Source organism: Nocardiopsis sp. NPDC058631 (assembly GCF_042716955.1).
GTDB lineage: Bacteria > Actinomycetota > Actinomycetes > Streptosporangiales > Streptosporangiaceae > Nocardiopsis.
The window spans coordinates 40,350-87,226 of record NZ_JBHXQY010000013.1; the positions used below are offsets into that span (position 1 = coordinate 40,350).

The 46,877-nt window shown below is 69.2% G+C and carries 45 protein-coding genes and 1 tRNA gene; 28 read left to right on the forward strand and 18 right to left on the reverse strand.

Translation table 11 applies throughout. The features are described from left to right. A partial coding sequence (locus ACFWTE_RS07055) for a hypothetical protein (protein WP_378778416.1) occupies nucleotides 1-458 on the forward strand: 458 nt, incomplete at its 5' end. Between the two features lie 64 nt (nucleotides 459-522). Here ACFWTE_RS07055 and ACFWTE_RS07060 read toward each other — a convergent pair. Continuing rightward, nucleotides 523-1,269, reverse strand: coding sequence for an XRE family transcriptional regulator (locus ACFWTE_RS07060; protein WP_378778417.1), 747 nt, complete (start codon nucleotides 1,267-1,269; stop codon nucleotides 523-525). Between the two features lie 429 nt (nucleotides 1,270-1,698). Here ACFWTE_RS07060 and ACFWTE_RS07065 point away from each other — a divergent pair, with 429 nt between their 5' ends. From ACFWTE_RS07065 to ACFWTE_RS07075, 3 genes are all read left to right on the forward strand, one after another. Beyond that, entirely contained in the window at nucleotides 1,699-1,977 is a 279-nt protein-coding gene (locus tag ACFWTE_RS07065) for a hypothetical protein (RefSeq protein WP_378778418.1), read from the forward strand. Nucleotides 1,978-2,183: 206 nt separating this feature from the next. Beyond that, nucleotides 2,184-2,669, forward strand: a complete 486-nt coding sequence (locus ACFWTE_RS07070) for a GntR family transcriptional regulator (protein WP_378778419.1) — start codon at nucleotides 2,184-2,186, stop codon at nucleotides 2,667-2,669. A gap of 49 nt (nucleotides 2,670-2,718) precedes the next feature. After that, nucleotides 2,719-3,231: an HD domain-containing protein gene (locus ACFWTE_RS07075; protein ID WP_378778459.1), complete on the forward strand. Its 513-nt coding sequence runs from the start codon at nucleotides 2,719-2,721 to the stop codon at nucleotides 3,229-3,231. Nucleotides 3,232-3,235: 4 nt separating this feature from the next. Here ACFWTE_RS07075 and ACFWTE_RS07080 read toward each other — a convergent pair whose 3' ends face one another. The 3 genes from ACFWTE_RS07080 to ACFWTE_RS07090 are packed head-to-tail and all read right to left on the reverse strand — an operon-like array spanning nucleotide 3,236 to nucleotide 4,923. Then, a complete protein-coding gene (locus tag ACFWTE_RS07080; RefSeq protein ID WP_378778420.1) occupies nucleotides 3,236-3,709 on the reverse strand; it encodes an NUDIX hydrolase in 474 nt (157 codons plus the stop codon). Between the two features lie 4 nt (nucleotides 3,710-3,713). Beyond that, nucleotides 3,714-4,169, reverse strand: coding sequence for a Clp protease N-terminal domain-containing protein (locus ACFWTE_RS07085; RefSeq protein ID WP_378778421.1), 456 nt, complete (start codon nucleotides 4,167-4,169; stop codon nucleotides 3,714-3,716). Between the two features lie 16 nt (nucleotides 4,170-4,185). Further along, the gene (locus ACFWTE_RS07090; RefSeq protein ID WP_378778423.1) at nucleotides 4,186-4,923 is read right to left on the reverse strand and encodes a DUF5919 domain-containing protein; all 738 of its coding nucleotides are present in this window, start codon (nucleotides 4,921-4,923) and stop codon (nucleotides 4,186-4,188) included. Between the two features lie 285 nt (nucleotides 4,924-5,208). Here ACFWTE_RS07090 and ACFWTE_RS07095 point away from each other — a divergent pair, with 285 nt between their 5' ends. The 3 genes from ACFWTE_RS07095 to ACFWTE_RS07105 all read left to right on the forward strand — a co-directional run bounded on the left by ACFWTE_RS07095 (nucleotide 5,209) and on the right by ACFWTE_RS07105 (nucleotide 7,405). After that, a complete protein-coding gene (locus tag ACFWTE_RS07095; RefSeq protein WP_378778424.1) occupies nucleotides 5,209-5,619 on the forward strand; it encodes a plasmid replication, integration and excision activator in 411 nt (136 codons plus the stop codon). A gap of 107 nt (nucleotides 5,620-5,726) precedes the next feature. Then, on the forward strand, nucleotides 5,727-5,978 hold the full coding sequence (locus tag ACFWTE_RS07100) for a hypothetical protein (protein WP_378778425.1): 252 nt from the start codon (nucleotides 5,727-5,729) through the stop codon (nucleotides 5,976-5,978). After that, the gene (locus ACFWTE_RS07105; RefSeq protein ID WP_378778426.1) at nucleotides 5,975-7,405 is read left to right on the forward strand and encodes a cell division protein FtsK; all 1,431 of its coding nucleotides are present in this window, start codon (nucleotides 5,975-5,977) and stop codon (nucleotides 7,403-7,405) included. The genes ACFWTE_RS07100 and ACFWTE_RS07105 overlap by 4 nt, the downstream gene beginning before the upstream one ends. 251 nt (nucleotides 7,406-7,656) lie before the next feature. Here ACFWTE_RS07105 and ACFWTE_RS07110 read toward each other — a convergent pair whose 3' ends face one another. Next, nucleotides 7,657-7,869 (reverse strand): hypothetical protein, encoded by a 213-nt coding sequence (locus tag ACFWTE_RS07110; protein WP_378778427.1) that lies wholly within the window; start codon nucleotides 7,867-7,869, stop codon nucleotides 7,657-7,659. A gap of 35 nt (nucleotides 7,870-7,904) precedes the next feature. Here ACFWTE_RS07110 and ACFWTE_RS07115 point away from each other — a divergent pair, with 35 nt between their 5' ends. Genes ACFWTE_RS07115 through ACFWTE_RS07125 form a run of 3 tightly spaced genes read left to right on the forward strand, consistent with a single transcriptional unit; the run spans nucleotide 7,905 to nucleotide 10,997 of the window. Continuing rightward, complete coding sequence (locus ACFWTE_RS07115) at nucleotides 7,905-9,575, forward strand: replication initiator (protein WP_378778428.1); 1,671 nt, start codon at nucleotides 7,905-7,907, stop codon at nucleotides 9,573-9,575. Beyond that, complete coding sequence (locus ACFWTE_RS07120) at nucleotides 9,572-9,769, forward strand: helix-turn-helix transcriptional regulator (protein ID WP_378778429.1); 198 nt, start codon at nucleotides 9,572-9,574, stop codon at nucleotides 9,767-9,769. The genes ACFWTE_RS07115 and ACFWTE_RS07120 overlap by 4 nt, the downstream gene beginning before the upstream one ends. Nucleotides 9,770-9,791: 22 nt before the next feature. Continuing rightward, nucleotides 9,792-10,997, forward strand: coding sequence for a tyrosine-type recombinase/integrase (locus ACFWTE_RS07125; protein WP_378778431.1), 1,206 nt, complete (start codon nucleotides 9,792-9,794; stop codon nucleotides 10,995-10,997). 153 nt (nucleotides 10,998-11,150) lie between these two features. Here ACFWTE_RS07125 and ACFWTE_RS07130 read toward each other — a convergent pair. The 4 genes from ACFWTE_RS07130 to ACFWTE_RS07145 form a co-directional block, all read right to left on the reverse strand. After that, a tRNA-Ser gene (locus ACFWTE_RS07130) sits at nucleotides 11,151-11,235 on the reverse strand. 79 nt (nucleotides 11,236-11,314) lie between these two features. Further along, entirely contained in the window at nucleotides 11,315-11,809 is a 495-nt protein-coding gene (gene tadA, locus ACFWTE_RS07135) for a tRNA adenosine(34) deaminase TadA (RefSeq protein WP_378778432.1), read from the reverse strand. Nucleotide 11,810: 1 nt separating this feature from the next. Further along, nucleotides 11,811-12,299: a tRNA adenosine deaminase-associated protein gene (locus ACFWTE_RS07140; RefSeq protein WP_378778433.1), complete on the reverse strand. Its 489-nt coding sequence runs from the start codon at nucleotides 12,297-12,299 to the stop codon at nucleotides 11,811-11,813. 42 nt (nucleotides 12,300-12,341) lie between these two features. Then, nucleotides 12,342-12,842, reverse strand: a complete 501-nt coding sequence (locus tag ACFWTE_RS07145; protein ID WP_378778434.1) for a tRNA adenosine deaminase-associated protein — start codon at nucleotides 12,840-12,842, stop codon at nucleotides 12,342-12,344. A 321-nt stretch (nucleotides 12,843-13,163) separates the two neighbouring features. Here ACFWTE_RS07145 and upp point away from each other — a divergent pair, with 321 nt between their 5' ends. The 6 genes from upp (at nucleotide 13,164) to ACFWTE_RS07175 (ending at nucleotide 18,371) form a co-directional block, all read left to right on the forward strand. Continuing rightward, the gene (gene upp, locus ACFWTE_RS07150; protein WP_378778435.1) at nucleotides 13,164-13,817 is read left to right on the forward strand and encodes a uracil phosphoribosyltransferase; all 654 of its coding nucleotides are present in this window, start codon (nucleotides 13,164-13,166) and stop codon (nucleotides 13,815-13,817) included. A gap of 410 nt (nucleotides 13,818-14,227) precedes the next feature. Continuing rightward, complete coding sequence (locus tag ACFWTE_RS07155; protein WP_378778436.1) at nucleotides 14,228-14,461, forward strand: three-helix bundle dimerization domain-containing protein; 234 nt, start codon at nucleotides 14,228-14,230, stop codon at nucleotides 14,459-14,461. Between the two features lie 316 nt (nucleotides 14,462-14,777). After that, nucleotides 14,778-14,942: a hypothetical protein gene (locus tag ACFWTE_RS07160; RefSeq protein WP_170293704.1), complete on the forward strand. Its 165-nt coding sequence runs from the start codon at nucleotides 14,778-14,780 to the stop codon at nucleotides 14,940-14,942. 18 nt (nucleotides 14,943-14,960) lie between these two features. After that, nucleotides 14,961-15,470, forward strand: coding sequence for a PH domain-containing protein (locus ACFWTE_RS07165; protein WP_378778437.1), 510 nt, complete (start codon nucleotides 14,961-14,963; stop codon nucleotides 15,468-15,470). Nucleotides 15,471-15,844: 374 nt separating this feature from the next. Next, entirely contained in the window at nucleotides 15,845-16,075 is a 231-nt protein-coding gene (locus tag ACFWTE_RS07170; RefSeq protein WP_378778438.1) for a hypothetical protein, read from the forward strand. A gap of 634 nt (nucleotides 16,076-16,709) precedes the next feature. Continuing rightward, nucleotides 16,710-18,371 carry a TlrC/CarA/OleB/SrmB family ABC-F type ribosomal protection protein gene (locus ACFWTE_RS07175; RefSeq protein WP_378778439.1) on the forward strand — a complete coding sequence of 554 codons (1,662 nt, stop codon included), beginning with the start codon at nucleotides 16,710-16,712 and terminating at the stop codon, nucleotides 18,369-18,371. Nucleotides 18,372-18,614: 243 nt separating this feature from the next. Here the strand turns inward: ACFWTE_RS07175 and dnaB are convergent, their stop codons facing one another. Next, nucleotides 18,615-19,967: a replicative DNA helicase gene (dnaB, locus tag ACFWTE_RS07180; RefSeq protein ID WP_378778440.1), complete on the reverse strand. Its 1,353-nt coding sequence runs from the start codon at nucleotides 19,965-19,967 to the stop codon at nucleotides 18,615-18,617. 345 nt (nucleotides 19,968-20,312) lie between these two features. On the opposite strand from dnaB, the gene ACFWTE_RS07185 reads away from it, so the two are divergent. Beyond that, nucleotides 20,313-21,662 carry an MATE family efflux transporter gene (locus tag ACFWTE_RS07185; RefSeq protein ID WP_378778441.1) on the forward strand — a complete coding sequence of 450 codons (1,350 nt, stop codon included), beginning with the start codon at nucleotides 20,313-20,315 and terminating at the stop codon, nucleotides 21,660-21,662. A gap of 299 nt (nucleotides 21,663-21,961) precedes the next feature. On the opposite strand, the gene ACFWTE_RS07190 is transcribed toward ACFWTE_RS07185, so the two are convergent. From ACFWTE_RS07190 to ACFWTE_RS07215, 6 genes are all read right to left on the reverse strand, one after another. Next, the gene (locus ACFWTE_RS07190; RefSeq protein ID WP_378778442.1) at nucleotides 21,962-22,795 is read right to left on the reverse strand and encodes a peptidoglycan recognition family protein; all 834 of its coding nucleotides are present in this window, start codon (nucleotides 22,793-22,795) and stop codon (nucleotides 21,962-21,964) included. Between the two features lie 223 nt (nucleotides 22,796-23,018). Further along, complete coding sequence (gene rplI / locus ACFWTE_RS07195) at nucleotides 23,019-23,465, reverse strand: 50S ribosomal protein L9 (protein ID WP_378778443.1); 447 nt, start codon at nucleotides 23,463-23,465, stop codon at nucleotides 23,019-23,021. Between the two features lie 27 nt (nucleotides 23,466-23,492). Continuing rightward, the gene (rpsR, locus tag ACFWTE_RS07200; RefSeq protein WP_013155832.1) at nucleotides 23,493-23,729 is read right to left on the reverse strand and encodes a 30S ribosomal protein S18; all 237 of its coding nucleotides are present in this window, start codon (nucleotides 23,727-23,729) and stop codon (nucleotides 23,493-23,495) included. 114 nt (nucleotides 23,730-23,843) lie between these two features. Beyond that, complete coding sequence (locus ACFWTE_RS07205; RefSeq protein WP_378778444.1) at nucleotides 23,844-24,452, reverse strand: single-stranded DNA-binding protein; 609 nt, start codon at nucleotides 24,450-24,452, stop codon at nucleotides 23,844-23,846. A gap of 122 nt (nucleotides 24,453-24,574) precedes the next feature. Beyond that, nucleotides 24,575-24,865, reverse strand: a complete 291-nt coding sequence (gene rpsF, locus ACFWTE_RS07210; protein ID WP_267947333.1) for a 30S ribosomal protein S6 — start codon at nucleotides 24,863-24,865, stop codon at nucleotides 24,575-24,577. Nucleotides 24,866-25,116: 251 nt separating this feature from the next. Beyond that, nucleotides 25,117-28,053, reverse strand: coding sequence for a transglycosylase domain-containing protein (locus tag ACFWTE_RS07215; RefSeq protein WP_378778445.1), 2,937 nt, complete (start codon nucleotides 28,051-28,053; stop codon nucleotides 25,117-25,119). Between the two features lie 862 nt (nucleotides 28,054-28,915). Here ACFWTE_RS07215 and ACFWTE_RS07220 point away from each other — a divergent pair. Both ACFWTE_RS07220 and ACFWTE_RS07225 read left to right on the forward strand, forming a co-directional pair. Then, nucleotides 28,916-29,986 carry an inositol-3-phosphate synthase gene (locus tag ACFWTE_RS07220; RefSeq protein WP_378778446.1) on the forward strand — a complete coding sequence of 357 codons (1,071 nt, stop codon included), beginning with the start codon at nucleotides 28,916-28,918 and terminating at the stop codon, nucleotides 29,984-29,986. Between the two features lie 61 nt (nucleotides 29,987-30,047). Next, nucleotides 30,048-31,343 carry an MFS transporter gene (locus ACFWTE_RS07225; protein ID WP_378778447.1) on the forward strand — a complete coding sequence of 432 codons (1,296 nt, stop codon included), beginning with the start codon at nucleotides 30,048-30,050 and terminating at the stop codon, nucleotides 31,341-31,343. Nucleotides 31,344-31,422: 79 nt separating this feature from the next. On the opposite strand, the gene ACFWTE_RS07230 is transcribed toward ACFWTE_RS07225, so the two are convergent. Continuing rightward, entirely contained in the window at nucleotides 31,423-31,944 is a 522-nt protein-coding gene (locus ACFWTE_RS07230) for a GNAT family N-acetyltransferase (RefSeq protein WP_378778448.1), read from the reverse strand. A 451-nt stretch (nucleotides 31,945-32,395) separates the two neighbouring features. Here ACFWTE_RS07230 and ACFWTE_RS07235 point away from each other — a divergent pair, with 451 nt between their 5' ends. Continuing rightward, a complete protein-coding gene (locus ACFWTE_RS07235) occupies nucleotides 32,396-33,121 on the forward strand; it encodes a class I SAM-dependent methyltransferase (RefSeq protein ID WP_378778449.1) in 726 nt (241 codons plus the stop codon). 18 nt (nucleotides 33,122-33,139) lie between these two features. Here the strand turns inward: ACFWTE_RS07235 and ACFWTE_RS07240 are convergent, their stop codons facing one another. Continuing rightward, nucleotides 33,140-34,639 carry a CCA tRNA nucleotidyltransferase gene (locus ACFWTE_RS07240; RefSeq protein ID WP_378778450.1) on the reverse strand — a complete coding sequence of 500 codons (1,500 nt, stop codon included), beginning with the start codon at nucleotides 34,637-34,639 and terminating at the stop codon, nucleotides 33,140-33,142. A gap of 373 nt (nucleotides 34,640-35,012) precedes the next feature. Between ACFWTE_RS07240 and ACFWTE_RS07245 the strand changes: the two genes are divergently transcribed. The 8 genes from ACFWTE_RS07245 (at nucleotide 35,013) to trxA (ending at nucleotide 46,643) form a co-directional block, all read left to right on the forward strand. Further along, the gene (locus ACFWTE_RS07245) at nucleotides 35,013-37,655 is read left to right on the forward strand and encodes a DUF6049 family protein (protein WP_378778451.1); all 2,643 of its coding nucleotides are present in this window, start codon (nucleotides 35,013-35,015) and stop codon (nucleotides 37,653-37,655) included. A gap of 160 nt (nucleotides 37,656-37,815) precedes the next feature. Beyond that, nucleotides 37,816-39,657: a murein biosynthesis integral membrane protein MurJ gene (murJ, locus tag ACFWTE_RS07250; RefSeq protein ID WP_378778452.1), complete on the forward strand. Its 1,842-nt coding sequence runs from the start codon at nucleotides 37,816-37,818 to the stop codon at nucleotides 39,655-39,657. A gap of 150 nt (nucleotides 39,658-39,807) precedes the next feature. Then, nucleotides 39,808-41,592, forward strand: a complete 1,785-nt coding sequence (murJ, locus tag ACFWTE_RS07255) for a murein biosynthesis integral membrane protein MurJ (RefSeq protein WP_378778460.1) — start codon at nucleotides 39,808-39,810, stop codon at nucleotides 41,590-41,592. 280 nt (nucleotides 41,593-41,872) lie between these two features. Further along, the gene (locus ACFWTE_RS07260) at nucleotides 41,873-43,453 is read left to right on the forward strand and encodes a protein kinase family protein (RefSeq protein WP_378778453.1); all 1,581 of its coding nucleotides are present in this window, start codon (nucleotides 41,873-41,875) and stop codon (nucleotides 43,451-43,453) included. Nucleotides 43,454-43,474: 21 nt separating this feature from the next. Further along, nucleotides 43,475-44,101: an RNA polymerase sigma factor SigM gene (gene sigM / locus ACFWTE_RS07265; RefSeq protein ID WP_378778454.1), complete on the forward strand. Its 627-nt coding sequence runs from the start codon at nucleotides 43,475-43,477 to the stop codon at nucleotides 44,099-44,101. Then, the gene (locus ACFWTE_RS07270) at nucleotides 44,098-44,958 is read left to right on the forward strand and encodes an anti-sigma factor family protein (protein WP_378778455.1); all 861 of its coding nucleotides are present in this window, start codon (nucleotides 44,098-44,100) and stop codon (nucleotides 44,956-44,958) included. Before sigM ends, ACFWTE_RS07270 begins: the two co-directional genes overlap by 4 nt. A 347-nt stretch (nucleotides 44,959-45,305) precedes the next feature. Continuing rightward, nucleotides 45,306-46,238, forward strand: a complete 933-nt coding sequence (gene trxB / locus ACFWTE_RS07275) for a thioredoxin-disulfide reductase (RefSeq protein ID WP_378778456.1) — start codon at nucleotides 45,306-45,308, stop codon at nucleotides 46,236-46,238. A gap of 81 nt (nucleotides 46,239-46,319) precedes the next feature. Beyond that, nucleotides 46,320-46,643: a thioredoxin gene (gene trxA / locus ACFWTE_RS07280; protein ID WP_378778457.1), complete on the forward strand. Its 324-nt coding sequence runs from the start codon at nucleotides 46,320-46,322 to the stop codon at nucleotides 46,641-46,643. Nucleotides 46,644-46,877 lie beyond the last annotated feature (234 nt).

The window sequence follows — 46,877 nt, forward strand, 5'->3', positions numbered from 1 at the left end:
GGTCTGTGCAGAGATCGCTGCCCCCTGCGTTTTTCGATCAAAATTACTTGCACTTCGCTGTTCTTAACACACGCCAGAGTAAGCTCATTGGTGTTGACTCGGCTGTCGATTCGGCGCAGGCATCACCGTCCCCCGCATTCGAAAATATTGCCGCCATTGTCGCCGCCCAGGTGAATTCTGAATTTGCCGCAAGGCAGGGATTCTGGCAGCCGTTTACTGAAGAGCAAGGGGTTGTCTTACTAGTTAGTCGTGAGGTGCAAAGAGAAGAGCTCGGCTGGTATGCCTACTCTGTTGTGATGACTATCCTTTTCCTGCCGATCCTAGTCGCCTCCATTGGTGGTGCTACTCTAGCTGCCGCATCTTCTATATTCTTTTCGATGACTGGAATAAATGCACACCGAGTGGCACTCGGGGCTCGCGATATTGCGATGGATATTTTCGACAGATATAACGAATAATTGATCATCTGCCTCGCTCAAATTCTGTTGGTCGATTTTTGGTGATCCCAGTGGCACGGGTGGGCTAGGTTTCGACTTGTCTAGAAAAGGGGGATGCTTCACGCCAAACTTTTTCAAAGCTCCACGCGTAGACATTTGCGATATTGGGTGACGCCGTTCGATTGACTTCAAATACTGGGGATCTACCCGCAGGAAACCCATAGATATGCTGATTCGCGAGAATCTTACTATCGGTGAGGTAAATCGAGCTGTAAAGAACAGTTGAGTGTGTACGGATCTCGACGCCGCCGATGTCCAGGAGTGTTCGGAACAGCAGTAGCGCGTTGCTCACCCTCGCGGCCAGGGTGTCTCCAATCTGCTCGTCTTGCCCGCGTTGCTTTACCGGCTGGGACTTTGGGTCTCCGAGCAGTATGCGTACGTTCACGCCCTCTCGGGCTCGCGCTCCCAGGAGTTCCAGAATGCCCGCGTCGTCGGCTAGGAACAGGCCGCTGTAGACCAGGATGCCGATCTCCTGTTCCGCTTCACTGAACAGGTCGAACCAGACCTCTCGGGGCACCTGCCAGCGGTGCGCGTAGACACGGTGGGCGTGTTCGGACATTGGGGGACTGTCTTCGGTTGTCTGGCTCTGCTCCGGCCAGAGGTCTTCCTCGTCGGACCTGAGTAGGTCGGCCAACGCCCAACGGTGCCGGGGGTAGGGGCGTTGGCCGGAAAGCCAGCGGCGGACGGTCTTGGGGTCCACGCCGAGATGTGCGGCCACGTCGGTCTCGGTGAGTTGGGACGCGGCCAGTGCCTTGCGCAGTGCAACGTTCACGTCGGTGCCCTCCGGGGGGTACGGGAACCCGACGATAACAGAAGACGTCCCTAGACGTCCCTCAAGCTGTCCGATACGCGGTACACATGTCCGCTCACTCAGAGCATCGTTTCCGCATGTAAGAGGGCTCCGGCGCATCCTGCGATCCCGCCGCGAGCTCCACCCGACCTGAACAGGGGTGACCATGCGGAACCTGATCCCACGCCGTCGGATGCGAAGGCTTACGACACTGCGGGCCGTGCGGACTGAACCGCGCAAGCCACTGCCGTTCACCCCGTCCCCTCCGGCTCACCCCGTCGCGCCCTTGGCCTGTGTCGTCCGTCCGTACGTCCTGCATGCCGAGAGGCATCGCGTGGTGGAACTGGTTGACCAATCCTGGCTTGGACTGGAACTGCTGCTGGAAATCTCTCGCACAGAGGTGACGGCGGCATGACGGCTGAGGAACGCCCCACGACGCTGCTGCTCCTTCTCCAACGTCAGTTCGCGCGGGAGTGGACGATCCGCCGCAACGGCGGGCTGTGGGTGGCGACCACCCGAGAACACGAGTGCACACACGCGCCCACGTTGATCGAGGAAGACGTGGAAGCCTTCGTCCACCAACTCGTGCACCCACCCAGCGCCATCGGTAACTCCGGCCGGCCGCAAGAGCAGGTGAGCGAGACCGGATTCCGAGCAAAGGTCCCCCAAGACGGTCCTTTGGAGGGGTGAGGACCGACCGCAGTCCGGCCGCCGGCTTCGAGCATCGGCCCTGGCGCTGGCACTGCGGTTCGGGCGTCCGCTGGTATCGACCTTGAGAGAGGGCCCACGGGTCTGGCCGGCATCAGTGGGCGTCCATGAGCTTTGAGTTACACACTGGTTAGAGTTCGTGCAACAAACCATCTTGCGCTTTGCGAGCTCGCTTCGGAGGAACACGCTTGAGTCCGCGCACCCCTTGGGGGACGTACCACCAGATCGCGGATGCCCTGCGCTCGCGCATCACCAGCGAGGACCTGGCTCCGGGTGACGCGCTCCCCTCCGAGGCTGCCCTCGGCAAGGAGTTCGGCGTCGCTCGCACCACCGTGCGCCGGGCCCTGGCCGAACTGGAGTCGGAGCGGCTGATCAAGGCCCTTCCGGGGACCGGCCGCGTCGTATGCACCGCCCAGGAGCGAGAAAGCGCACCCGGCGACGGGCCTCCTCCCTCCCAGTACCGGCGCATCGCCGCTGAACTAAGGGAGAGGATCGCCAGCGGTGACCTTGCCCCCGGGGACACCCTGCCCAGCGAGGCTGCCCTCGTTCGCCAGTACGACGTGTCCCGGGGAACGGCCCGTCAAGCCCTCTCCGAGCTGGAGGGGACCGGTCTTGTCGTCGCTATCCACGGCAAGGGCCGGTTCGTCCAAGGACCGGAAACACCCACCGGCTAGCCTGGTACATGTGGGACATGTTCACTGGGCGCGGGATCTCGCGCGAGAACTGCTCGAAGGGCCGCTTCCCCGTCGCTGGGCTCACTCCCAGGGGGTAGCCGAACAGGCGCGCTCTCTGCGCCCGGTACTCGCCGATGATGGCGACCTGGTCGAAGCCTCGGCCTGGCTGCACGACATCGGATACTCACCGGAACTGGCGACGACGGGCTTTCACCCGCTCGACGGGGCCCGGTACCTGCGCCACGTCCAAGCGGCAGACGAATCCCTGGTCTCCCTGGTCGCCTATCACTCCTGCGCCGTGGTGGAAGCCGAGGAACGCGGACTGCTGGCTCTGCTCAAGGACGAGTTCGCCGCCCCACCGGATGACCTGCTGGACGCCCTCACCTACTCGGACATGACCACCGGCCCGGACGGCACACACCTGCCGGTAGAGCGCCGGCTCTCGGAGATCTTGGAGCGCTACGCCCCTGCGGACCTGGTCCACCGCTCCATCACCCGCTCCTCACCGATGCTGACGAGGTCGGTGCGGTCCATGCAAGGGCGCTTGGCCGAGGTTCGCTGACCCCTCACCCGATGTGAGTCGGGCCTTCGGCAAGGAAGTGCTCGACGCGCAGCCGCATGGACCGGTCCATCCGGTAGCCGGTCAGCTCGTTCTTGGGCACCCAGACGACTTCCCTGGACTCGTCGCTCGGCGTGGGCTCACCCGAAAGCGGACGTGCCGCGAACACGAGCGAGAACTCTTGCCGGGCCTCGCCATCGCTCGTGTAGTAGATGATGTGCTTCGGGTCGCTGTAGATGCCGATGGTGCCGGTGATCTCGCAGTGGATCCCGGTCTCCTCCAGCGTCTCCCGAACCGCGGCCTCGGGAACGGACTCGCCCAGGTCCAACGCGCCCCCGGGTACCGCCCAGTTGTCGTTGTCGGTGCGGCGGATCATCAGGACTTCGTCGCGCTCGTTGACGACGAACACGTTCACTGAGGGGACGAGGCTGTTCGCCGCCGGGGCCTCGGGGTCGTCGTAGTAGTCAATCCGCTTACCCATGGGCCTACTCCCGGATGTACTGCGATAGGTCGGCCCATACCTGGTTCACCTGCTCACGGATCAGCTCGGGGGGAGCGCCGAGGTCGCGAAGCAGGGGAAGCGCTGCGCCATGGTCCTTGTGGAGCAATCCGAGCAACACGTGCTCCGTGTCAATAAAGTTGTGTCGGACCTGCAAGGACTCATACAGGGACTGTTCCAGGGACTTCTTGGTTGCCCGGGTAAAGGGTAGGTGGTTCCGGAAACCCCATCTTCCTCGGCCGCCGGTTCTGACCACCTGGGCTAGGACGGTCTCATAGCCCACGCCCATGCTTCCCAGGACACCGGCCGCTATGCCCGTCCCCTGCTTCAGTAGCCCGAGCAACACGTGCTCGGTGTCGATGTGGTTGCGCTTGAGTCCAACGGCCTCTTCTTGGGACAGAACAAGCACGTGTTTCGCCTGTTCGGTGAACCGCTCGAACATGGTCGTCGCTCCTAGATCAGTTGAGTGGGGTGGCCAGTTGCCAGACCTTCTCGTAGCTCTCCAGGTAGGTGCCGAACAGGGTCCCGCCGGGGACCTTGCGCAGGTGGAAGACCGGGGCCTCCGAGGCCATCGCGCCGTACACGTGCGTGTTGACGATCAGCTGGTCATCGGCGCGGTAGAGCGAGTTGTACAGGGTCGTCCCGTGCAGGCGGAACTCCGTGCCCTCCACGGCGCGCAGCGACCGGTACAGCAGGATCACGTTCTGGATCTTGGACGCCAGAAGGCCGTCTATGCCCTCGTCCCTGCCCCGCTGGGCGACCGCTTCGCTCTTGGGGTCTCCCAGCAGGAAGCGCACCCGCACGCCGGCCCTGGCCTTGTCCGCCAGCAGCTTGATCATGCTGGGGTCGTCCGCCAGGAAGAACCCGCTGAAGACCAGGATCGAGATCTCCTGCTGGGCGCTTTCGAAGACGCGCTTCCACAACTCCGGCGGAACGCTCCACCGGTGCGGGTAGACCTGGACGATCTCGCTCTGTGAAGCGGCCTTGCTCTGGTCCGGGCTGAGCGCTTCCGGCCAGATGTAGGTCTCCTCCACGCCCAGGAAAGCCGCGACCGCGTAGCGGTGACGACGGTAGGGGGTACGCCCCTGCGTGATCCAGCGCTCCACGCTCTTGGCGTCCACGCCGACCTCGTCGGCCACATCGGCCGGGGTGGCCCCCCGCTGGAGCAGCGCGGCTCGCAACCTCTCGTTCGGCATGTACCTCAGGTTCGCAGGATGTCTGGGGACGCGCTCACATTATCGAGACGTCCTGAACACGTCCAGCCATGTAGTGATCTCGTCCCGGCCCTGCGGTGGATGGTAGTAACCGTTCCCGCAGTTGGGGGAACCAGCGAACCCGACGAACCCCAGACGGTGCCTCCGGCTACTACTGACAACCAACTTAGATACATGCTATACATGTCTCGATTCCTGGTTCGGATGATCCTGCGCTGATCACACCAGGGGCCTGAACTGCACGAATAACGAGAAAGGACTGGTCAGATGGCTATTCAGGGTGCGTTGCCGGTGGCGTTCGCCGTGGTCTTCCCACACGGGGCGTTCGCGCTCGGAGTGGAAGCGATCACCGACTTCGAGACCAAGCGTCCGCAGATGGACAAGGACTCGGGCCTGCCGCTGTGGGCGGTGGACGTGATCGACGCCGACCCCGAAGCCCGAGGGAAGGCCAAGTCGGTGAAGGTCAAGGTCGCCGCCCAGGTGTGCCCCACCCTGCCGGACGAGGTCCCGGGGCTGCCGTTTCGCCCGATCGAGTTCGAGTCCATGGCGGTCATGCCCTACGTCGACGACAACGGCCGACGCCCCCGGGTGGCGTACTCGCTGCGGGCACGCGGTGTAAAGGCCCCCGGCGGCGCTGCTGGTGGTCGTCGCGCTCCTGCGGCCAAGGAAGCCGCCTGACCCTGTCCCAGATGTGAAAGCGGGGCGGCCTGGTGCGCCAACACCGAGCCGCCCCTGTGAACCCCCACGCGAACCCTGCGAAAGCTTCGTGAAGAGGTGTCTTCAGTATGTCCGATTACCCCCGCGACCTGTCCGGCCTGAGCGGCCCGGAACTGGTCCGCCTGCTGCTGGATGCGACCAACCCCCCGCCCGCCACCGACACCGAACGCGCGGACTTCTTCGACTTCAAGGCGCGCGTGTTCGCGACCCTGGCCCGCCGGGACGAGAACCCGACTGCCGCGACGATCGCCTCCCGTGCTCGCTCCGACCGTGACCGGCTCCTGGCCCGCATCGAGGACCAGAACAGGGGTGGTCGGTGATGGCTCAGTCCAAGGTGGGCTCCGCCCAGTCCTCTCCGACCCTGCCCACTCCCGCCCACGGGGTGCGGTGGACGACCCCGATCGTGGAAACCCCCGGGATCGTCGTCCTGGGCTCCTGGATCTGGCGGCTGGTCCGGTTCCTGGTCACGTTGCCGTTCCGCTTCCCGATCATGGTCGCCTGCCTGGCCTCCTCGGCCGGGGCCTGGTGGTGGTTCGACTGGCCCGGCCTGGCCACCCTGTGGGGTCTGGCTGCCGTGGTCTCCCTGGTGTGGTGGCGCGCTTGGCCGGACTCCTACCGCACCTGGGTGGCGCTCCGTCTGCTCGCCTGGTGGCGGCATGTGTTCGTCTACCGGCGCCACTGGCAACCCGTCTTGGTCATCTCCGGACTTGCGCAGTCCTACCAGGAGCGTCGCTACCTGCCCCGCATCCGTCGTGTCACGTGCTCGGAGTGGGCCGACCGCGTACGCGTCACCCTGGTCGCCGGAACCTCCCCGACCGACTTCGAGACCCGCGTGGCCGAACTCGCGCACGGCTTCCAGGCTCCCTCCTGCCGGGTAGTGGTGGACGGACCTCGCAGGATCACGTTGGAGTTCCCCCGACACGACACCTTGGCCGAACCCCTGGACGCCCTCGATGTCCCCGACACTGCGGACCTGACCGCGTTGCCCATCGGCCACCGAGAAGACGGCTCGCCCTGGCTGCTGCGCCTGCACGGCACCCACGTGCTCGCGGCCGGAGTGACCGGTGCCGGGAAGGGGTCGGTGATCTGGTCGGCCGTGCGGGCGATGCTTCCCGCGATCGCGGACCGGACCGCGCAGGTGTGGGCGCTGGACCCCAAGCGCATGGAGCTGTCCTACGGCCGGTCGTTGTTCTCCCAGTACGCCGATGACGGCGAATCTGCGGTGGCGGTGCTCGAACTGGCCGTGTCCGACATGCAGGAACGGGCCCGGCGCTACGCGGGCAAGCAGCGCTCCCACGTGCCGAGCAGGAAGGACCCCTTCGTCTTGGTGGTCATCGACGAAGTCGCGTTCCTGACCGCCTACCACCCTGACCGTGACGTGCGCCGCCGCGCCGAGAACGCCATCGCCACCCTGACCTCTCAGGGACGTTCGGTCGGCTTCGGGGTGCTGGCCGCACTTCAGGACCCGCGCAAGGAGGTGATGAACCTGCGCAACCTCTTCCCCGACAAGGTCGCGCTGCGCCTGGACGAGGCATCCCAGGTGGACATGATCCTGGGGGAAGGCGCTCGGGACCGTGGCGGCAACGCCCACCTGATCGACCCCAGCCTTCCCGGCGTCGCCTACGTCCGGATGGAGACCTCTCCCGCCCCGGTCCGTGTCCGCGCAGCCTACGTCTCCGACGACGACATCACCGCCATGGCCAACACCTACGAGCCGGGTGCCTCCTCGGTAGAAGAGGTGCCCTGATGATCACGGTACAAGCGTCGCTGCTTGCGATACACACGGATGCTTATCCACAGCCAGAGCAATCCAGAGATGAGCACATCCCATGCGAGGAAGACCAGAAAAGCACCCATATCCGGGTCGATCACAAGGTACGTGGCTCCGTACACGACCGCTCCGATAGGGGCGAGAAGAGACCACGGGCGCGGTGGCTGCGGCTGCATGGGGTGGGGGACTCCTGCTCTGTGGGTGGGTTCAGTTGTGCCGACAACGGGCTACGGGGCGGGTCTTTCCTCTGTGGACGAGGTGGACTGACGTTTGCGCTGCTTCGCTTCCTGCCATGCCCCGACCAAGAACAACCCGAAGAAGAGGGTGTTGAACACGGAAATCAGACTCGTCATCACCTGGCCGTGGCTGAGCGTCAGTACCGACGTGATCAGGTTGAGCGAAGTCGTTACGAGCAGGAACGGCACCAACCACGGTTGCATTTGATCTCTGCCTTCGTCGTTCGAGGGGGTGGGTGATGCCGACGCCTACCGGTAAGTCCACCCGTGCCGAACGGCTTGCGCAACCCCTGGCGCGTGAGGTGGCCGAACAGGTCGCCGCCGATCACGGCGTGTGCATCCGTCCCGTGTCCCTCCGACGCACGAACATCGCCACTGGTGCCACGGAGGTGATCGACGTTCCGTGCGGGTCCACGCTGGAATCGCGATGCCCTGCTTGTGCTCGGCGTAAGAGGTCGCTGCGGCGGACCCAGTGTGAAGAGGGCTGGCACCTGGCCACCGAACCCGTCGTGGAACCCGACCCGCCCACCGAGGAACAGCGGGCCGTGGTCACCGCCGCACGGGACCGGCTCGCCTCCACCGGAACGGCTTCGGCTGAGGACCTGGCATCCCTGGACGCGGCCATAGCCGGACTGGACGAGGACATCACCGCCTCCGGCCTACGCGGCTCGGTCACCCGCTCCGCCGACTCCCCGGCCACCTCCGGGTCGCGCCGGGTCCGCTCCACCAAACGCCGCCAAGACGCCCCGGACCTGCCCAAGCGACCCATGACGAGGAAGACGGTCGGGCGGGCCTTCACCGATCCCGACTCCGAGAAGGTGTTCCGACCCTCCCTGTTCATCACCCTCACGCTCGACTCCTACGGGCGAGTGCGCTCGGACGGCACCCCGGTCGACTTCTCCACCTACGACTACCGGCGGGCCGCCCGGGACACCCTGCACTTCTCCAAGCTCGTGGACCGGTTCGTGCAGAACCTGCGCCGGGTCGCCGGTTTCGACGTCCAGTACTTCGCCGCCGTCGAACCCCAACGACGCCTCGCCCCACACCTGCACATGGCCACCCGCGGCACCCTGCCCCGGGCCGAACTCCGCCAGATCGCCGCCGCGACCTACCACCAGGTCTGGTGGCCGGCCGCCGACACCGTCCACTACGAGGGCGACCACATCCCCCTCTGGGACACCGACGCCGGAACCTACCTCGACCCCACCACGGGCGAAGTCCTGCCCACTTGGGACGAGGCGTTGGACGAGATCGACGCCGAACCCGACCCTGAGCCCTTCCACGTGGTCCGCTTCGGCAAGCAGGTGGACGCCAAGGGGGTCGTTGCCGGGACCGAGGACGCCGCCCGGTGCGTGCGCTACCTGGCCAAGTACCTGACCAAAGACATCGCGGACTGCCACGCCGCCGAAACCGTCCGGCAGGAACAGCACATGGACCGGCTCATGGAAACCCTCCGGTACGAGCCCTGCTCTCCCCGCTGCTCCAACTGGCTGCGCTACGGCATCCAACCCGACCAGCCCAAGCCGGGACTGCGCCCCGGGTTCTGCCGCTCCAAAGCCCACCGCCGCGAACACCTGGGCTACGCCGGACGCCGCGTCCTGGTCTCCCGAAAGTGGTCCGGCAAGACCCTCGCCGACCACAAAGCCGACCGCCTCACCTGGGTCCTCAACACCCTCGGCATCGACCCCGCCAACGAGGACCAGGGCGACGAGGACAACCCCGCTCCCCCGCCCCTGTCGATGTCTTCGGGCTCCTTCGAGTGGGAACTCGCCAGACCCACCGACCCCGACGTGCCACCACGGGAACGACGCCTGCTCCGAGCTGTCGGTGAAGCCCTCAGACGCCGGGCCCAACTCGCCGCCGCACGCCAGACCGCCCCTTCGGCAACCGACGAGACGAGGGCCGCATGACCACACCCACTGTCCCCCTCCCCCGCCCCGAACCGGGCCTGTGGTCGGTCACCGAGACCGCCGCCTACCTCCGCATCCCGCCCAAGACCCTCTATGAGTGGCGCTACAAGGGCGACGGGCCTCCCTCCCACCGCGTGGGCCGCTACGTGCGCTACGTGCCCGCTGAGGTCCACGCGTGGGTCAGCTCCCAGTAACCACGGACAGGAAGGAACCCCCATGGCTCGCGCCTGGGTCTACGACCGCACCAAGGACAAGAGCTACAACGAGGCCGTGAAGAAGGCCAGGACCGCTAAGCGCACCCCGCCCGCCCGGTGGCTGGTCCGCTACTACGACCCGTCCGGCAAGCTCAGGAGCGCCGGGACCTACAAGAAGAAGCCGGACGCCGAGAAGCGCCAAAGCGACATAGAGGCAAGTCTCCATGAGGGCGTCTACCGCGACCCCAACGACGGCCGGACGACGTTCGGGAAGATGGCCGAGAAGTGGCTGATCACCCGGACGGACATCAAGCGGTCCACGTGGTGGAAGTACCGGGGCCTCCTCGACCTCTACCTTCTCTCCCGTTGGGGCGACCTCCCGCTCTCAGCCATCCACTCCGAGGACATCGCCGTCTGGATCGCGGAGATGCAGAGGCCGCGTGAAGAGGGCGGCGCCAACCTCGGGGCCTCCCAGACCAGGCACGTGCACAGCGTCCTGTCCATGGTCCTGGGCTGGTGCGTGCCCCGGCGCATCCCCTTCAACCCGGCCAAGGGTGTACCGCTCCCGAAGCCCTCCGAGGCCGAACACGTGTACCTGAACCACCACCAGGTCGAAGCGCTCGCCAACGCCTCCGCGTCCCTGCGGACCTCCTACGACCAGGTGGCGGCGGGCGCGCTGATCAACCGGCCGCTGATCCTCCTGCTGGCCTACACGGGCCTGCGCTTCAACGAGGCCGCCGCACTGCGCGTGGGGAGGGTGGACCTGAAAGGGCGACGCATCCGGATCACGACCGCGTTCGCCGAGGTGGAGGGCAAGCTCGTGGAGCAGACCCCCAAGACGGGCAAGAGCCGCACCGTTCCGATCCCCCCGTCGCTGCGGGCCGAACTCCTCCCCCTCGTGGAGGGGCGACCCGATGACGCGCTCGTCTTCGCCACCCGGCGCGGGACCCCGCTGCGGCTGCGCAACTGGCGTCGGCGGGAGTTCGACAAGGCGGTGCAGGGCGCCAGGCTCGACGGAACCGGGCTGACACCGCACAAGCTCCGGCACACCGCCGCGTCCCTGGCCATCGCCGCCGGCGCGGACGTCAAGGTCGTGCAAGCCATGCTCGGGCACGCGACCGCCACGATGACCCTCGACCGGTACGGACACCTGTTCCCCGACCGCCTGGACGAGGTCGCCGACGCGATGGACGCGGCCCGCGTGAAGGCTCTCGCCGCCGCTGCGTAAGGATCCTGACGGAGCTTCCTCGGGGATCAAACCCCGGGAACGCGAAAGGCCGGTCTCTCCGACCGTGTGCACCATATGTGCACCGGCCCGGATCAACCGGCCATCGCTACCTCTACCGGCCCTACGCTCACCTGCGTGAACGTCGGCCTCGTGCGGTGGAGGAGGGATTTGAACCCTCGAAGGGTTGCCCCTTACCCGCTTTCGAGGCGGGCGCCATCGGCCACTAGGCGACTCCACCGCGAGCAACTCTACCGGATACCCCGCTGTGCGGAGAACCGGATTGCCGAAACGGCTCCGGCCGCCGGGGGCGGCGCAGGTCAGCGGGGACCCCCGCCCTCACGGCGTCGCCGGAAGAACTCGGTGAGGAGCTCGGCGCACCTCGCGGCGACGTCCGCGCCGATTAGGTCGGGCGGCACCACCTCGGGGCGGTGGTTGAGCCGGGGGTCGCGGACCACGTCCCACACCGACCCCACCGCGCCGGCCTTGGCGTCCCGAGCGCCGTAGACCAACCGGTCCACGCGCGAGAGCACCGTCGCGCCGGCACACATCACGCAGGGTTCGAGGGTGACGACCAGGGTGCAACCGCTCAGGCGCCACTCGCCGCGGGCGCGGGCGGCTGCCCGCAGGGCGAGCACCTCGGCGTGCGCCGTGGGGTCACCCGTCGCCTCGCGCTCGTTGTGCCCCGACCCCAGGACCTTGCCGTCGGCGTCCAGGACGATCGCGCCCACAGGCACGTCATCCGTCGCCAGGGCGAGCTCCGCCTCGGCCACCGCTGTCCGGAGCGCGGCGTCGAGGACCCCGCGGTCCCTCACGTCACAGCCTCATGGCATCGAGGAGTTCGCCGAATCCGGCCCGCTCGGCCACGACAGCGAGGACGTCGGCGGGCAGGACCCCGCCGCCGACCGACAGCGAGCGCAGCTCGTCGCCGGTCACACCCAGGTCGGTGATCAGGTCGCCGTCTCCGGCAGGCGCCGGGTTGGGGCGGGCGCCCGCACTCTCGGAGGGCTGCGGGGCGCCGAGGGCCCCCGCTTCGGAGAGGACGGAGGCCAAGGGGTGGTCGTGGACGACGCGGGCGTCGGAGAGGTACACGCGCGGCTCCCCGCCGTCGTCGGCGGCGCGCACGACGGCGAACCACTCGTCGTCGGCCTCCACCAGGAGGAGCGCCCTGTCACTGCCCCGCTCTGCCGCGAAATCGAGCATCAGGTCGGTGACGTCGTCGATGACGTCCACGTCCCCGAGTTCGACCTCGGTTCCCCGCCACGTCTTCCCGTTGGGAGTGAAGACAGCTGCGAAGGTCGACACCGCGTGCCCTCCTGTTCTCCAGGTGGTTTTTCCAGGGGTCCCTTACCCCATCCCGTCCAGGACACGCTGGAAGGACTGCGCGAATCCGAGGCGTTCGGACACGCTGGCCAGTACCTCGTCGGGGTAGAGGTCGAGATCGCCCGCCAGGGCGCCGAGCTCCATCTCGTCCAGGCCGAGATCGGCGACGACGGACAGATCGCCGGCGGGGAGCACCTGGTCGAGGTCGTCGTCATCGGGGAGGTCGATGTCCAGGTAGTCGAGGACGTCCCGGGCCACCTGCCAGTCCACCGACGCGGTCACGTCGGAGAGGAAGAGGGAGACGTCCTCGCCGTAGACCCGCACGATGATGAAGAAGTCGTCGCCGACCGAGACCAGCCCCAGGGAGCCGCTGATGCTCGGTTGTTGGCGCAGTGCGTGGATCAGGCCCTTCAGGTCGTGCGTCAGCGTCACGGGGAGGAGATCGACATCCCAGTACTCCTCTTCCCTGTACGCGACCGCTGCGAAGTCGCCCGAGTCGTCGTCACCATGATCGAGTACTGTCATCGTCACCCCAGCCCGGCCGGTGTATCGGTGCGGACGAGGGAGGCCCGCGCCCGTGCGAGTGCAATGGTAACGATCACTCCCGCTCCGCCGTCTCCCTCGGCCCGTGTCAGTCCGGACCACGCTCTCATGAGAACCGGGTGCGCGCTGCCGCCTCAGGGGTTCCACCCGGACGGCACCGGGACGGCCGTCGCCTCCCGCGGGGCCACCGTGCGACCGGCGCGGATCCGGGCCGCCCTGTTCCGGGTGGTACGCGCGGTTAGACTCGGGCGGGCCCCCATCCCCAGCCATCGTCCCGTTATCCCAGCTCACCCGGAGAACGCCTTGGAAACCCTGGTCGTCGACCATCCCCTGGTCGCGCACAAACTGACCACCCTGCGCGACGTGCGGACCGACTCACCGACCTTCCGGCGCCTGACCGACGAGTTGGTCACCCTGCTCGCCTACGAGGCGACCCGGGACGTACGAGTGACCGACGTCACTATCAGGACTCCTCTCGTGGAGACCACCGGAACACAGCTGACGCGCCCGACCCCCCTCGTCGTCCCGATCCTTCGCGCCGGACTGGGCATGCTGGACGGGATGACCCGCCTGCTCCCGACCGCCGAGGTCGGCTTCCTGGGCATGGCCCGTGACGAGAACACGCTCCAGCCGGCCACCTACGCCGACCGGCTGCCGCAGGACCTGTCCGGCCGCCAGTGCTACGTGCTGGACCCGATGCTGGCGACCGGCGGCACCCTGGCCGCCGCGCTCAAGCTCCTGGTGGACCGGGGCGCGGACCACATCACCGCCCTCTGCCTGCTCGCCGCCCCCGAGGGGTTGGTCGCGGTGGAGCAGAAGCTGGCCGAAACCCTCGCCCCGGACCACGGCGCGACCCTGCGCGTGGTGACCGCGGCGGTGGACGAGCGCCTGGACGAGAACGGGTTCATCCTCCCGGGTCTGGGTGACGCCGGCGATCGCCTGTACGGCTGCGCCTGACCCGCCCCCTCACGGCCCCAGGAGCCTCAGCGCCCAACCGGATCACCGGTTGGGCGCTTTTTCGGCTCTTTTGGCCGCCGGGCGAATGAACGCCCGAAAATCGGGCATTGACCCCGCAGGCAGGTGTGTCCGGCCAGGTGGCGGTGCACAACCGGTCGAGCATCGACACGTCGCTGCATTAGCCGAATTCATTTCGAGATTGGAACGTAACAGATAAGCGTGATCATGGTTCCTGATCACCCATAACCGGGGAGACCAGCCGGACCGAAATCGACCTGTATGGTCCGGGTCCGTTGACGCCGACACCCTCACCCGCTTCCCACAAGGCGTTCAGGCAACCCTCCGTCGACTACCCAAAGCCCCCGACCGCACACGCTGCGACATCCTCCCCACGTCCCTCAAGGAGTGAGATGCCCGAGAACCCCTCTCCCTCGACCGACCGCCACTCCCGCTTCGGCCCCGTCGTCGACCGACTGTCCACGGAGTTCTCCGGTGTCCACCACGACTCCACCGTCACCCGGTGCGTCGACGCCGCCAGACACGGTGCCGAGGACGTCACCGGCCGGGCCACGCCCGATCTCGTCGAGCGGATCGCCCGCCAGCACCTCCAGGTGCTCGCCCTGGCCTTCGCCGAACAGCGCTAGGGATCGGTCAGGACGGACGACGGGTTTCGGTCCGACCGTCTCCCGCTCCCAGTGGGGACACAACCGGGGCCGGAGAAGCCGCCTTCCTTGCCCATCCGACCGCAGCCGATGCCCTGACCTGCGTCGGACCTGGACCGCATTCCGGTCCACCGAACACAGGTCCACCAACACCACCGGAACCGGACACAGCCCGCAAGAGCGGTACGCCAGACATACCGCCACGCCGAGGGTGCGCCCCAGGCTTTACGGGCATCATTGTGAATGGAACAATCACTGCTGGGTTGGTGGGTCAGGTGGATTCCAAGGGGAGTCAGTCGTGGCGAAGTTGAAGAAATGGGGCGGCTACGCTCTCATCGGTTTCGTGGCGTTTTATCTGCTCACGCAACCTGAAAGCGCCGCTGGGGTGATCCAGAGTGCGTTGGGCGGCCTGATGGGTGGTGCGGAGTCGATGTCCCGCTTCGTCAACGCACTACTGCCGTAGTGGGGATGGTCGGGTGCCATGCGCCTCGTAGCGTCGAGTAACAGCGCTCCGGCGTCGGTCAACCGCTACCTCCTGCCACACGAGCAGGACGTCGTGACCATTCGTCGGCACCCCGCGATCCTCATCGGGCCGGTCGGGGCAGTCCTCGGTGCGTTGATCGTCGCGGGGATCCTCAGCAACACCCAGATCGCGGACAACACCGCGGCACTGGCGATCATCTGGTGGCTGTGGCTGCTGGTCCTGGTGTGGTTCGTCTGGCAGGTCGCGGAGTGGTCCGTGGACTACTTCGTCATCACGTCGGCGCGCCTCCTGCTGACCACGGGGCTGATCACCCGACAGGTCAACATGATGCCGCTGGGCAAGGTCACGGACATGAGGTTCGAGCGGACCCTGCTGGGCCGCTTCCTCGGCTACGGCACCTTCGTGATGGAGTCCGCGGGTCAGGATCAGGCGCTGAGCAAGATCGCCTTCATCCCGTACCCCGAACAGCTCTATCTGGAGGTCGTGGGGCTCATCTTCAAGGAGTGAGCCGCCGCAGGTCTCGACCAGTGTCATGGGGGCATCCGCCGAGGGGCGGGTGCCCTTCGGCGTGTCGGCGGCGCCCTCCCGGAGCCGCCGCCCCGGTCAGACGGGCCGACGATCGCCCGATTCGCCCCTCGTTCACCTTCTGTTCACCTTGCTTCGGGGTCACACTTCCCTGCCCCGCACCCTGGCCGACCAGCCCTTGGAAGACCGGCCCGCCCCGCACCTGCGTGGGCGGACATGCTCCGGGGAAGGATGCCTCCAAGTACGCGACCCGGCGTCATTACCCCCGAGTGCGAACCCTCGCAAGCCAATCGAATTGACATGAAGGTGAACATAGGGTTAACTCGGATCATCTGATACGGAAACGAGGAGGGCCCATGGCGCGCAGGACAGACCGTGCACCACAACCCACTCGCTCCGCGACGCCCCGTCGGCACATTCGCCCCACGGCTGCGACCCGCCGCCTCTCCGGCCTTTCGCCCGAGCCCGTGCACGTCCCGCAGCCGCGCGAGGACGCCGACGCCATCGCCTCCGGACACCCGATCATGCACTGGGTGCTGGTCACCGACGACAACGGTCGGTCCCGCCCAGAGGCACGCTGGCTGTAGCAACACACGCGAGCGCCGAGCGCCCCCCGCCCCGAAGCGGGGGGCGCTCGGCTTGCCCCGAAGCCCCGGCACACGGGGCCGGGCGCGCGGCGCTCCACCAGACGCCCATGACTCCGGGAGTTCAGAACGAGTGAGTGACGAGGAGGGGCCGCCCCAGGGCGGCCCCTCCTCGCGTTCCCGGACCCCTCCGGCAGCCCCGAAGCGGAGCCGTTCTCGCTTTGTCGATAAATCGGTTTGGCAATTAATCGGGATCTGGTTGTCCTTATATAGGCCGTCAAGTATCGACTGAGAGTGACGCCCGTCTCATTCTGAATCGCCTTGACGCGAATCAAAACGAGACGTACCGTCTTACCTATGAGGCTGTACATCTTCCTGTAGTCCCGCGCCCCACGTCGGCGTCCGAGCACCATCGTGCCCGCTGTCCAGCGGCGACACCATGTCGCGCCCTCAGCGCCGCGCAGCTCCGTCGGCGTCGCCGCACCGCGGTCGACCCAGGGAAGCCTCAGCGTTCCGGCCACACCGGAGCCCTGCCCGCACCGGGCAGGCTCTGTCCGAAACCACGCCGAACGCACGCTCCTCCGGCGATCCGCGGTCCCGTCCCACCAGACCGCACCACAGATCAAAAGGCGCGCCCATGCCTACCGCCGCACTTCGAGCACATTCACAGCTCGTCCTCACCGAGATCACCAAGCGCTATGACGACCACACCGTCCTCGACCGTGTCACCCTCACCATCAGCCCGGGTGAGCGTGTCGGTGTCATCGGGGACAACGGATCGGGCAAGAGCACCCTGCTGCGCCTGCTGGCGGGCGAGGAGCAACCCGACAACGGGGAACTCACCGTCAGGGCCCCCGGCGGCGTCGGCTACCTGCCCCAGACCCTGGAGCGGGTCGGGGTGCGGACCGGCACCGCGGGAGACGTGATCGACTCCGCCCTGGCCGACCTGCGCGACCTGGAGCAGCGCCTGCACCGGGCCGAGGCCGTCCTCGGCTCCGCCACGGCGGAGGGCCTGGACGCCTACGGCGACCTGCTCTCCGAGTTCGAGGCGCGGGACGGCTACGACGCCGACGCCCGTGTGGAAGCAGGGCTGCACGGCCTGGGGCTCCCCGGGCTGGAACGCGACCGCCCGCTGCGCACGCTCTCCGGTGGAGAGCGCTCACGGCTGGCGCTGGCCGCGATGCTGGCGGCCTCACCCGAACTGCTCCTTCTGGACGAGCCCACCAACGACCTGGACGACCGCGCGGTCGCCTGGTTGGAGGACCGGCTCCGCCGCCACCGCGGCACGGTGGTCGCCGTCACCCACGACCGGGCCTTCCTGTCCGGGGTGACCGACACCGTGCTCGAAGTCGACCACGACCTGCGCCGGATCCACAGGTACGGCAACGGGTACGACGGGTTCCTGACCGCGAAGGCGGCGGCGCGGGCCCGGTGGATCCGCGAGTACGAGGACTGGAGGACCGACCTGGCCAGGCAGCGGCAGCTGGCGGACAACAGCGTCGCCGCGCTACAGGCCATCCCGCGCAAGATGGACAAGGCCGCGTTCGGGCACGGGGCGTTCAGGATGCGCGGTCGCGCGCACGGCGCCATGGGCCGCATCCGCAATGCCAAGGAGAGGGTGGAGCGGCTGACCGGGAACCCGGTGGCGCCGCCGCCGGCCCCCCTCCGGACGACCGCCGAGTTCGCGGGGTCCCCGGCCGAGGAGGCCGATGCACAGCCGGTCGCCGAACTGGAGAGGGTGAGGGTCGACCACCGGCTCGACGTTCCGGTCCTGGGCCTGGCACCGGGGGAGCGCGTCCTGGTCACCGGACCCAACGGGGCCGGGAAGACGACGCTCCTGCGGGTCCTCTCCGGGGAGCTGGCCCCCGACTCCGGTCGGGTGTCCATACCGGAGAGGGTCGGCTTCCTACGGCAGGAGGACGGGGTGGTCCCCTCGGAGCAGACCGCGCTCCAGGCCTACGCGGCCGACCGGCCCGGGTCGGCGGAGGAGTACCGGGACGAGTTGGCGTCGCTCGGGCTGTTCCGGCCGAAGGAGCTGGACCAGGCGGTGGGGTCGCTCTCGGTCGGTCAGCGCCGACGGATCGAGGTGGCCCGGCTGACGTCCGGCATGCACGAACTCCTGCTGCTGGACGAGCCGACCAACCACCTCTCCCCCGGTCTCGTGGAGGAGTTGGAGGAGGCGTTGTCGCACTTCACCGGGGCTCTGGTGATCGTCACGCACGATCGGACGATGCGTGGAAGGTTCGCCGGCCGGCACGTGGAGCTGAGGGAGGGGATGATCGCCCGCGAGTCCGAGTGAGTCCGGCCTGACTCTTTGTCGACAAATCGGCTTGACCATAAATCCCTAAAGAAACTGTCCGATATGCGGGGCTCGTCGCGGTGCGGCGGGCTCGTCGGGCAGCCGCCGACCCAGCCCGGCGAGCAGCCCCGGAGACCTCTGGGAACTGCCCGTGCGCACCGCCCCGGAGGGCGCCGCGGGCGTCTGGAACCTGGGTACGGGGGCCTCCCCAGGTTCCCGCCTGTCCGTCGCGGACGCGGCGTCCTATCCGGGCGCCATGTCGACAAAACGGCTGTAGTGCCCCTGGAAGGCCACGGTCACGTCCGCCGTGGGGCCGTTGCGGTGCTTGGCCACGATGATGTCGGCCTCACCCGCCCGCGGGGACTCCTTGTCGTGCACGTCCTCGCGGTAGAGCAGGATGACCATATCGGCATCTTGTTCGATCGAGCCGGACTCGCGCAGGTCGGAGACCTGTGGCCGTTTGTCCGTGCGCTGCTCGGGACCACGGTTCAGCTGGGAGAGCGCCACGACGGGGACCTCCAACTCCTTGGCGAGGAGCTTGAGGGACCGGGACATCTCCGAGACCTCCTGCTGGCGGCTCTCCACCCGGCCGGGCGAGCTCATCAGCTGGAGGTAGTCGACGATCACCAGTTTGAGGTCGTGCTGCTGCTTGAGCCTCCGGCACTTGGCCCGGATCTCCATCATCGACATGTTGGGGGAGTCGTCGATGAACAGGGGCGCGTTGGCCACCTCGCCCATGCGCCGGGCGAGCCGGGCCCAGTCCTCGTCGGTCATCAGGCCCGAGCGCATGGTGTGCAGGGGCACGCGGGCCTCCGCCGACAGCAGGCGCATGACGATCTCGTTCCGGCCCATCTCCAGGCTGAAGAAGACCGAGGCCATGTCGTTCTTGATGGAGGCCGCGCGCGCGAAGTCCAGGGCCAGGGTGGATTTTCCGACCGCCGGGCGGGCGGCGATGATGATCATCTGGCCGGGGTGGAGGCCGTTGGTGAGTGCGTCGAAGTCGGCGAAGCCGGTGGGCACGCCGGTCAGGGTGCCGTCGCGGGCGCCGATCGCCTCGATCTCGTCGAGGGCGCCCGGCATGATGTCGGCGAGGACGACGTAGTCCTCGCCGGTCCGCTTCTCCGCGACCTTGTAGATCTCCGCCTGTGCGTGGTCGACGAGGTCGTCCACCTCGCCGTCGCCCGCGTAACCGATCTGCGCGATGCGGGTACCGACCTCGACGAGGCGGCGCAGGACAGCGCGGTCGGAGACGATCTTGGCGTAGTAGCCGGCGTTGGCGGCGGTCGGGATGGCCCCGGTGAGGGTGTGGAGGTAGAGGGCGCCACCGACGCGGGTGGCCTCGCCGCGCTTGGTCAGCTCAGCGTTGACCGAGATGGTGTCCACGGGCTCGCCGCGTGAGAAGAGGTCGACGACGCTGTCGTAGATGATCTGGTGCGCGGGGCGGTAGAAGTCCGCGGAGCGGATGATCTCGACGACCTGGGTGATGGCGTCCTTGGAGAGGAGCATGCCGCCGAGCACGCTCTGTTCGGCCTGGATGTCGTGGGGTGGGGTGCGCTCGTATCCGCCTTCTTCAGGTGGCTGCTCAGCGACACTCACGAACGCTCTCCCCAGGACCGTACTCCGCCCACCCGAACAGGCCGACCCTCCCAGGATGCCCCATCGCGAGCCCTGGGGACGCCGCGGGCGGCGCCTGTGGACGGCGCCTTCTACCACCATCTCCCGCTACTGCGGGGCATTCCGAAAACAAGTTGTGCACATCACCTGTGGATAACTTTGGAACGACCCCTACACAGGGGCATTGAGCTGCGAAAACACTGCACGCAGACGGGTCGTGCAAGATGCCTCACAGGGAGTGTTTCCACAGGTTATCCACAGGCACTCGGGCGGGTGTGGACAACTCCACATCCGCGTAGAACGCGTGTCCGATATTGTGGCTTGGTCATGCCAAAACTTCTCTCGGCCGCCCCCTTCCGGCACCGCCACGACCGCGAGATCTTCGCCCTGGCGGTCCCCACGTTCTTCGCTCTCATCAGCGAGCCCCTGTTCCTGCTCACCGACGCCGCGGTCGTCGGCACCCTGGGCACGCAGGCGCTGGGAGGGCTGGGTGTGGCCGGGCAGGTCCTCCTGACCCTGGTGGCCGTCTGCGTCTTCCTGGCGTACGGCACCACGGCTGCGGTCTCCCGCCGGTTCGGGGCGGGCGACGTCGCGGGCGGCATCCGGGACGGCGTGGACGGGCTGTGGCTCGCGATCCTGCTGGGCGTCGCGGCCATCGCGATCGGCTGGCCGCTGGGCCCGCTGATGGTGGACCTGTTGGGCGCCTCTCCCGAGATCGCGCCCTACGCGCTGACGTACCTCAGGATCAGCCTGCTCAGCACTCCCTTCCTGCTGGTCGTCATGGCGGGCACCGGTGTGCTCCGGGGGCTTCAGGACGCTCGTACTCCGCTGGTGGTCGCGGTCGCCTCCTACGCCGGCAACGCGGCGCTGTGCGTGGTGTTCGTGCTCGCCCTGGACTGGGGCATCGCGGGCTCGGCCTGGTCGACGGTGCTCGCCCAGGGCGCGGGGGCGTTCTGGTACGTGGCGGCGATCGTCCGCGCCGCGCGGCGCGAGGGGGTCTCCCTCGCACCGACGGCGGCGGGGCTGCGCTCCTCCGCTTCGGCGGGGTTCGCTCTGTTCCTGCGCAGTGTGTCGATGCGGGTTGTCGCGCTGATGACCACCGCGGTGGCGGCGCGTCTCGGCGACGAGTCGATCGCCGCGCACCAGGTGAGCTACAACATCTGGGCCCTGCTGGTGTTCGCGATGGACGCGATCGCCATCGCCGGGCAGTCCATCGTGGGGCGTTATCTGGGCGCGGGGGACGTGCGTGGCACGAAGGACGCCACTCGCCGCATGGTGGAGTGGGGGGTGATGCTGGGTGTGCTGTTCATGGCGCTGGTGTTTGTGGTGTTGCCGTGGGCGCCGGTCCCCTTCACGTCCGACCCCGAGGTCCGTGCCCTCATCACGGCCACACTGGTGGTGGTCGCCCTGATGCAGCCGCTGAGCGGCGTGACCATGGTCCTGGACGGCGTGTTGATGGGGGCGGGGGACCAGCGCTACCTGGCATGGGCGTCACTGTGGACGATGGCGGCGTTCGTGCCGTGCGCCCTGGTGATCCCCCGGCTGGCGGAGAACTCCCTGTGGGGGCTGGTGGGGCTGTGGATCGCGTTCACGGTGTGGATCCTCGCCCGAGCGCTCACCCTGGGTGCGCGGGCGCGGGGCACGGCCTGGCTGGTCACCGGAGCGACGAGACCGTAACGGGCCGACCCCCGCGGAGCACGGCTCTGGCGGAACGCGGGCCGGATCCCGGCCGGGGGCCACCCGAACGTCCGGGCCGGTCCACAGGTGGACATGTCCACCTGTGGACACGTCGACCCCTCTCCAAGTCGGCCTGTGGACACGTCGACCTGTCACCGTGTCGGCCTGTCACCATGTCGACCTGGCGGTGGGACGGCGGGCTCCGGGGCCCGATCATCCGCCCACCCCCGGAAGACGAAGCAGCCGCCCCGGGGGGACGGGACGGCTCTCCGGCGTGGGCTCGTGTGCGGCCCCCCAGGTCACGGGGGCGCGTCGCGGTCACCGACGGCCGGGCCGTGGTAGTACGGCACAGCCCGCTCTGCCTGCGGAACCCTCGGGTACGTCGGCAGCTCCTCGAGGGTCAGCTCCGTTCCGGTGACCCGGCTCAGGTGGCTGAGCTGTTTGCGCACGGTGCTCGCCACGTCCTTTCGCAGCTGCGGAAGCATCGAGTAGAGCTCGTCCCCCGGGCAGCTCGTCGAGTTGTAGTCCCGGTGGCCGACGATCGCCTCCGCCGGGTTCAGCTGGTACACCAGGCACAGCCACGCGCAGGTGTCGACCAGGGAGCCCATCAGCTCCTGGGGCGGGGCCTCGGAGGAGTACGTCCCCTCGTTCTCGATCCCGATGGTGTGCGCGTTGTGGTTGGCGGTGTGCGCACCGACCACGTGTTTGCCGCTGCCGATCGCATGGAGGGACAGGTCCCTGCCCTCCATGATGTGACCGCCCCGGCTGATCGTGAGCTGCTGTCCTGTGTCGCTCCACCCGTTGCTGTCCATGTGGTAGCGCTGGATGGCCCGGGACAGCGAGGCGGCGTGCGTCGCCGAGGTGTCGGAGACGTTGCCCGTCGCGGTGTGGTGCACCACGATGTGGGTGGGTCCCTTGGACAGCAGCTCGATCTTGTTCCTGGGTGGCCTGGCGTTCCAGTCCGCGCGCGTGTACAGCTTGGGCTTCGCGGCGGCGGAGGCCACACCAGCCGGTGCGGTTCCCATCACCCCGCCGAGGAGCACGCCCCCGGCCGCGAGGGCGGTTCCGCGCAGGAGTGTCCTGCGGTCCAGCAGTGGGTGTCGGTTCGGATCGGTCGTTCTCTCCACGGCCATCGGTCGTCGTCCTCTCCGCGCGGGGCGCCGCGCTGTGCGACACCAACACAGACAACACGATAGGTTACAAAGAGTAACCAAAGCGTTGCTTTTGGTAACGCGGCGTGTCAGGAAGACCCCCACCCCGAGAAAGCACACCTCGACCCACGCGGACCCACCCCGAAAAAAGCGGGCCCCGCCTCTCCGAGGAGAGACGGGGCCCTGACGCGTCCGGTGCCTGGGATCAGGAACCGACGACGTCCAGCTTGATCGTCGCGGAGACCTCAGGGTGCAGGCGGACCTGGACCTTGTGGCTGCCGACGGACTTGATCGGGTTCTTGACCTCGATACGGCGCTTGTCCAGCTCGGGACCGCCGGTCGCCTTGACGGCGTCGACGATGTCCGCGGGCGTGACCGAACCGAACAGACGACCACCCTCGCCGGCGCGCTGCTGGAGGCGCACGGTGAGAGCACCGACCTGGCCCGCGACCTGCTTGGCCTCGTCCAGGGTGCGGATGTCACGCGCGGAACGCGCGCGCTGGATCAGGTCGATCTGCTTCTGACCGCCGCGCGTCCACCGAATGGCGAACCCGCGGGGCAGCAGGTAGTTGCGACCGTAACCGTTCTTCACCTCGACGACATCGCCGGGGGCTCCGAGACCGTTGACCTCGTGGGTCAAAATCAGCTTCACGACAAAAACCTCCCTCGGATATCGCCGCTAGCGAGCGGTGCTGGTGTAGGGCAGCAGGGCCACCTCGCGCGCGTTCTTGATCGCGGTCGCGACGTCACGCTGGTGCTGGGTGCAGTTGCCCGTGACGCGGCGGGCACGGATCTTGCCACGCTCGGAGATGAACTTGCGGAGAAGCGTGGTGTCCTTGTAGTCGATGTAGGACTGCTTCTCCTGGCAGAAGAGGCAAACCTTCTTCTTGGGCTTGCGCGCTGCCGGCTTCGCCATCGTGGTGCTCCTTCGCAAGAGCCCCGGGGTCTTCCCGGGGATGGTCTGTGGATGGAAAGGTGACACGGTGCCCTGGGGCACCGGGTCGTGTGTTACGTGGTGCGGGGTGGTCCGCTAGAACGGGGGCTCGTCGGAGAATCCTCCGCCGCCGCCACCGAACCCGCCGCCACCGCCGCCACCGTTGGTCGCCCACGGGTCGTCGGCCGGAGGACCGCTGCGGCCTCCGCCGCTCTGCGCCCCGCCGAATCCGCCGCCCTGGTTCCCGTAGCCGCCACCACCCTGCTGGGGCTGGCCTCCACCGAAACCGCCGCCGCCACCGCCGCCACCGTTGCCGCCGCCGAAGCCGCCGCCACCCTGGCGCTGCGTCTTGGTCACCTTGGCGGTGGCGCTGCGCAGAGCCGGGCCGACCTCCTCGACGTCGATCTCGAAGACGGTCCGCTTCTCACCCTGCTGGGTCTCGTACGAGCGCTGCTTCAGCCGGCCCTGCACGATGACGCGCATGCCCCGCTGAAGGCTCTCGGCCACGTTCTCCGCGTACTGCCGCCAGACAGTGCAGGTGAGGAACATGGACTCGCCGTCCTTCCACTCCCCCGACTGCTTGTCGAAGGTGCGAGGCGTCGAGGCCACACGGAAGTTGGCGACCGCGGCTCCACTGGGCGTGAAGCGCAGCTCAGGGTCGTCGACGAGGTTGCCGACGAGCGTGATCTGGGTTTCGCCTGCCATGGATGGGCTCCGGTTCGAGGTAGTCGGATCAGGCGGTTTCGCCTGTTCCCCTGATCATCCGCGCCGGTACTGACAGAACGGGGCGGAAGGGCCAGGGGAGAGGGGGAACGGGCAACGCCGTCCTAGTGGACCTCGGGCCGGAGGACCTTGGTGCGGAGCACGGCCTCGGCGAGACCGAGCTGGCGGTCGAGCTCCTTGACCGTGGCGGGCGTGGCCGTCAGGTCGATGACCGCGTAGATGCCCTCGGGGTTCTTGTCGATGTCGTAGGCGAGACGGCGCTTGCCCCAGATGTCGACCTTCTCGACCGAGCCGCCGTCGTTGCGCACGACGCCCAGGAAGTTCTCCAGCGACGGGGCGACGGTGCGCTCGTCGAGGTTCGGGTCGAGAATGACCATGATTTCGTAACGACGCATAGGCGTGCGTTCCTCCTCTGGACTGTTGCGGCCATGGAATCTCCATGGCAGGAGGGCAGGAGCCCGTGTTCGGTTCCGCGCCGTCGTCGGCGGGCGTCGCACGGACTCTGAGCCATACAGCCCCCAAGGTTACCAGCCGCCGCGTACCACCGGTGATGCCTGTGGACGGCTCGACACGCGACAGGGCCGGTGCGCGGAGACTCCGCGCACCGGCCCTTGTCAGTCGGCCCTCCCGCCGAGGCGGGACGGGGTCACTCGTCGCGGCCGAGGATGATCAGGCGGTTGTTCTCGGTGGTGTTGCTCCGAGGGAGGAAGCCATCGTCGTCGTCGCTCTGATCGTCACCGGGGTCGCCCGGGGTGTTCTGCTCCTCGCACCAGTCCGGCGCGTTCGGGCGGTTGCACTCCTCGGGGTTCCCGGGTTCCTCCTCGTTCTGGCACTCGAAGTCGAGCGGCTCGCACTCCGGCGGGGACTCCACGTCCTCACAGTTCGGGTTGTTCATGTCCGGGGCCGCGGGGTCGCAGGGGGGGTCCTCGGAGGGCGCGTCCGACGGCTCCTCGGTCTCCTCCTCCGGGGGATCGTCGCTCGGGCTGGGCGTGGGCACGAAGCTCTGCTCCGTGCCGACGTAGGCGGGGGGCGGGAAGTTCTCGATGGGCATGCCGTCCACGGCCGTCGTCATGAACTCCTTCCACACGTTGGCCGACGTGCTGCCACCGAAGATCTCGTTCTCGGGCTGCCCCTCGAACTCCAGTGAGAGGTTGGCGTCGGCCCGGCTGAGCCCGACCGCGGCCACGAGCTGGGGCGTATAGCCCACGAACCACGCGGAGACCGCCCCGCTGGAGGTACCGGTCTTGCCCGCGACCGGACGGCCGTCGGGGAGCGCCGCGTTGGTGCCACCGCCCGCCTCGACCACCTGGGTCATGGCGTAGGTGACGTCGGCCGCGACGTCGGCGGACACCACCTGGGTGCCCTCCTCGATCTCGTTCGCGTCGTCGGGTTCGACGACCGTGCCGTCGGCGCGCTTCAGCTCGGTGACCATGTGCGCCGGCTTGTGGAGTCCGCCCGCCGCGAAGGTGGCGTAGGCGGAGGCCTGGTCGAGGGCGGTCACCTGGTGGGTGCCCAGCGCGACCAGCGGGCCCTGGACGGAGGTCGTGACCTGGTCCTCACCCACACCGGCGGCGACGGCGGTCTCGTCCACCGCCGCGGCGCCGAGCCGGGATGTCAGCTCCACGAACGGGGTGTTGACCGAGTCCGCGGTGGACTGGATCAGGTCGACGGGCCCGTAGCTGACGTCGCCCGCGTTCTGCACCGGGCTCTCCAGCTCCGGGAAGGTCTGCGGCGAGTCGCCGTCGAACATGCTCCGCAGGCTGATGTCGTTGCTGAGCGCCGTGGCGAGCACGTAGGGCTTGTACGACGACCCCGCCTGCGTCCGGTGGTGCAGCGAGTTGTTGACGACGGCGGACACGTCCGGACCGCCGTGGAACGCGAGGATCTCACCCGTGGAGGGGTCGACCGCCGTGAGGCCCTTCATGGTGTCGTCGGGGGTACCGGGCAGGACGTCGAAGGCCCCGGTCGCGGCCTCCATGAGCGTGGGGTCGAGGGAGGTGTCGACGACCAGGCCCTGGGTGGCGATCGTCGCGGCGGTGATGCCCGAGCCCTCGTAGCGCTCCGTGATCTCCTTGATGACCGCGTCGCGCACGTAGCCGAACTTGGGGTCGACCTCGGTGTCGGCGCTGGGGTCGTAGGGGATCCGCTCGGGGATCTCCAGTGCCTCGGCCTCGCTGCGCGGCAGACCCCGGGAGGTCTCCTCGTTCATGAGGGCGAGCTGGTTCTGCATGTAGGGCCAGCGCTCCTCCTCAAGGTACGTCTTCGTCCAGTCGCCCAGCTCCGAGCCCTCGAAGTTGCTGGGCATCTGGATGATGAGGCCCAGGAAGGCGCCCTCCTCGTAGCCCAGCTCGGTCACGCTCTTGTCGAAGTAGGCCTGGGAGGCCATCTCGATCCCCGAGGCGCCGCGGCCGAAGTAGATCGTGTTGAGGTAGTCCTCCAGGATCTCGTCGGGCTCCCGCTGCTGACCCAGCTTGATCGAGATGAAGATCTCGCGGATCTTGCGGACGATGCGGTCGTCCGACTCCAGGTCGCTGTAGTAGTTGCGGGCCATCTGCTGGGTGATGGTGGAACCGCCGCCGGCCTCGCCTCGGGAGAGGACGGCGCGCCCGATACCGACGATGTTGATACCCGGGTCCTCATAGAAGGTGCGCTGCTCGGCGGCGAGCACGCCGTCGATGACCTCCTCCGGGATGTCCTCGACGTTGACCGCGACGCGCCTTACCTCACCCGTGGTGACCGCGACCTCGGGGGCCTCGTCACCCTCCGCCGCCCACCTGATCTGGGTGGCCGACGACTCGTTCTCGGCCTTGGTCGTGAGTTCATCCGAGTTGGGAGCCTGTGCGTACAGGACGGCGAAGGCGGCCACGCCGCCGATGACCATCAGGCCGAAGGCCGCCAGCGCGGGCTTCCACGCCTTGGCGAAGAACCGCTTGTACCAGGGGCGGTCGTCCGGCTCCTCGTCACGGGACCGGCGGCGTCCGCCGCCTCCGCGCCCGCCGGAACCGGCAGCCGCGCGGGTGCCCCGGCCTGCGGCGCGGCGGCCCTCCGAGCGCGATCCGTGCTCGCGGTCGCGGGGGTCGCGGGGGCCGTTGCCCGCCCTGCGCCGTCCGCCAGAGCGCGCCTCGTCACCGGGTCGGCGCCGCTGCCCCTCGGGGCGTCCGCCGCGTTCGCCCTCGGCTCGGCGCCGGGGGCGGTCGCCGTCCTCGGGCCTGCGGGGGCGCTCACCCTCAGGGCGGCGCGGGCGCTCGCCCTCGGCTCGGCGCCGGGGGCGGTCGCCGTCCTCGGGCCTGCGGGGGCGCTCACCCTCGGGGCGACGCGGGCGCTCGCCCTCGGCTCTGCGACGGCCGCCCTGGCCCTCGGAGCGCGCGTCGTTCTCGGGAGGGCGCGGGCGGCGCGGGCGCTCGGCTCCGCCGTCACCCCGGCGGGCACCGCCCCCGGAGCCAGATCGACGCCGGCCTCCGGCCTGGTCGCCCGGCGGCGGGCCGTCGGCCCTACGCCTTCCGCCGTCGCCTCGTGGACCGTCGCCCGGGCCCTCGGCCCGGCGACGGCCACCGTCGGCATTCCGTCGTCGTTCGGTACTCACGTGGGTCCTCGATTGCCTCTCACGGCCGGTGGGCCTGACGATTCCTTGGTGGAAACGGGGGGACGGTCCCCCTGGGGGATCGGTAATCCGCGACCTGTTCCTCGTGCGACCTGGGCGAAGCGACCCTGGGGGGTCGTGTCCGCCTCTTCACCGGTCGTTCAAGGCTTGGTAAAAGGGACGCCCAGAGGCGGTTCGGGGTTTTCAACAGGTCGCGAAGACGTTAGCCGCTTCTTCCTCCTGATCGTTGGCCTGCGGGAGCACTGCCCGTTCATCGGTGCTCCGTGCCGAGGGGACGTCGCCGCGGCAGGGGCTTTGTCCGGGGGCTCTACCGGCTACGCACGCAAATCAAAGGTCACGTTAGAGCGAGGGCACGGTATAGCACAACCCACGCGCGAGGCTATCGCGCCTCATGGGACGTCCGGTCATCTTCTACCCCGAACCGCCCGTTACGCCTGTTCAGGCACGGGAACCGAACGCCGGCAGGTACGGGGGCCGCGCAAACGCTCCGTGACGGAGCGCCCATCCACGCAGGTCGGGGACAGTGTGTGAGATTTTGCCCCCAGTATCTCCGAATACCCGCTGGACGGAGGGGGTCCGGGTGGTGCCGGGCGGTCGGACCGCCGATGTGACAGACGGGTCCGTGAGCGAGCGGAGATAGAGTCATAGCTGAACAAAACAGCCAGACATGCACGTTCCACCCCCAGCAGCCGGTGACCGCCTCTGGGGAACAGAAACGCCGTGTTCGCTGCTGACCACATACGGAAGACGAACGCAGGACGACGAACCCCGGACCGCCTCCGGCGCGGGGCCGTCGCCGTGCGCTGTGGAATCCATGTTCGCGGAGAAGAAGGAGCAAGGACCAATGGGTTCGGTACGTGTAGCCGTCGTGGGCGTCGGCAACTGTGCGGCATCGCTCGTGCAGGGCGTTCACTACTACAAGGACGCCAACCCCGAGTCCCGGGTACCCGGCCTCATGCATGTGCAGTTCGGCCAGTACCACGTGAGCGACATCGAGTTCGTCGCCGCCTTCGACGTGGACGCCAAGAAGGTCGGGCACGACCTGGCCGACGCCATCACGGCCAGCGAGAACAACACCATCAAGATCTGCGACGTGCCGCCGACCGGCGTCACCGTCATGCGCGGCCCGACCTACGACGGCCTCGGCAAGTACTACCGCGAGATCATCCAGGAGTCCCCCGAGGACGCCGTCGACGTGGTCGCCGCCCTCAAGGCCACCAAGGCCGACGTCCTGGTGTCCTACCTCCCGGTGGGGTCCGACGAGGCCGGCAAGTTCTACGCCCAGTGCGCGATCGACGCGGGCGTCGCCTTCGTCAACGCCCTCCCGGTCTTCATCGCCTCCGACCCCGAGTGGGCCGACAAGTTCACCCGTGCCGGCGTGCCGATCATCGGCGACGACATCAAGTCGCAGATCGGCGCGACCATCACCCACCGCGTGCTGTCCAAGCTGTTCGAGGACAGGGGCGTGATCGTGGACCGCACCTACCAGCTGAACTTCGGCGGCAACATGGACTTCAAGAACATGTTGGAGCGTGATCGTCTGGAGTCCAAGAAGATCTCCAAGACGCAGTCCGTCACCTCGCAGATCCCCCACGAGCTCAAGGCCGGATCCGTGCACATCGGCCCGTCGGACCACGTGCCGTGGCTCGACGACCGCAAGTGGGCCTACATCCGGTTGGAGGGGCGCGCGTTCGGCGACGTCCCCCTCAACCTGGAGTACAAGCTGGAGGTCTGGGACTCCCCCAACTCCGCGGGCATCATCATCGACGCGGTCCGCGCGGCCAAGATCGCCAAGGACCGCGGCCTCGGCGGCCCGATCCTGGAGCCCTCCTCCTACTTCATGAAGTCCCCGCCCATCCAGTACAGCGACGCCGAGGCGCACGACGCGGTCGAGCGCTTCATCGCGGGCGAGTAACGGCCCTGGTGAGGGCGTGCCCGGGCCCCCACAGCCCCGGGCACGCCCTACTCTGAGGCACGTGTCCTTCCTCGGCGACCTGCGCGCTGTCCTACGGGGCTCCCGGTTCCGCCGGCTCTTCGGTACCCGGCTGGTCTCGCAGTTCGCGGACGGGGTCTACCAGGCCGGGCTGGCCGGCTTCGTCTTCTTCAACCCCGAGCAGCACACGAGCGCGGGCGCCGTCGCGGCTGCCTTCGCGGTCCTGCTCCTACCGTTCTCGGTGGTGGCGCCGTTCGCCGGGGTCCTGATCGACCGATGGCCCCGCCGACAGGTCCTCCTCCTGTCCTCCCTGGCCAAGGCCGCGCTCGCGGTGGCAAGCGCCCTCCTCGTGTCCGCGGGCGAGGGGCCGGCCTTCTTCGTCGCGGCGCTCCTGGTGCTGAGCGTCAACCGCTTCTTCCTGTCCGGCCTCTCCGCCGGCCTGCCCTACGTCGTGCCCCGCGAGAAGCTGATGACGGCCAACGCCGTCACGCCGACCTGCGGCACCGCGGCCAGCTCCCTCGGGACCGGGGCGGGCCTGGCCGCCGGGACGGTCGGCGGCGAGGCCGCCCTCGGGGCCGGGGCGATCCTCCTCGTGGCCGCGCTCGGCTTCGCCGGCGCCGCCCTCGTCTCGCTGGCCCTCGGCCGCCGGGAGCTGGGGCCCCACCTGGAGCGCGAACCCGCCGAGGTCAGGGACGCCGTGCACAGCGTGGTGCGGGGCATGGTGTCCGGGATCCGTCACCTGTGGGCCCGCCCCGCCCCGCGGGACGCCCTCGCCACCATCGGCGTCCACCGGATCCTGTTCGGCGTCTCGACCCTGCTGACATTGCTGCTGTACAACAACTCGTTCACCGACGGCGGGGCGGCCGGGCTCGCCGGTTTCTCGGTGGCCGCCGGGCTCCTGGCGACCGGGTTCCTCCTGGGTGCCGTGGCGACTCCGTGGGCGACCTCCCGTATGGCGCCCGGGACCTGGATCGCCCTCCAACTGGCGGCGGCGGCCGTGGCGCTGGTGGTGTTCGGGCTGCCCTTCTCCCCCGCACTGTTCCCCGTCGCCGCGTTCGCTCTCGGCTTCGTCTCCCAGGGCGTCAAGGTCACCGTCGACACGCTGGTTCAGCGACATGTCGACGACGCGTTCCGGGGTCGGGTGTTCTCGGTGTACGACGTGCTCTTCAACGCGACGTTCGTCCTGGGCGCGGCGCTGGCCGCCGTCCTGGTCCCGCCCTCCGGGACCAGTGCACCGGTGGTCGCGGGCATGGCGACCGCCTACCTGGCCATGGCGGCCGCCTGGGTCGTGCGCGGCCTCCGCGCCCCCGGGCCCGAGGCGGCGCGGGAGGCGGCGTAGCGACGTGTCGACAGGACGACCCGTCGACGTGTCGACGTGTCGACGTGTCGTCCCGGGGCGGGCACCACCGCCGGGACCGTCAGCCCCGCTCGGTGGTCTCCTCGTAGACCCTCAGGCCGCGTGCCAGGTAGTTGGCCAGGGCGTGCTCGCCGTCCAGGGAGCACGTGTGCAGCCAGACCCGCCGGGTCGGATCCCGGTCCGGCCAGCGCCCGGCCAGGTCCCAGGCGCGCTCCAGGGCCAAGGTGAGCATGTGCCCGCCCATGCCCCTGCCGAGGTAGCCGGGCACGAGTCCGAGGTAGGCGATCTCCACCGCACCGTCGGGCTGGGCGTCCAGCTCCGCGTAGCCCGCCGGAGTGTCCTCCTCGTAGAGGACCCAGGTCTCGCGGCCCGGGTGGTCCACCCACTCCCGCCACTGCTCCGCCGACAACCCGAGCCCGTCGCTCCCCTCCCAGTCCCCGCCGACCTCGCCGCCGTGCATGAACCGGCTGAGCACCGGACTGGGCATCTCGGCCCGGGAGAAGCGCAGGTCCGCCTCCGGTTTCCGCGCCGGACGCAGGTCGGCGGGGTCGGTGGACTCCAGGTACCAGGTGGTGATCGTCACCTGGCCAGTTTCCCGGCTCCGAACTGGCACGACAAGGGCGGGGGTCACTCGCGCGGCCCCTCGGCAGCGTTCGGCGGGAGCGGGTCGATCCTGTCCGGGGGTGCGGCGGGGCGCCGTCGATGCCCCTGGCCGCACCGGTCCCGGAGCGTTCCGCACCTGCCGGTCCCCCTCCGTGTCGACGGGACGACAGGACGACATGGCGAGATGGCGACACGGCGACACGGCGACAGGACGACATGGCGAGATGGCGATGAGTCGACGGTCGGGTGCGTGCCCTCCCGTGCCCGGAGGGAGCGGCCCGGCGCCCCGACCGGAGGGATCCGTGCGGGTCCCGCCGCGGTCACGGCCCTCCCGCCCGCCCCCTCCCCCACCCTTCCTCCTCTCCGTGACCTTCGAATCACCTGCTGTAGTGTCCCGGGAAAGACTTGTCGACGAACAGGGATGGTGCGGCATGGTCGGCGAACCGGGCCTCAATAATCCCTCCAGCGCCTTCGGGGCGCGCGGGGTGACCAAGCGGATCGGGGCGGTGTCCCGGCAGCTGCCCGTCTACGGGGACAGGCTGCTGGACGTGGGGTGCGGAGACGGCACGTACACGGTCGAGCTCTCCCAGGGCTACGTGCGGGTGGACGCCATCGACGTCGATCCGGGCCTGCTCGACGCGTTCGCGGACAGGATCGCCGGCACCGGATTCGAGGACCGGATCGGCATCCACAAGATGTCCGCCGAAGCGCTGGCCTTCGACAGCAACACCTTCGACCGGGTGACGGCGTTCGAGGTGGTCGAGCACATCGAGGACCTGGAGGGCAGCTTCGCGGAGGTCAACCGCGTGCTGAAGCCGGGCGGGGCGTTCTCCCTCACCACACCCAACCGGTGGTTTCCGTTCGAGACCCACGGAGTGCTGTGGGGCGACCGGCGCCGGTCCGCCCTGACCGCGCCGTTCCTTCCCTGGGTCCGGCCGCTGCACGAGCGGATGTCGGACGCGCGCGTGTTCACCACCCAGGAGATGGGCCGCCTGCTGCGCGCGGTCGGCCTGAGCGTGCGTGCCATCGACTACGTGATGCCGCCGTTGGACCGCCGCCCCCGAGGGCTCCAGTCCCTGGCCGACGGCCTGGAGGGCACCCCGCTGAGGGTGTTCGGCATGGCGATGGCCGTCACCGCGGTGAAGCCGCGCCGCTGACGGCGGCCCGCCGCTCCCCTACAGGTGTTCGGCCGCCCAGGTGCGCAGCTCCCCGGCCGCCTCCTCCTTGCTCATCGGCCCGTTCTCCAGGCGCAGCTCCAAAAGGAAGCGGTACGCCTTGCCGACCACCGGTCCCGGGGCGAGTCCGAGGATCTCCTGGATCTCGTTGCCGTCCAGGTCGGGACGGATACGGTCCAGTTCCTCCTGCTCGGCCAGCTTCCCGATGCGCCGTTCGATGTCGTCGTAGGCCCTCGACAGCGCCGCCGCCTTGCGGCGGTTGCGCGTGGTGCAGTCGGCCCGGGTGAGGATGTGCAGCCGCTCCAGCTGGGAGCCCGCGTCGCGGGCGTAGCGGCGCACGGCGGAGTCCGTCCACTCCCCCTTGCCGTACCCGTGGAAGCGCAGGTGCAGCCCGACCAGGGTGGAGACGTCGGCGACGACGTCCTTGGGGAACCGCAGTGCGGTGAGCCGTTTGCGGCTCATCGACGCCCCCACCACCTCGTGGTGGTGGAAGGTGACCCGGCCCCCGCCCTCGAACTCGCGCGTCTTGGGCTTGCCGACGTCGTGCAGCAGAGCGGCCAGGCGCAGCACGAGGTCCGGCTCGTGGCCGCGCGCCCGCTCCAGGTCGACGGCCTGGTCGAGAACGGTGAGCGAGTGCTCGTACACGTCCTTGTGCCGGTGGTGCTCGTCGATCTCCAGGCGGAGTTTAGGGACCTCCGGCAGCACGTACTCGGCGATGCCCAGTTCCACCATCAGCTCGATACCGCGGTGCGGGTCGGGGCTGACCATGAGCTTGGTCAGCTCGTCCCGCACGCGCTCGGCGGAGACGATGGACAGGCGCTCGGCCATGTCGCGGGCCGCCTCGGCGACCTCGGGCGCGAGCGTGAAGCCGAGCTGCGCGGCGAAGCGCACCGCGCGCATGATGCGCAGCGGGTCGTCACTGAAGGAGTCCTCCGGGCGTCCCGGTGTGCGCAGCACCCCGGCGCGCAGGTCCTCCAGCCCGCCGAAGGGGTCCACGAACTCCAGGTCGGGCAGGCGCACCGCCATCGCGTTGACGGTGAAGTCGCGGCGCAGCAGGTCGTCGTGGATGTTCGTGCCGTAGGCCACATCGGGTTTGCGGGACTTGGGAGAGTAGGACTCGCTGCGGTAGGTGGTGATCTCCAGCTGGTGGTTCTTCTTCCGCAGACCCACCGTGCCGAACTCGATGCCGACCGTCCACACGGAGTCGGCCCAGCCGTCCACGAGCTCCAGGATGCGCGAGGGGACCGCGTCGGTGGTCAGGTCGACGTCGTTGGAGCGCCTGCCGAGGAGCGCGTCGCGAACCGGGCCGCCGACGAGGGCGAGCTCCTGGCCGTGCGACGCGAAGTGGGCGCCGAGCTCGTCCGACACCGGCTGGACGGTTTCCGCCAGCGCGGTGATCGCCGCGCGCTGGACACCGTTGAGCGATCCCGTTCCCGGGACCGCCTCGGCGTCCGGCCGCTGGTCGGCGTCGTTCTCACTCGAAAACTCTGTGTTCGGCACACCACGCAGATTAGGCGGCCCCCCGCCCAAACTGCGAATCGATTGCCGTCTTCCGCTGCTCCCGGAAGCGCCTCGCCGTCCACAGGTCGGCGTCGGCTCTGGTGGAGCACACCCGTTTGATGAAAGAGTGGGCCCCCGCCGGGCGCCACACGACGGTCTCCCCCGACCCGTGGGGCAGGGAAGACGGTATCTTCGGGTGGAGTGGTAGGACCGCGGTCATCTCGCGCCCACCCGACCCGTGTACGCCGTGTGCGCCGTGCGGGCACCCCGAGCGTCTCCGCCCCTTCACCGTGTTCCCCGGCGGGACGGCCACCTGGCCCCGAATCAGGAAACCGGTCAAGCGTTGCGTCGAATTGCCTCCGCGACGGTGGTCATGGCCATGACCACCGCGTTGCTCCCGATACCGGCCGCGCACTCACCCGCGCTGGCGGAACCCGAGGACGACGGCTCCATCGAGCCGCTCGTCGTCGAACGCATCACACCGGACGTGGTCCGCGAGGACAGCACCCTGCGGATCGCGGGCGAGGTGACCAACACCACCGCGGACAGTGTGCGCGACGTGACGGTCCGGGTCCGCTACTCCCGGCACCCGTTCACCAACCGTGACGAACTGGACGAGTTCGCCTCGGGGGACGGCTGGCAGCCCAGCGCGTCCGGCCCCGACGAGGAGATCGCCTCCGCCCTGCCGCCGGACACCTCGGAGGAGTACTCGCTGAGCGTGCCGGTCGAGGACCTCGACCTCTCGTCGTACGGCGTGTACCCGCTCGTGGTCGAGGCCGTCGACGCGGACGGCGGCGTCCTGGGCTCCCAGTACACCTTCCTCCCCTACACGGGTGGCGGGGACGACGACGTGCCCTCCGTCGACATCGCGTGGGTGTGGCCGCTGATGGACCGGCCGCAGCGCGCCGACGACGACACCTTCCTCGGCGGCGACCTGCACGACTCCGTCGGCGCGGAGGGCAGGTTGGGCCGCCTGCTGGCCGCCGGTGCGCAGGTTCCCCTGGACTTCGAGGCCGGTGAGGAGGACCTGGTCGAGCTGCTCGGCCTCAACGGGCCCCCCGAGGAGTCCCCGGCGGAGGAGGACGAGGCCACCGCGGAGGAGACCGCCGAGTCGCTCCCCACCGAGGAGGCGACCGAGGGCGAGGGCAACGGCGACGAGGAGGACCCGGACGCCGACGAGGGCGAGGACGACGGCGAGGGCGCCGACGCTCCCGAGGAGGAGCCGCGGCCGACCCGTACCGAGGGCGTGCCGATCACCTGGGCGGTGGACCCCGGCACCCTCGACGACATCCGCCGGATGGCGGGTGGGGAACACGAGGTCCTGGAGGGCCTCCTCGACGTGCCCGCGGAGTCCGATCCCGTCCGGCACGAGCTCGGAGCGGACGAGTCCGCCCAGGTGTGGCTGCGCGAGGCGCGCGCGGTGCTGGCCCGCGACACGGTCGTGGCGACCCCCTACGCCAACCCCGACCTGGGTGCCCTGCTGCGCAACAACATGGGTGACGACGCCGAGGCCTCGATCCGGATCGGGCAGGAAGCGGTCCTGCGCGCCCTGACCTTCGATGCCGACGGCGCCTTCGCGCTGCCGCCCGAGGGGTTGATGGACGACCCCGTCTACGAGCTGTTCGCCTCCCACGGCTCCACCCGTTTCCTGTTGGACGAGGGCGCCATGCCGCCCGCGTCCTGGATGTCCACGACCCCCACCGCCCAGGCCCCCCTGTCTGCGCCGGAGGAGGAGACGGCCGAGGAGCCGTTCGCGCTGGTGGCCGACTCCGGGATCTCCGACGTGCTGTCCATGCCGTCGTGGGAGCCGGGCGAGTCCGCCCTCGCGCTGCAGCGCTTCGCCGCCGAGACCGCGATGATCGCCGGTGAGAACGCGGGCGGCGACCGTGTGGTCGTCGCCTCACCGGGCCCGGGCTGGAACCCCAGCCCGGAGTTCGCCGACGGGGTTCTGGCCGCCTCCGACGACCTCCCCTGGCTGTCCCCGGAGAAGTTGGACGAGATCGAACCGGCCGACCCCGAGGAGCGCGAGGACACCCGGCGCAACCTGGACTACCCGGACCGCGAGGCCGAGCAGGAGCTCAGCCCCACGTACCTGGGCCAGGTCGAGGACGTCAACAACGACGTGCGCCTGTTCAACAGCGTCCTGGTGGACGACGTCGACCCGTTCCGCCCGGCCCTGCTGCGCCTGCAGTCCGTGTACTGGCGGGAGGAGGAGGCCCTCGCGGGTGCGACCCGGTCCCTCGTCCTGGACGCGGTACAGGGCCGTACGGGCGACGTGCGGGTCATCCCCGGCGAGCCGGTCACCCTTGCCAGCCAGACCGGCACCACCGGTGTCCTGGTGGCCAACGACCTGGAGGACCAGGCCGTCATCGTGCGCCTGTCGGTGTTCTCCGAGAACTCCGAGCGGTTGAGCATCGGCTCGTACACGGACTACTTCGAGATCGACCCCGGTGCGAAGACCACGGTGTACGTTCCGCTGTCGGCACGGGTCAACGGCCGCACCGAACTGACCGTGAGCCTGCACAACTCCGCGGGCGAGCCGATCAGCACGCAGGACACCGTGATCCCGGTGAACGCCACCGGTCTGGGCACCCAGGCGCTGCTCATCAGCGGTATCGGCCTGCTGATCCTGGTCGCCGCGCTGGCCCCCCGCGCGCTGCGCAAGTGGGCCCGCAAGCAGGCAGCCCGCTCGAACGCCGCGGAGGCCGCGGAGGTCAAGGACGGCGACGGCGACGGCGACGGCGACGGCGACGGCGAGCCGGACGGTACCGGCGGCACGCCCGTGGAACCAGCGCACCCCGGGGGCTCACCCCGGGAGTCCGCTCCCCGCGAAGACGCCGGGGACGAGGACTCCGAGGAGTCCGACGGCCCCGACGGCTCCTCGTCCCCGCCGAACGCCGGGGCCCCCGAGGATCCCCCGGCCGCGAGTCCCGAGGGGGACGACGCGAAACGTCGCGGAACGGGGCCCGGACGGCTCCGGGAAGTGCCCCCGGAGCCCCGACGAACCGATGGGTGACACGACTCCTTACCGACAGGACGTCATGTCGACACACCCGCACGTCTCCATGTCGGCACACGCGGCGGCGAGCCGCGTGTGCCGGCCCGACCGGACAGGCGCCGGACCACGGCGCCGCGGCCGGACCCTCCCAGTCGGACGAAAGGAACCCTGATCCACGGTGGTCACCGACTCTCCGAACGGCAGCGGGAAACACCGCCGTTCCCCCCAGCCCGAAGGCTCCCTCCCGGGTGAGAGCACGATCCGTCCCAGCGGCGGACCCACGCCCTCCTTCGAGGAGGGCGAACTGCCCGAGCCCGGCGTCGTCCCCGCACCGGAGGCCGGGACGGGCCCCGGCCCGGACACGGCGGGCGCCGACACGGGCGCGGGCTCCGGGTCGGACTCCGGCGGGATGATGCGCTCCAGCATGATCATGGCCGTGGGCACCATGGCCTCCCGGCTCACCGGGTTCGCCCGCACCATCGTGCTCGGCGCCGCCATCGGCACCCACCTCCTCGGTGACGCCTACCACACGGCCCACACGATCCCCTTCATCCTCAACGACCTGCTCATCGGCGGGCTGATGGCCAGCGTCATCATCCCGTTCCTGGTCAAGCGGCGTAAGAACGACGCGGACGGGGGCAAGGCCACCGAGGACCGCCTGTTCACCACCACGGTCCTGGCGCTGTTCCTCCTGACCGCCGCGGCGATCCTGGCGGCCGAATTCCTCATCTGGATGTACGGGTCCCGGTTCACGCCGGCCCAGTTCGAGGCGTCCGTCTACCTGGCGAGGTTCCTGCTCGCGCAGATCTTCTTCGTGGGTCTGAGCGGGCTGCTGAGCGCCATGCTCAACACGCGGGGCAAGTTCGGTGCCGCCGTGTGGGCGCCGGTCCTCAACAACATCGTCATCATGTCCGTGGCGGCCGTGTTCCTGTGGGTCGCGGGCCCCGGGCGCACCCCCGAGACCATCACCGACGGCCAGCTCACCCTGCTCGGCGCGGGCACCGCGGGCGGCATGCTGCTCCAGGCGGTCGTGCTGTTCGTCGCCCTCTCCCGGACCGGCTACCGCTGGCGCCCCCGCCTGGACCTGCGCGGCTCCGGGCTGGGCGACGCGGTGCGCACCGCCGGGTGGATGATGCTCTACACCCTGCTCACACAGGCCGGCCTGTGGATCACCACCAACATCGCCAACGCCGCGAACGTGGCGAGCATCGAGGAGGGCCTCGACGTCGGCGCGGGCATCAGCGCGTACAACCTGGCGTACCAGCTCTTCCAGCTGCCGTACGCGATCATCGCCGTCTCGCTCATCACCGTGCTGCTGCCCCGGATGAGCGCCCACGCCGACGACCGGAACTGGGACGCGGTCCGCTGGGACTTCTCCCGGACGCTGCGCGTCTCCGCGTTCGTACTGGTGCCGACCGCGTTCGCGGTGGCGATGTTCGCGGAGCCGCTGTCCGTCCTGGCCTTCGCGCGCGGGTCCATCTCGGTCGGTGACGCGTCCAGCATCGGCCAGATCCTCGCCGTCATGTCGCTGGGCCTGGTGCCGTTCACGGTCTTCCAGCTCATGCTGCGCGTGTTCTTCGCCATGGGCGACACCCGCACGCCCGCCATGATCGGCGCCGCCAACCTGGCCGTGCACAGCGGGCTGGCCCTGGTCTCCTACCTGGTGCTTCCGCCGAACCTGGTGGTCGTGGGCGTTGCCTCGGGCTTCATGGTCTCGTTCCTGTCCGGCCTGACCATCGCCGGACTGGTCCTGAGCCGGCGTATCGGGGGACTTGACGGAAAGCACATCATTGGCACAATGTTGCGCCTGCACCTGGCCGTCGTCCCGAGCATCGCGGCCGGCCTCGGTGTGCTCTGGTTCTTCGACACCTACGTCGGCCCCGGCCTCGCCACCTACATCGGGGCCCCGGTCACCGGGTGCGTCCTCGGCGCGCTGCTCTTCCTCGGGTGCGCGCGACTGCTGCGCGTGCCGGAACTGAGCGCGGCGATGGAACTCATCCGCGGGCGCCTGCGTCGTTGATGCCGTAGCGCCACGGCTCTGATCCCGCCGCAGGTCCCCCGCCCAGACCGAGAGAAGGACGTCCCGACGGTGCCCAGCGACCACGCCAGAGAGCAGGACCCCGCACCGAGCGGGGTACCCGCGGAACCGGCCACGCGCCGGCGGCGCCACATGGTGATGCCGGAGGACGTGCTCGACACGTACGAGCGCGACGAGCCGGACGGTGCGCCCGAGACCGGGCTCCGCACCGTCCGCGATCCGAGCGACATCGGTGACGTGGGCACCGCCGACCGCATGGAGGACGGCGACGAGATCGGTGGCAGCTCCCACACCGCCCCCGGCAACATCGCCAGGTCCAGCGCGATCATGGCGCTGGGCACCATCGTCTCCCGGGTCACGGGGTTCGTCCGGACCATCCTCCTGGCTGCGGCGATCGGTACCCAGCTGCTGGGCGACGCCTACCAGACCGCGGGCATGGTCCCGTACATGATCTACGACCTGCTCATCGGCGGGTTGCTGGCCAGTGTGTTCGTGCCCTTCCTGGTCAAGCGGCGCAAGCTGGACCCGGACGGCGGGGACAGGACCGAGCAGCGCCTGGTCACCCTGATGCTGCTGGCGCTGTTCGTGATCACGCTCCTGTCGGTCCTGGTCGCGGAGTGGTTCATCCGGATCTACGCGGGCGAGTTCACGGGCGCGCAGTACGAGGTGTCGGTCGTCATGGCCCGGTACCTGGTGACGCAGATCTTCTTCATCGGGGCGAGCGGCCTGGCCAGCGCGATGCTCAACGCGCGCAACAGGTTCGGAGCCCCGATGTGGGCGCCGGTGCTCAACAACGTCGTCATCATCGGCATCCTCCTGTGGTTCATGTCCATCGCGGGTCCGGGCCGCACCCCGGAGACGGTCACCTCCGGTGAACTGATGCTGCTGGGCCTGGGCACCGCCCTCGGCCAGGTGCTCCAGGCCTCGGTCCTGGTGTGGGCGCTGGCCGCGGCCGGCTTCCGCTGGCGGCCGCGTCTGGACCTGCGCGGCTCGGGTCTGGGAGAGGCGGCCGGCGCCGCCTCGTGGATGATGCTCTACATCGTGGTCGCGCAGTTCGGCGCGCTCGTCTCCACCAACGTGGCGACGCGTGCGGGAACCCGGGCGGCGGAGCTGGGCTTCGACTCCGGGGCGGGCATCACCGCGTACAAGTTCGCGTCGATGCTGTTCCAGCTGCCGTACGCGATCATCGCGGTGTCGGTGATCACCGCGCTGCTGCCGCGGATGAGCGAGCACGTGGCGGCGGGGCGCAAGGACCAGGTGCGCAACGACTTCTCCCGCGGGTTCCGGCTCTCGTCGGTGCTGATCGTGCCGATCTCGGTCGCGATGATCGTCTTCGCCATCCCGTTCTGCGTGATGATCTACGCGCAGGGCAGCACGACGGCGTCCGACGCGGCGGCGATCGGCCGCATCCTGATGGTCTTCTGCGTGATGTTGATCCCGTTCACGCTGTTCCAGCTCCAGATGCGCGTGTTCTACGCGCTGGGGGACACCCGGACCCCGGCCCTGGTGTCGATCCCCTCGGAGGCCGCCCACGCCGTGACGGCGATCGCGCTGCTGTTCGTCGTCGAACCGCAACACGTCGTGGTGTGGCTGCCCGTGCCGTACGGTCTCTACTACATCGTCGGTTCGGTCATCATGTGGTATCTGCTCCACCGCAAGCTCAACGGCATGGACGGCCGCCACGCCGCGTCGACACTGTTCAAGCTGCACGTGGCCACCGTGCCCGCCGCGGCCTTCGGACTGGCGATGATCTACGCCTTCCGGGGACTGCCGGGTGATCTGTGGCCGGGTCTTGCCGCGATGCTGGCCGGGGGCGTCGTCGGTGCCGTACTGTTCGTTGTTGCCGCTAAGTTCCTGAATGTGACTGAAGTCACATCGTTCCTCGATTTGCTCAGAACACGGCTGCGACGCCGCTGATCACCAGGAATGGATGACGTTGGGTAGCCGAGCACCGATACGCCCCGGAAGGTGGATGAGCATCCCATGTCCTCCGAAGATGCTGTTCAGGCGTCCTAGCATGGACACGCATCGCTTTACCGCTACAGCAATGTTCATCCGAGCTGCCCGAAGGGAGGCTGGGGACAGCAGGCAGGGCCGATAACCCCCTCGCGCACACCCCGCACCGCTCCGGTCCCCAGGGACCCGTGTGCGGGAGGAGCGCGCGGAGCTCACGGCACTGGCGTCCGTCACTCCCAACATGAGCACCTTCCTGATCGAACCCGGGGCGAAGCTGGCCAACCGGTACCGCCTCGACCAAGTGGTGAGTGAGACCGGTGGGGCCACCCGCTGGAAGGCCACAGACGAGACCCTCGCACGGCCCGTCGCGGTGTGGACCTTCACCGAGGGCTTCCCGCGCACGTCCGAGGTCGTACGCGCCGCCAGGGCCACGAGCCGTATCCCCGACGCCCGCGTCACCCAGGTCTTCGACGCCGACGACACCACCCCCGTCCCCTACGTCGTCGAGGAATGGGTCATCGGATCCTCCCTCTCCGACCTCCTCTCCCAGGGCCCCATGGAGCCCGAGCGCGCCGCGGGCCTGGTCGCCGAGGCCGCCGAGGCCATCGCCGCCGCGCACGCAGGCGGCCTCTACCACCTGTGCCTGACCCCGAGCAAGCTCATGTGGAGCAGCGGCGGAGCCGTCAAGGTCACCGGCATCGGCGTCGACGCGGCCCTGCTCGGCGCCACCGTGGCCGACCCCGGTGCGGTCGACGCCCAGGGGCTGGGCAACCTGCTGTACGCGGCGCTCACCGGGCACTGGCCCGGTGGTCCGCAGAGCGGTCTCCCCGCTGCCCCCCAGGGGTCGGCGGGCCCCTACCCGCCCGGACAGATCAGACAGGGCGTCACCGAGCCCCTCAACACCATCACCACGCGCGCGGCCCTGCCCCAGCTCGCGGGCCAGATGGTGCCCGGACCGCCGATCACCACCCCGGCGGACTTCTGCGCCGCCATGGCCGAGGTCCCCCGGCTCATCCCGCTCCCCGTCTCCCCCGCGGAGTCCTCGCCACCCCCCGAACCCGGTACCTCGCGGCGCACCGGCGAGCTCGACACCACCGGTTCCGGTCCCCGCCGCAGCGCACGCAGCAACGGCACACGCGGCACCGCCGTGTCCCACAGCGCCTCCGCCCCCCGGGCGGAGCGCCCCGCACCCTCGCGCATGGACCAGAGGGCGGCCCGTGACCAGGCCTCGCCCAGGAAGGTCGTCGTCGGCGTCGTCGCGGTCGTGCTGTTCGCCGCCGTGGTCGTGGGCGCCTGGACGCTGGGTTCGATGATGCAGTCCGACGACGACCCCGCGACCCCCAGTGCGGACTCCGCCGACGACTCGGCGAACGACGCCGCGGAGGCGACCGCGCTGGAGATCACGGATTCGCGCGGCCTCAACCCGCACGGAAACACCGACGAGCACAGCGAGAACGCCCCGCTGGCCTGGGACGGCGCGGCCGACACCGCCTGGAACACCCAGGGCTACAGGGACCCGCTGGACATGATCAAGCCCGGCGTCGGCCTCCAGCTCGACCTCGGCGAGAGCCGCGAGATCCACGTGGTCGACCTCGACCTCGGCGGTGAGGGGTACGAGTTCGAGATCCGGGTCGGCGACGCCGACGGGAACTCGGAGGACGACTACGAGGTGGTCGGCAGTGGCAGCGGCAGCTCCCAGGAGGTCGTCCTCGACGAGCCCGCCGACGGTCAGTACGTCCTGGTCTGGTTCACGTCCCTGCCCCAGAACGGGGGGGACTACCGTGGGAGCGTCAACGAGGTCGAGGTACGCGGCATCGAGTAGTGGGGTATGTGATCAGCGCTGATGGACGCGGTCCAGGAGCTTCCTGACCGGGAGCTGTTGACGAGGCACACTCAGGGTGACGAACAGGCGTTCGGGGTACTGGTTCGCCGCCACCGTGAGCGCCTCTGGGCTGTCGCCGTGCGGATGATGGGCGACCCCGAGGAGGCCTCGGACGCCCTCCAGGACGCGTTCCTGTCCGCGTTCCGCGCCGCGGACCGGTTCCGCGGGGAGTCCCAGGTGACCACCTGGCTGCACCGGATCGTGGTGAACGCGTGCCACGACCGGCTGCGCCGGCGCAAGGTGCGACCCGCCACCCCCACCGAGGACACCACGCTGGACGTGGTCGCCAACGAGCGGCTGGGCCGGACCGGCGGCGCGCCGGACCACGCGTCGCAGACCGAGGCACGGCTCGACGTGCACGCCGCCCTGGAGCTGCTCCCGCTGGACCAGCGGATGGCCCTCACCCTCGTGGACATGCTGGGCTACCGCGTGGAGGAGGCGGCGGAGATCCTCGACGTGGCCTCCGGCACGGTCAAGAGCCGGTGTGCCAGGGGTCGCGCCAAACTTCTTCCGTCACTGGCCCATCTGAGGAACCCCCGGCACCCCCGGGACGTCACATCTGGGAGAGGAGGTGCCAACCCATCGTGACGTCCCATCCAGACGTGGAGGCACTCGCCTTCTTCGCCGAGGAGCTCCTGGAGCCCGGCGAGGAACGTACCGTCGCATCCCACATCGAGACCTGCGCGACCTGCGCGACGACCCTGGAAGAGCTCACGGGGGTCACGGAGGCGCTGGCCGCCGCACCTGTCCCCGCGATGCCCCGGGACCTGGCCGACCTCCTCGACCGGCGGGTCGCCGAAGCGGCGCGCGAGCGGGCCGAGGGCGGCGGAGGGTCGGACTCAGCTCCCGTGCCCGCCGCCACTCACGCCACGGTCACACCGCTCCCCCGCCGACGGCGGGGCTTCGGCGGTGTCAACCTGCCCCGGCTGATGATGGTGGCCGCCGCGGCGGCGGTCGTCGCCGGCGGTGGCGCGGCCCTGTTCAACGGACCGGCCGTACAGGAGAGCGCCGAACCTGGCGGCGTCGCTGCACCCCTCCAGCAGGACGAGGAAGAGGCCGCACCCGACACCGCCCAGGCCTACACGCCCCAGGTGGTGCGGAGCGGCACCGTCTACACCGGCACGGACCTCGCGGAGCAGGCGTCCCGGACCCTCGGCCTCTCCCCCGTGGGGAACACCCCGGAGGACGGCGGTACCGAACCCCTGGCGGTGGAGGAGACCTCACCGCCCGGCGTGGACGAGTGCGCGGCCCTCCTCGGTGAGGAACTCGGCACCCGGTTCACCCTGGTCGACGAGGCGCACTACGGCGACGGGACGACCCGGGCGTGGGCCATGTTCGCCCTCGACGGCGACGAGTACGACGTGTACGTGGTCGACCCGCTCTGCGCGCAGGGCGGTGACGCCTCCGAGGGCGTGCTCGCCCAGGAGAGCGTGCCCAAGCCCTGAGTTCCCGCGTGTCGGGTGTGCTCCGCAGAAGGGCCCCGCGCGACGTCTTCCGCGGAGCACGGTGGCAACGCCGCGTTCGCGGCCGGTTCCCTGGCCGCGAACGCCCTGTGGGGGCTTCTGGCGGGCACGTTCGCCCTGGTTGTTCGGGCGGCGCCGGAAGGCCGCCAGGAGGGCCCCTGAGGGGCGCACACGGGGGTCTGGCACGGCCGCGACGCATACCCCGCCCCCGTAAGCTGGGCGGATGGCCGGAGGGGAATGCCGTGCGCCTACCATCGGTTGTGCTAACCATCTTCCCCTGACGTCACGACGCGTGGCCAGGGCAGCAACTGTGTGAAGGGCCTACGAGCGTGAGTGACGTCCGCAATGTCATCATCATCGGTTCCGGACCGGCGGGGTACACCGCTGCTGTGTACGCCGCCCGAGCCGAGCTGCGCCCGCTGGTGTTCGAGGGTTCGATCACCGCCGGCGGCGCCCTCATGAACACGACCGAGGTCGAGAACTTCCCCGGCTTCCCCGACGGCATCATGGGGCCGGACCTCATGGACAACCTGCGCAAGCAGGCCGAGCGCTTCGGAGCCGAGCTGGTCCCGGAGGACGTTACCTCCGTGAACCTGAACAAGCCGGTCAAGGAGGTCGTCGCAGGCGGTGAGACCTTCCTCGCGCACACGGTCATCCTCGCCACCGGGTCCGGGTACCGCGAGCTGGGCGTGCCCGGCGAGAAGGAGCTCTCCGGGCGGGGCACGTCCTGGTGCGCCACCTGCGACGGCTTCTTCTTCCGCGAGCAGGACATCGCGGTGGTCGGCGGCGGCGACACCGCCATGGAGGAGGCCCTCTTCCTCACCCGCTTCGCCTCGTCGGTGACCGTGATCCACCGCCGCGAGGAGCTGCGCGCGAGCCGCATCATGGTCGAGCGCGCCGAGGCCAACGAGAAGATCCGCTTCCTGTGGAACTCGGAGGTCACCGAGGTACTCGGTACCGAGCGCGTCACCGGTCTGCGCGTCCTCAACAACAAGTCCGGCGAGACGAGCACCCTCGACGTGACCGGCCTGTTCGTCGCCATCGGCCACGACCCGCGCGTCGAGCTCTTCGACAAGCAGATCGAGCTGGACGAGGAGGGCTACGTCAAGGTGGAGTTCCCGTCCACCCGGACCACCCTGGAGGGCGTCTTCGCCTGCGGTGACGTCGTCGACCACCAGTACCGCCAGGCGATCACGGCCGCCGGCACGGGCTGCTCCGCCGCTCTGGACGCCGAGCGCTTCCTCGCGGCGCAGGGCAACTGACGCACCCACCCTCCCCCGGGCCCGCCGAGAGAGTCGGCTCCCGCCCCCCGCCATCCGCCACCAGGTGAACCAAGGAGAAGCATGTCCACTGTCAAGCACGTCACGGACGCCACCTTCAAGGAGGAGGTCCTCGCCAGCGACAAGCCCGTCCTGGTCGACTTCTGGGCCGACTGGTGCGGTCCGTGCAAGCAGATGGCCCCGGTTCTGGACAAGCTGGCGGAGGAGTACGGCGACAAGATCGAGGTCGTCAAGCTCAACACCGACCAGAACCCCGAGACGCCGCGCGCGTACAACGTCATGTCGCTGCCGACGATGAACCTCTACAAGGACGGCGAGGTCGTCAAGCAGCTCATCGGCGCCAAGCCGAAGCGCGTCCTGGAGAAGGAACTCTCCGACTTCCTGTAACCGGACGAGCGGCACCACGGCCGACGAGAGGCCCCCAGGTCCACCCTGGGGGCCTCTCCTTGTCCTGGTGTCCGACCCAGCGGGGTGCCCCCTCCGGGCGTCGCACGGGGGTTCCGGGAGCCCCGGGGGCTCCACCCTCCGCGGGTCCGTGTTTCACGTGAAACACGGACCGCCCGCGGTGAGGGCGGAACGGGCCGGGGGGGGGGGTTTTAGGGTTACAACCCCCCCCGGGAC

Bases quoted from the DNA above. Each gene is read 5' to 3' on its own strand.
- ACFWTE_RS07065 (WP_378778418.1), top strand. From the start codon at position 1,699: ATGACGGCTGAGGAACGCCCCACGACGCTGCTGCTCCTTCTCCAACGT.
- ACFWTE_RS07080 (WP_378778420.1), bottom strand. From the start codon at position 3,709: ATGGGTAAGCGGATTGACTACTACGACGACCCCGAGGCCCCGGCGGCG.
- ACFWTE_RS07085 (WP_378778421.1), bottom strand. From the start codon at position 4,169: ATGTTCGAGCGGTTCACCGAACAGGCGAAACACGTGCTTGTTCTGTCC.
- ACFWTE_RS07090 (WP_378778423.1), bottom strand. From the start codon at position 4,923: ATGCCGAACGAGAGGTTGCGAGCCGCGCTGCTCCAGCGGGGGGCCACC.
- ACFWTE_RS07095 (WP_378778424.1), top strand. From the start codon at position 5,209: ATGGCTATTCAGGGTGCGTTGCCGGTGGCGTTCGCCGTGGTCTTCCCA.
- ACFWTE_RS07100 (WP_378778425.1), top strand. From the start codon at position 5,727: ATGTCCGATTACCCCCGCGACCTGTCCGGCCTGAGCGGCCCGGAACTG.
- ACFWTE_RS07110 (WP_378778427.1), bottom strand. From the start codon at position 7,869: ATGCAACCGTGGTTGGTGCCGTTCCTGCTCGTAACGACTTCGCTCAAC.
- ACFWTE_RS07115 (WP_378778428.1), top strand. From the start codon at position 7,905: ATGCCGACGCCTACCGGTAAGTCCACCCGTGCCGAACGGCTTGCGCAA.
- ACFWTE_RS07120 (WP_378778429.1), top strand. From the start codon at position 9,572: ATGACCACACCCACTGTCCCCCTCCCCCGCCCCGAACCGGGCCTGTGG.
- ACFWTE_RS07125 (WP_378778431.1), top strand. From the start codon at position 9,792: ATGGCTCGCGCCTGGGTCTACGACCGCACCAAGGACAAGAGCTACAAC.
- ACFWTE_RS07145 (WP_378778434.1), bottom strand. From the start codon at position 12,842: ATGACAGTACTCGATCATGGTGACGACGACTCGGGCGACTTCGCAGCG.
- ACFWTE_RS07155 (WP_378778436.1), top strand. From the start codon at position 14,228: ATGCCCGAGAACCCCTCTCCCTCGACCGACCGCCACTCCCGCTTCGGC.
- ACFWTE_RS07165 (WP_378778437.1), top strand. From the start codon at position 14,961: ATGCGCCTCGTAGCGTCGAGTAACAGCGCTCCGGCGTCGGTCAACCGC.
- ACFWTE_RS07170 (WP_378778438.1), top strand. From the start codon at position 15,845: ATGGCGCGCAGGACAGACCGTGCACCACAACCCACTCGCTCCGCGACG.
- ACFWTE_RS07175 (WP_378778439.1), top strand. From the start codon at position 16,710: ATGCCTACCGCCGCACTTCGAGCACATTCACAGCTCGTCCTCACCGAG.
- ACFWTE_RS07185 (WP_378778441.1), top strand. From the start codon at position 20,313: ATGCCAAAACTTCTCTCGGCCGCCCCCTTCCGGCACCGCCACGACCGC.
- ACFWTE_RS07190 (WP_378778442.1), bottom strand. From the start codon at position 22,795: ATGGCCGTGGAGAGAACGACCGATCCGAACCGACACCCACTGCTGGAC.
- rpsR (WP_013155832.1), bottom strand. From the start codon at position 23,729: ATGGCGAAGCCGGCAGCGCGCAAGCCCAAGAAGAAGGTTTGCCTCTTC.
- ACFWTE_RS07205 (WP_378778444.1), bottom strand. From the start codon at position 24,452: ATGGCAGGCGAAACCCAGATCACGCTCGTCGGCAACCTCGTCGACGAC.
- rpsF (WP_267947333.1), bottom strand. From the start codon at position 24,865: ATGCGTCGTTACGAAATCATGGTCATTCTCGACCCGAACCTCGACGAG.
- ACFWTE_RS07220 (WP_378778446.1), top strand. From the start codon at position 28,916: ATGGGTTCGGTACGTGTAGCCGTCGTGGGCGTCGGCAACTGTGCGGCA.
- ACFWTE_RS07235 (WP_378778449.1), top strand. From the start codon at position 32,396: ATGGTCGGCGAACCGGGCCTCAATAATCCCTCCAGCGCCTTCGGGGCG.
- ACFWTE_RS07245 (WP_378778451.1), top strand. From the start codon at position 35,013: ATGGCCATGACCACCGCGTTGCTCCCGATACCGGCCGCGCACTCACCC.
- murJ (WP_378778460.1), top strand. From the start codon at position 39,808: ATGGTGATGCCGGAGGACGTGCTCGACACGTACGAGCGCGACGAGCCG.
- ACFWTE_RS07260 (WP_378778453.1), top strand. From the start codon at position 41,873: ATGAGCACCTTCCTGATCGAACCCGGGGCGAAGCTGGCCAACCGGTAC.
- sigM (WP_378778454.1), top strand. From the start codon at position 43,475: ATGGACGCGGTCCAGGAGCTTCCTGACCGGGAGCTGTTGACGAGGCAC.
- trxA (WP_378778457.1), top strand. From the start codon at position 46,320: ATGTCCACTGTCAAGCACGTCACGGACGCCACCTTCAAGGAGGAGGTC.